Raw genomic sequence first — 57,671 nt, forward strand, 5'->3', positions numbered from 1 at the left:
TGCGTATGCTAAAGCCTTCCCACAGGAAGCTGCTGAGTTCACCCGTCGCATGAAAGGCGATATGCCGTCTGACTTCGATGCGAAAGCGAACGAGTTTATCGCTAAGCTGCAGGCGAACCCATCTAAAATCGCCAGCCGTAAAGCGTCTCAGAATGCGATTGAAGCATTTGGCCCACTGTTGCCTGAATTCCTGGGCGGCTCTGCTGACCTGGCGCCTTCTAACCTGACCCTGTGGTCCGGTTCTAAAGCGATCAACGAAGATACTGCCGGTAACTACATCCATTATGGTGTACGTGAATTCGGTATGACGGCAATTGCTAACGGTATCTCCCTGCACGGTGGTTTCCTGCCTTATACCTCTACCTTCCTGATGTTTGTAGAGTACGCACGTAACGCCGTACGTATGGCTGCGCTGATGAAACAGCGTCAGGTGATGGTCTATACCCACGACTCCATCGGTCTGGGCGAAGATGGTCCAACTCACCAGCCGGTAGAGCAGGTGGCTTCTCTGCGTGTGACTCCAAACATGAGCACATGGCGTCCATGTGACCAGGTTGAATCCGCAGTGGCGTGGAAATACGGTGTTGAGCGTCAGGACGGCCCAACCGCACTGATCCTCTCCCGCCAGAACCTGGCACAGCAGGATCGTACTCCAGAGCAGTTGGCGAACATCGCTCGCGGTGGTTACGTACTGAAAGATTGTGCAGGTCAGCCAGAGCTGATCTTCATCGCCACCGGTTCTGAAGTTGAGCTGGCTGTTGCGGCATGGGACAAACTGTCTGCCGAAGGCGTTAAAGCGCGAGTGGTCTCCATGCCGTCTACCGATGCGTTCGACAAGCAGGATGCTGCATACCGTGAGTCCGTACTGCCTAAAGCGGTTACCGCTCGTGTGGCAGTAGAAGCGGGTATTGCTGACTACTGGTTCAAATATGTGGGCCTGAATGGCGCAATCGTCGGTATGACCACCTTCGGTGAGTCTGCACCGGCAGAGCTGCTGTTCGAAGAGTTCGGCTTCACCGTTGAGAACGTTGTAGCGAAAGCGAAAGAACTGCTGTAATCGTTTGTACGGTGCGGGCTGATGCCCTCACCCCGGCCCTCTCCCACAGGGAGAGGGTGCAAACACTAAAAACGGTAACCTCTCGGTTACCGTTTTGCTTTTACCTCGTCGTAAATTATTCCACCTAAAATGTGACGCAAGTCATATAGCTCGCTTATTCATCTGGACAGACATTCCTTTTATTCCCCGATTCGCTTATTCTTGCTGAAGCGTTTCAGTCGATTAAATGTTCGACAATTGACCAATCAATCGCAGTTTGTGACAGCAAGGATTCCCCTTCGGGCGTAGCTGGATTACTCTTTCAGCCACCTCAAACCCAGGGATAGCTTTGCAGGAGATCTATGACCGTACGCGTAGCGATTAATGGCTTCGGTCGCATCGGACGTAATGTGGTTCGTGCTTTGTATGAATCCGGACGTCGGGCGGAAATGACCGTGGTGGCAATCAATGAACTGGCGGATGCTACGGGCATGGCGCATTTGTTGAAATATGACACCAGCCACGGACGCTTTGCCTGGGATGTACGCCAGGAAAGAGATCAGCTTTTTGTGGGTGATGACGCTATCCGTGTGCTGCATGAGAACAGCATTACCGGGCTACCCTGGCGTGAATTGGGTGTGGATGTGGTGCTTGACTGTACCGGCGTGTATGGCAGCCGCGAACATGGTGAAGCCCATCTGGCAGCAGGTGCGAAAAAAGTCCTGTTTTCTCATCCCGGCAGCAACGATCTCGACGCGACTGTCGTGTTTGGCGTCAATCAGCATGAGCTGCAAGCTGAACATCGCATTGTCTCCAACGCTTCCTGTACCACTAACTGCATTATTCCGGTCATTAAACTGTTAGACGATGCATATGGCATTGAATCCGGCACAGTGACCACGATTCACTCCGCCATGCACGATCAGCAGGTGATCGACGCCTACCATCCGGATTTACGACGCACTCGCGCGGCGAGCCAGTCAATCATTCCGGTGGACACAAAACTGGCAGCAGGGATCACACGTATTTTCCCGCAGTTTAATGACCGTTTTGAAGCGATTGCCGTGCGCGTTCCGACGATTAACGTCACCGCAATCGACCTTAGTGTGACGGTGAAAAAACCGGTAAAAGCCAGTGAAGTCAACATGTTGCTGCAAAAAGCGGCACTGGGTGCATTTCATGGTATAGTTGACTATACGGAATTGCCGTTGGTCTCAGTAGATTTTAACCACGACCCGCACAGCGCCATCGTTGATGGCACTCAAACACGCGTCAGTGGCGCACACCTTATCAAGACGCTGGTCTGGTGTGATAACGAATGGGGCTTTGCTAACCGAATGCTCGACACTACGTTAGCAATGGCCGCTCAAGGTTTCAGGTAAGACGCATTGTGCGTCTGCAAAACTTTAAGAATCAACGAGAGGATTCACCATGTCTGTAATTAAGATGACCGATCTGGATCTGGCTGGTAAACGCGTTTTCATCCGTGCTGATCTGAACGTACCGGTTAAAGATGGTAAAGTGACCAGCGACGCGCGTATCCGTGCATCTCTGCCAACCATCGAACTGGCTCTGAAGCAGGGCGCTAAAGTGATGGTAACCTCCCACCTGGGTCGTCCAACCGAAGGCGAGTACAACGAAGAGTTCTCTCTGCTGCCAGTTGTTAATTACCTGAAAGACAAACTGTCCAACCCGGTTCGCCTGGTGAAAGATTACCTGGACGGCGTTGACGTTGCTGCCGGTGAACTGGTTGTTCTGGAAAACGTTCGCTTCAACAAAGGCGAGAAGAAAGACGACGAAGCACTGTCCAAAAAATACGCTGCACTGTGCGACGTATTCGTAATGGATGCCTTCGGTACTGCTCACCGTGCGCAGGCTTCTACCCACGGTATCGGTAAATTCGCAGACGTAGCCTGTGCAGGTCCTCTGCTGGCTGACGAACTGGAAGCGCTGGGTAAAGCACTGAAAGAACCTGCTCGTCCAATGGTTGCTATCGTTGGTGGTTCTAAAGTTTCTACCAAACTGACTGTTCTGGACTCCCTGTCTAAAATTGCTGACCAGCTGATCGTTGGCGGTGGCATCGCGAACACCTTCGTTGCCGCTCAAGGCCACAACGTGGGTAAATCCCTGTACGAAGCAGACCTGGTTGACGAAGCTAAACGCCTGCTGAGCACCTGTGATATTCCAGTTCCAACAGACGTTCGTGTTGCCACTGAGTTCTCTGAAACTGCAACGGCGACCCTGAAGTCTGTAAACGACATCAAAGACGAAGAGCAAATTCTGGACCTGGGCGACGTTTCTGCACAGAAACTGGCTGAAATCCTGAAAAACGCAAAAACCATCCTGTGGAACGGTCCTGTTGGCGTGTTCGAATTCCCGAACTTCCGCAAAGGGACTGAAATCGTTGCTAACGCTATTGCAGACAGCGAAGCGTTCTCTATCGCAGGTGGTGGTGACACCCTGGCGGCAATCGACCTGTTCGGTATCGCTGACAAGATCTCCTACATCTCCACTGGTGGCGGTGCATTCCTCGAATTCGTGGAAGGCAAAGTACTGCCAGCAGTAGCAATGCTCGAAGAGCGCGCTAAGAAGTAAGCCATTCAAGGGCAGGGAAACCTGCCCAATTTTCAGCGCGCTTTTAAGAGCTCGCACCTTTTCTAACGGCCGAAGATACAGGACTAAGCAACATGTCTAAAATTTTTGATTTCGTAAAACCTGGCGTTATCACTGGTGATGACGTACAGAAAGTGTTCCAGGTAGCTAAAGAAAACAACTTCGCTCTGCCAGCAGTTAACTGCGTAGGTACCGACTCCATCAACGCCGTACTGGAAGCCGCTGCAAAAGTTAAAGCACCGGTAATCGTTCAGTTCTCTAACGGTGGTGCTGCGTTCATCGCAGGTAAAGGCGTGAAAACTGACGTTCCTCAGGGTGCTGCAATCCTGGGTGCTATCTCTGGTGCGCACCACGTACACCAGATGGCTGAACACTACGGTGTTCCAGTTATCCTGCACACTGACCACTGCGCGAAGAAACTGCTGCCGTGGATCGACGGTCTGCTGGACGCGGGTGAAAAACACTTTGCTGCTACCGGTAAGCCACTGTTCTCTTCTCACATGATCGACCTGTCTGAAGAGTCACTGCACGAAAACATCGAAATCTGCTCCAAATACCTGGCGCGCATGGCCAAAATGGACATGACCCTGGAAATCGAACTGGGTTGCACCGGTGGTGAAGAAGACGGCGTGGACAACAGCCACATGGACGCTTCTGCACTGTACACCCAGCCAGAAGATGTTGATTACGCTTATACCGAGCTGAGCAAAATCAGCCCACGCTTCACCATCGCAGCGTCCTTCGGTAACGTACACGGCGTTTACAAACCAGGTAACGTGGTTCTGACCCCAACTATCCTGCGTGATTCTCAGGAATATGTGTCTAAGAAACACAACCTGCCGCACAACAGCCTGAACTTCGTCTTCCACGGCGGTTCCGGTTCTTCTGCTCAGGAAATCAAAGATTCCGTAAGCTACGGTGTAGTGAAAATGAACATTGATACCGATACCCAATGGGCAACCTGGGACGGTATTCTGCAGTACTACAAAACTAACGAAGCTTACCTGCAGGGCCAGCTGGGCAACCCGAAAGGCGAAGACCAGCCGAACAAGAAATACTACGATCCACGCGTATGGCTGCGCGCAGCGCAGACTTCCATGGTGACTCGTCTGGAGCAGGCTTTCAAAGAACTGAACGCGGTTGACGTTCTGTAATTTGAGCTGCTAACAGCATCAGAAGGCCCGCAAATGCGGGCCTTTTTTTATGCCTTTTCAAGAGCCTGCTATACCGGTTTTTGTGATCTGTTTGGCAAAACCAGTGCTTTTTGTTTACCCTTTACTGACCTGCCTGTCTCCATGGGGGATGGATTTTTGTGTTTTGGTTTAACAAAAGGAAGAATAAATGGAACAACTCGATGTCGTAGACAGCATCAATAACGCCGGTACCTGGCTGGTGCGTAACCAGGAGTTGCTGCTGAGCTACGCCGTAAACATCGTAGCGGCTATTGCCATCCTCATCGTCGGGATGATCGTGGCTCGTATCGTATCAAACACCGTTAACCGCGTGATGCGCGCCCGGAACATTGATGCCACGGTTGCAGATTTCCTCTCTGCACTGGTGCGTTACGGTATTATCGCGTTTACGCTAATTGCAGCGCTGGGACGTGTCGGCGTACAGACCGCATCGGTAATTGCCGTGCTTGGTGCGGCAGGTCTGGCTATTGGTCTTGCGTTGCAGGGCTCGCTTTCGAACCTGGCCGCTGGTGTACTGCTGGTCACCTTCCGTCCATTCCGCTCCGGGGAGTACGTTGATCTTGGTGGGATTGCCGGGACGGTACTGCAGGTACAGATTTTTTCTACCACCCTGCGTACCGTTGATGGCCGTATCGTTGTTGTCCCAAACGGGAAAATCATTGCCGGCAACATCATCAACTTTTCCCGCGAACCAGTGCGCCGAAATGAGCTGATCATCAGCGTGGCATATGATTCCGATATCGATCAGGTTAAATCACTGATCGCCAATATCATTGCCTCAGACGATCGCATTCTGAAAGACAAAGAGCAGACTGTACGTCTGAACGAACTGGGCGCTTCATCCATTAACTTTGTGGTGCGTATCTGGAGCAAAAGTAGCGATCTGCAAAACGTTTACTGGGATGTGCTGGAGCGTATCAAACGTGAGTTCGATGCTAACGGCATCAGCTTCCCGTATCCACAGATGGACGTAAACGTCAAAAAAGTCAAAGAAGCAGAATAACTTCACCACCAGGCCCGGTAAGCGCTAGCGCCACCGGGCTTTATTTTTATAAGCACGACTAATCCCCAATTAATATTATCAATTTCCTCTAATGTGATTCGCACAGTATAGTCTGCTTCCAGAACAACACTGTGAGAATTGCGTCATGTTATCCTATTACTTTCAAGGGCTTGCCTTAGGTGCGGCCATGATCCTTCCGCTTGGCCCACAAAATGCGTTCGTGATGAATCAGGGCATCCGCCGTCAGTACCATCTGATGATTGCCCTACTGTGCGCGGTAAGCGATCTGCTGCTGATTTGCGCCGGTATTTTTGGTGGTAGTGCATTGCTGATGCAGTCACCCTGGCTTCTTGCGTTGGTTACCTGGGGCGGCGTGGCGTTTCTGCTGTGGTACGGTTTTGGTGCACTGAAAACGGCCATGAGCAGCAATCTTGAACTGGCAAGCGCTGAAGTCATGAAGCAGGGGCGCTGGAAGATCATCGTCACCATGCTGGCGGTTACCTGGCTTAACCCGCACGTTTATCTCGATACTTTTGTGGTGCTGGGGAGCCTGGGCGGACAGCTGGATGTTGAGCCGAAGCGCTGGTTTGCGCTTGGCACGGTCAGCGCCTCTTTCCTCTGGTTCTTCGGTCTTGCGATCCTGGCGGCGTGGCTGGCCCCTCGTCTTCGCACCGCTAAAGCGCAGCGGATCATCAACACACTGGTGGGTCTCGTGATGTGGTTTATTGCCTTCCAGTTGGCAAAAGAGGGCATTCATCATGTCCAGGAATTGTTCAACTAAGCCATTGTCTTATGGACAACTGAACAAGACCCGCTAAGCTTGCTGGCATGCGCCCTGTTGTTGGGGCACTCTTCGCAACATGGAGGAATGACAGTGAAGTTTAAAGTGATGGCCCTGGCGGCATTAGTGAGTTTAGGTGCGGTGTCGGTGCAGGCAAGTGAACTGCCAGATGGTCCGCACATCGTCACTTCAGGCACCGCAAGTGTGGATGCGGTACCGGATGTTGCAACCCTGGCGATTGAAGTCAATGTGGCTGCGAAAGATGCGGCATCTGCCAAGAAGCAGGCTGACGATCGTGTTGCGCAATATCTCTCTTTTCTTGAGCAGAACGGTGTAGGTAAAAAAGATATCAACTCCGCTAACCTGCGTACTCAACCCGATTACGACTACCAGAACGGCAAAAGCATTCTGAAAGGCTACCGTGCGGTGCGTACTGTCGAAGTGACGGTGCGTCAACTGGACAAGCTGAATGCATTACTGGATGGCGCGCTGAAGGCGGGGCTGAACGAAATTCGCTCTGTGTCGCTGGGCGTTGCGCAACCGGAGAAATACAAAGACGAAGCACGTAAAGCGGCGATTGATGATGCGATGCATCAGGCGCAGCAGCTGGCCGCTGGCTTTAACAGCAAGCTCGGCCCGGTTTACAGCGTGCGTTACCACGTCTCAAACTATCAGCCAAGCCCGATGGTACGGATGATGAAAGCCGATGCGGCGCCAGTATCTGCTCAGGAAACTTACGAGCAGCCGACGATTCAGTTCGACGATCAGGTTGATGTGGTGTTCCAGCTGGAACCGACTCAAAAGCCCGCTCAGTAACCAGTAGGCCGGGTAGGCGAAGCCGCCACCCGGCTTATTTTTTAATCCTGTCTCAACACCTTATGTCCGTACGCCAGTAACGCATCGGTGACGTTGCGCATCATGCGGCTTTCCGGCGCAAAACGGTGCCAGTAGAGCATCCGGCGCTGATACAGCCCCGGTGTCAAATCAATCAGCTCTCCACTTTTCAACTCTTTCTCAATTTGCAGATGTGGGATCATGCAGCAGGTAGTACCTTGCCGCGCAAGCTGCACAAACGCTTCGGATGAGTTGACGATATGGCACGGTACGCTGCCCGGCGGCAGATCAAAGTTTTGCTGCAGGAACGCCTGATGCATATCGTCCAGATGGTCGAACGCTACTGCTGGTGCTTTGAGCAGTGCAGCACGGGTCACACCATTAGGGAAGTAGCGCTCGGCAAAGGCTTTTGAACCGACAAACAGGTAATCCAGAGCACCTAACTGATCGACAAGGCAGCTCGGCAGCGCTTGAGGTTGGATACTGACCGCGCCAACCACTTCACCACGACGCAGGCGCTCCTGGGTACGGGTTTCATCTTCAACCTGCAAATTCAGACGGATAGGGGAATCTGCTAATACGGGGGCCAGGGCAGGCAGCAGCCAGGTTGCCAGACTGTCGGCGTTGACCGCCAGAGAGAGCAGTAGCGGTGTGGAGCCCGTTTGTTCGTCACCCAGCCATTCATCTTCCAGTAGTTCAACCTGACGCAGCAGGGCGAGAAGCTTTTGCCCTTGCTCGGTTGGACGAGGGGGGACGGTACGTACCAGCAGCGGCTGGCCGAACATATTTTCAAGCTGTTTGATACGCTGTGATACGGCGGACTGCGTGATGCAAAGCTTTTGCGCTGCGCGCTCAAAACCTCGTTCACGAATAACTGCATCAAGTGCCTGTAGTGTTCTGTAGTCCGGACGTTTCATCGCTCTGGCTGACTCCTTAATTTGGCTTATTCTGCACTATGACACAATTTTCCCTTTGTGACAGACGAATTCCACCTCACGTGTTCTATAATGCGGCCTAAGTTTTCACACCACAGGCAAAACGATCATGACGCAGGATGAACTGAAAAAAGCAGTAGGATGGGCCGCACTCCAGTATGTACAGCCGGGTACGATTGTCGGTGTTGGTACCGGGTCGACGGCGGCGCACTTTATCGATGCGCTGGGCACGATGAAAGGACAAATCGAAGGTGCAGTATCCAGCTCTGATGCTTCCACGGAAAAGCTGAAAAGCCTCGGCATTACCGTTTTCGATCTGAACGAAGTAGACCGTCTGGGTATTTACGTTGATGGCGCGGATGAGATTAACGGCCATATGCAGATGATCAAAGGCGGTGGTGCAGCGCTGACGCGTGAAAAAATCATCGCCTCCGTTGCGGACAAGTTCATCTGCATCGCTGATGCCTCCAAGCAGGTCGATATCCTGGGTAATTTCCCGCTGCCGGTGGAAGTGATCCCGATGGCCCGTAGCGCGGTTGCCCGTCAACTGGTGAAGCTGGGTGGTCGTCCGGAATATCGTCAGGGCGTAGTTACTGATAACGGTAACGTGATCCTCGACGTTCACGGTCTGGAAATCCTTGATGCTATCGCGCTGGAAAATGCCATTAATGGCATTCCGGGCGTAGTAACCGTAGGGCTATTCGCCAACCGTGGCGCGGATGTGGCGCTGATTGGTACCGCTGATGGCGTGAAAACCATCTTAAAATGATCTGACGGGGGGAGCCTTCCCCCCGCTAAAAAATTTTTGAAAAGCCAAATTCGGTGACTTGTGTCACGTTTTTGTGCCTCTTTTGCCGATCCTGCCGAATTCACAAATTTCTGTAGCATTTTCCTCTGTCATTTTACCCTGTATGACTTTTCTTCAGAGTGCCGACGCAAACGTTCATATTGCTGCAATAGTTTTTTTTGATATGTTGGCTATAGCGGATTTAAATCCAGCACAACATCAGTTCAGATAAAATACAGGGTCGGGTAAATGGCAAAGGTATCACTGGAGAAAGACAAGATTAAATTCCTGCTGGTAGAAGGCGTGCATCAGAAAGCGCTTGATAGCCTTCGTGCAGCAGGTTACACCAACATCGAATTTCACAAAGGCGCGCTGGACACCGAAGAGCTGAAAGCGGCCATCCGTGATGCCCACTTCATTGGCCTGCGATCCCGTACTCACCTGACTGAAGATGTAATTGCTGCGGCGGAAAAACTGGTTGCCATTGGCTGTTTCTGTATCGGCACCAATCAGGTCGATCTGAATGCAGCCGCCAAACGTGGTATTCCTGTGTTCAACGCCCCGTTCTCCAACACCCGTTCCGTGGCGGAGTTAGTGATTGGCGAGTTGTTGCTGCTGCTACGCGGTATCCCTGAAGCTAACGCCAAAGCACACCGCGGTGTCTGGAATAAACTGGCAGCGGGGTCATATGAAGCCCGTGGTAAAAAACTGGGTATCATTGGTTATGGTCACATTGGTACTCAACTGGGGATTCTGGCTGAATCTCTCGGGATGCATGTCTATTTTTACGATATTGAAAGCAAGCTGCCTCTGGGTAACGCGACGCAGGTTCAGCATCTCTCTGATCTGCTGAATATGAGCGATGTGGTCAGCCTGCATGTACCGGAAAATGCCTCCACCAAAAACATGATGGGTGCGGAAGAGCTGGCGCTGATGAAGCCAGGCTCACTGTTGATCAACGCTGCACGCGGTACGGTTGTCGACATTCCGGCACTGTGCGATGCGCTGAAACGTAAACATCTGGCCGGGGCTGCCATTGACGTCTTCCCGACGGAGCCTGCGACCAACAGCGATCCGTTTAATTCTCCGCTGTGCGAATTCGACAACGTGATCCTGACGCCACACATTGGCGGCTCGACTCAGGAAGCACAGGAGAATATCGGTCTGGAAGTGGCTGGCAAACTGAGCAAATACTCTGACAACGGTTCTACGCTCTCTGCGGTGAACTTCCCGGAAGTATCTCTGCCACTCCACGGTGGTCGTCGTCTGCTGCACATTCACGAAAACCGTCCGGGTGTGCTGACCGCCATTAACCAGATCTTTGCCGAACAGAGCGTCAACATTGCCGCGCAGTATCTGCAGACAAATTCTCAGATGGGTTATGTGGTGATTGATATTGAAGCGGATGAAGATGTTGCCGAGAAAGCACTGCAGAGCATGAAGGCGCTTCCAGGGACGATTCGCGCGCGTCTGCTGTACTGATTGTGTGGTGTCGGGTGGCGGCAGTGCCACCCGGCTTTATTCTACCAGGTCCAGGTTTTACTGGGCGTCACCACCGCTGGCAGCGGCACATCCCATTTTTCCACCGGCAATGCCTCTACGCCCTGACAATCATGCGCGTAACCCACTGGCTGTAGCCCATACTGTTGCCAGTTTTGCAGCGTTCTGTCATAAAAACCACCACCCATTCCCAGGCGCTGGCCCTGTTCATCAAACGCAACCAGCGGCGTAACCAGTACGTCCAGCTGTGACAGAGGCAGCACGTCACGCACATCCAGTTTCGGCTCAGTGATTTTCAGACGATTTACGACCAGCTCGCTGTGCGGGTGGTAGTGCAGAAAAAGTAGATTACCTTCGCTAAACGGATGCAGCACTGGCAGGTAAACCTTTTTCCCGGCGCGCCAGAGTTGCTCGATGAGCGGTTGCGTATCCAGCTCACCATCAAATGAGAGAAACAGCGCGACAGTATGCGCCATCACAACAGGCGGATACGCCATCATGCGAGCGGCAGCCTGTTGGGCAAAATGTGCTTGCTGATAGGAGGTTAACGCACGACGGCGTTGACGAATTAACTGACGAATGTCCTGGCGTGAAGCAGAAACTTCAGGGAATTGAGTCATGATAGTCGGTAGAAGAAAAAGAGAGGGAATCTCCGAGATGCCGCCGCAGGCTGTAACCCTTGAACCCTTGGTTCAAGGTGAATGTGTCGTCATAGTTTTAAGGCTTCTCGGACGGACCGAGCATGCTCACCAACCATGGAGCGCCACATTCTTGTGGTATGAAATATCGGCTCAGGGGACTGGCCCGCTTGCGAACATCTCAGAGAAATTTTGTCTTCACAGTTACTCTACCATAGTCAACTGAGAAGTGTTATTCAAACTTTGGTCCCGGTCTTTCGGGATTGCGACCTTGATCAAGCAATGCTTGTTCTATGGTCTGCTGGAGCATTTTAATGCGCTGCTCCATACTTGCCGCGTAGTCGCGGGTCTTCGCTTTTTCCTGAGTCAGTTCATAGCTGATGTTCAACGCGGCGATGAAAACCAGCTGCTCAGTATTTGTGACTCTAGTGCGTTCTTTTAGATCTTGCAACCGCTGATTCAAATCGTCCGCAGCCTGATTCAGGGCATCCCTTTGTTCAGGTGGACAATTCACTCGCAGTGAACGGCCAAAAATCTGGAGATCGACGGGTTGTGCAGACATGCCACCTTCCTGCTGATTGACTGCGCTGCCTTCGCTTACTGCCCCGGGGGCCGCGAAGGGGCGACACTATAGCTACCCTGATGTGAAGATACAAGCCCTTTTCTGGTATCACCAGGGTCCAAAGTGGTAGCATATCATGAAACTTCCCCCCTTTGATGACGAATGCTCATGTCTATACAGAACGAAATGCCTGGTTACAACGATTTAAACCAGTTACTGAACCAGCAGGGAGTGGGTTTAACCCCTGCCGAAATGCACGGTCTGATCAGTGGCATGCTGTGCGGCGGAAACAGCGACAGCTCATGGCAGCCGCTGATCCACGACCTCACGAACGAAGGGCTGGCGTTTGGTCACGAGCTGGCGGAGGCACTGCGTAAAATGCACGCCGCCATCAGCGATTCACTGGAAGACGATGGCTTCCTTTTTCAGCTTTATCTGCCTGAGGGCGATGACGTAAGCGTGTTTGATCGCGCTGATGCGCTGGCAGGTTGGGTAAACCACTATCTGCTGGGGCTGGGTGTGACGCAGCCTAAACTCGATAAAGTGACCGGCGAAGCCGGTGAGGCGATCGACGATCTGCGTAACATTGCACAGCTTGGTTACGATGAAGACGAAGACCAGGAAGAGCTGGAAATGTCTCTCGAAGAGATCATCGAGTATGTGCGCGTGGCGGCGCTGCTGTGCCACGACAACTTTACGCGCTCGCAGCCGACCGCACCGGAAGTCCGCAAACCAACCTTACATTAAGAAAAATAACGCACAGGAGGGTGTCATGGTTATCTCAAATCAAGAGTATTCGCGCCGCCGCCAGGCGCTGCTGGCCAAAATGCAGCCGGGCAGCGCCGCGCTGATTTTTGCCGCGCCCGAAGTGACGCGCAGCGCCGATAGTGAATATCCCTATCGTCAGAGCAGTGATTTCTGGTATTTCACCGGCTTTAACGAGCCGGAAGCGGTACTGGTGCTGATCAAGAGTAATGACACCCACAACCACAGCGTGATTTTCAACCGCGTACGCGATCTGACGGCCGAAATCTGGTTTGGTCGCCGCTTAGGCCAGGAGGCCGCGCCGGCGAAGCTGGGCGTTGACCGTGCGCTGGCGTTTAGCGAAATCAATCAGCAGCTCTATCAGTTGCTGAATGGCCTGGATGTGCTTTATCACGCTCAGGGTGAATATGCGTATGCCGATGAAATTGTCTTTACTGCCCTGGATAAGCTGCGCAAAGGCTCACGGCAGAACCTGTCTGCTCCCGCCACGCTGACAGACTGGCGTCCGGTCGTGCATGAGATGCGCCTGTTCAAGTCAGAAGAAGAGCTGAATTTGATGCGTCGGGCAGGTGAAATCAGTGCTCTGGCGCATATCCGCGCCATGGAGAAATGCCGCCCGGGTATGTTTGAATACCAGCTGGAAGGCGAAATTCACCATGAATTTAACCGTCACGGCGCACGTTATCCCTCTTACAACACCATTGTCGGTGGCGGGGAGAACGGCTGCATTCTGCACTATACCGAAAACGAAAGCGCGCTGCGTGACGGCGATCTGGTGCTGATTGACGCCGGTTGCGAATATCAGGGCTACGCGGGAGACATCACGCGTACCTTCCCGGTGAATGGTAAGTTCTCGCCGGCACAACGCGCGATTTACGACATCGTTCTGGAATCCCTTGAGACGGCACTCACATTGTATCGTCCTGGTACCTCCATTCAGGAAGTGACCGGCGAAGTGGTGCGTATCATGATTACCGGCCTGGTTAAGCTCGGTATTCTGAAAGGCGATGTAGGTACCCTGATTACTGAAAATGCGCATCGACCATACTTTATGCATGGCCTGAGCCACTGGTTGGGGCTGGATGTGCATGATGTGGGGGCGTATGGCGCAGAACGTTCGCGCGTGCTGGAGCCGGGCATGGTATTAACCGTAGAGCCTGGGCTGTATATCGCGCCTGATGCCGATGTGCCTGAAAAGTATCGCGGGATTGGCATCCGCATTGAAGACGATATCGTCATTACCGAAAGCGGCAACGAGAACCTGACGGCCAGCGTGGTCAAAAATGCTGACGATATCGAGGCGCTGATGGCAGCGGCACACAAATGAGCGTGATAATTGTTGGCGGCGGAATGACGGGGGCCACGCTGGCACTCGCTATTTCGCACATGACACAGGGGAAACTCCCGGTGCATCTGGTGGAAGCCGTTGTTCCAGAGGCTTCTGATCACCCCGGTTTTGATGCCCGAGCCATTGCGCTGGCGCAAGGGACATGCCAGCAGCTGTCGCGCATCGGTATCTGGCAGTCGATTGCCGACTGTGCGACGGCGATCAACACCGTTCACGTTAGCGATCGCGGGCATGCGGGTTTTGTCACGCTGGATGCGCAGGATTATCGTATTGATGCCCTGGGGCAGGTTGTTGAGCTGCACGACGTCGGATTACGTCTGTTCCGTCAGCTTCAGGATGCACCTGGCGTCACGCTGCATTGTCCGGCGCGTGTTGCCAGTTTTAGTCGCAGTGAAGGGGCGGTCAGTGTGACGCTGGAAAATGGCACTGTTCTCGAAGGCCAGCTTCTGGTTGCCGCAGATGGTTCTCGATCTGCGCTCGGCACCCAGTGTGGTATCGAGTGGCGTCAGCAGGCGTATGGGCAGGTGGCGGTCATTGCGAATGTCTCCACTGCCGGAGCGCACAGCGGCAGGGCTTTTGAACGTTTTACACAGCATGGCCCGCTGGCGATGCTGCCGATGTCGAACGGACGCTGCTCGCTGGTGTGGTGCCATCCCCAGAGTAAGTCTGAAGAGATTCAGTCCTGGTCCGACGAACGTTTTTGCACTGAGTTGCAAAAAGCCTTTGGCTGGCGGCTGGGACGGATCACCCATGCAGGCAAGCGGACGGTATATCCGTTGTCGCTGACGACAGCATCTCAATCCATCTCCCATCGTGTTGTGCTAGTGGGTAATGCCGCGCAGACGCTGCATCCGATTGCGGGTCAGGGCTTTAACCTCGGGTTACGTGATGTCATGAGCCTTGCAGAAACCCTTTCGCAAGCGTGGGGTGAGCAAAAAGATTGCGGTACATACTCAGTGCTAAGCCATTACCAGAAGCGACGTCAGGCGGATAAAGAGGCGACGATTGGTGCCACTGATGGCCTGGTTCATCTTTTTGCCAATCACTGGGCGCCGCTGGTTGCGGGCCGTAACCTCGGGCTGATGGCGATGGAATTATTCATTCCGGCACGTGACGTGCTGGCGCAGCGGACCCTTGGTTGGGTCGCGCGTTAAGGAGTTATCACCGTGCAAAATGTTGATGTCGCCATCGTTGGCGGCGGAATGGTAGGACTGGCATTGGCCTGTGGCTTACAGGGCAGCGGCCTGCGCGTGGCCGTGCTGGAGCAAAAGCAGCCCCAGCGTGTCGCACAGGATGCGCCGCCGGAACTCCGCGTCTCGGCAATTAATGCGGCCAGCGAAAAGCTGCTGACGCGCCTTGGTGTCTGGTCAGATATCGTGGCGCAGCGCGCCAGCTGCTATCACGGCATGGAAGTATGGGATAAAGACAGCTTTGGTCATATCGCTTTTGATGACGAAAGTATGGGCTATAGCCATCTCGGTCACATCATCGAGAATGCCGTTATTCATCATGCGCTGTGGCAAAAAGCGCAGTCATGCAACGATGTCACCCTGATGGCACCCGCACAAATCCAGCAGGTCGCGTGGGGTGAAAACGAGGCGTTTATCACCCTGCAAAGCGGTGACATGTTGACTGCACGTCTGGTTGTTGGCGCTGATGGTGCGAACTCCTGGCTGCGTAATAAAGCCGATATTCCGCTGACGTTCTGGGATTATCGTCATCATGCTCTGGTTGCGACGATCCGCACTGAAGAGCCGCACGGCGGTGTCGCGCGTCAGATCTTCCACAATGACGGCATTCTGGCCTTCCTGCCGTTAAGCGATCCGCATCTGTGCTCGATTGTCTGGTCCCTGGTGCCAGAAAAAGCACAGCTGATGCAGGAGGCCACGCCAGAAGCGTTCAACCAGGCACTGTGCATGGCGTTTGATAACCGTCTTGGGTTATGCACGCTTGAGAGCGAGCGTCTGGTGTTCCCGTTAACCGGACGCTACGCGCGTCAGTTTGCGGCACACCGTCTGGCGCTGGTGGGGGATGCGGCGCACACAATTCATCCGCTGGCCGGGCAGGGCGTTAACCTTGGCTTTATGGATGCGGCTGAACTGGTTGAAGAACTGCGTCGTCTGCATCGCGAAGGGAAAGACATTGGTCAGCATCTGTATCTGCGTCGCTATGAGCGCAGCCGCAAGCATAGCGCGGCAATGATGCTGGCGGGCATGCAGGGCTTCCGTGAGTTGTTTGCCGGTGCCAATCCGGCGAAAAAATTGCTACGTGACATCGGCCTCAAGCTCGCTGATACGCTTCCCGGTGTTAAACCTCAGCTTCTTCGTCAGGCGATGGGTCTTAACGACCTACCGGACTGGCTGCGCTAATTTAGACCCCCATCACACTTTATTTCCCGGCCTCTGTGCCGGGGAAATTTCCTCGTTTGAAATATTCTAATTTCACCTCATTTTTCGCATTAGATAATCTAATCTGGCTAATTTTATGTTGCGGAAATTTGGCCCATTTTTCCGCAGGAAATATCACCATGTGCTAAATCCTGTTAGATCATTGTTAATTTTGTGCGGAGTTAATCGCATTTTTCCAGTGAATAACTCTGTAGGCTTTTCAGCGTTTTTTGGTCATAAGCTAATGTGATGACCCATTTTACCTTATGGTTAATCGCCGGTTTCGGTGGTAAGTTCAGGTAAAAGAGAACGTTTGCGTCGGCCCCTGAAAACGAGGTCGATACCGGGTTTCACGGTGAATTTTTCAACGAGGACAAGATGGCTCAACAGACTCCTTTGTACGAACAACACGTGTTATGCGGCGCCCGCATGGTGGACTTCCATGGCTGGATGATGCCGCTGCACTACGGCTCGCAGATTGATGAGCACCACGCGGTGCGCACCGATGCCGGTATGTTCGACGTGTCCCACATGACGATTGTCGATCTGCGCGGTAGCCGCACCCGGGAGTTTTTGCGTTATCTGCTGGCAAACGACGTCGCCAAACTCAAGACACCGGGTAAAGCGCTCTATACCGGCATGCTAAATGCCTCCGGCGGCGTGATTGACGACCTCATCGTCTATTACTTCACAGAAGATTTCTTCCGCCTCGTTGTTAACTCCGCTACCCGCGAAAAAGACCTCTCCTGGATTACCCAACACGCTGAACCTTATGCCATCGACATCACCGTTCGTGATGATCTGTCGCTGATTGCCGTACAGGGACCGAACGCGCAGGCGAAAGCCGCTTCTCTGTTCAGCGACGAGCAGCGTAAAGCGACTGAAGGCATGAAGCCGTTCTTCGGTGTGCAGGCAGGCGATCTGTTTATCGCTACCACTGGCTATACCGGTGAAGCGGGTTACGAAATTGCGATGCCAAATGAGAAAGCCGCAGATTTCTGGCGTGCGCTGGTGGAAGCCGGTGTGAAGCCAGCGGGTCTGGGCGCACGTGATACGTTGCGTCTGGAAGCGGGTATGAACCTCTACGGTCAGGAGATGGATGAAGGTGTCTCGCCGCTGGCGGCCAATATGGGCTGGACCATCGCATGGGAACCTGCTGACCGTGAATTTATTGGTCGTGAAGCACTGGAAATTCAGCGTGAGAAGGGCACTGAACAACTGGTGGGTCTGGTGATGACCGAGAAAGGCGTACTGCGCGGTGAACTGCCGGTGCGTTTTACTGATGCTGATGGCAATCCGCGTGAAGGCGTGATCACCAGCGGTACCTTCTCCCCAACGCTGGGCTACAGTATTGCACTGGCACGCGTGCCGGCAGGCATTGGCGAAACGGCGGTGGTGCAAATCCGCAACCGTGAAATGCCGGTCAACGTGACTAAACCGATTTTTGTTCGCGCCGGTAAGCCGGTCGCCTAATCATTTTTATCAGGAGAAATTCAATGAGCAATGTGCCAGCAGAACTGAAATACAGCAAAGAACACGAATGGCTGCGCAAAGAGGCGGACGGCAGTTACACCGTAGGGATCACCGAGCACGCGCAAGAGCTGCTGGGCGATATGGTGTTTGTTGATCTGCCAGAAGTGGGTACGACCGTAGGCGCAGGCGATGACTGTGCTGTGGCGGAGTCCGTAAAAGCAGCATCTGATATCTATGCACCGGTAAGCGGTGAGATTGTTGCGGTGAACGACGCTCTGAGCGACTCCCCGGAGCTGGTCAACAGCGAGCCTTACGGCGAAGGCTGGATCTTTAAGATCAAAGCCAGCGACGAAGCGGAAGTTGCCGCACTGCTGGATGCGACCGCGTACGAAGCACTGCTAGAAGACGAGTAATTGTTAATCCCCCTCTCCCTTTGGGAGAGGGCAGGGGTGAGGGTGCTCATCTTCCCCTCACCCTACCCCTCTCCCACAGGGAGAGGGAACTTAAATTCACTGCACGTTTCAGGAACCATCGCTCATGACACAGACTTTAAGCCAGCTTGAAAACCGTGGCGCCTTCATTGAACGTCACATTGGGCCGGATGCTCAGCAACAGCAGGAGATGCTGAAGACAGTTGGCGCGGATTCATTAAACGCACTGATCGGCCAGATTGTGCCAAAAGACATCCAGCTTGCCACGCCGCCTCAGGTAGGGGAAGCCACGACGGAATTCGCCGCACTGGCGGAGCTGAAGGCCATTGCCGGCCTGAACAAGCGCTACAAGTCTTACATTGGCATGGGCTACACCAACGTGCAGTTACCGCCGGTTATCCTGCGCAATATGCTGGAAAATCCAGGCTGGTACACCGCTTATACCCCTTATCAGCCAGAAGTGTCTCAGGGGCGTCTTGAAGCGCTGCTGAATTTCCAGCAGGTAACGCTGGATCTGACTGGCCTGGATATCGCTTCCGCGTCTCTGCTGGATGAAGCGACTGCCGCGGCAGAAGCCATGGCAATGGCCAAACGCGTAAGCAAGCTGAAAAATGCGAACCGCTTCTTCGTGGCCGCCGATGTTCATCCGCAAACCCTGGACGTTGTTCGCACCCGTGCGGAAACCTTCGGTTTTGACGTGATTGTCGACGATGCAGACAAAGTGCTGGATCACCAGGATGTCTTTGGCGTGCTGCTGCAACAGGTTGGCACCACCGGTGAAGTTCACGACTACAGTGCACTGATTGCCGAGCTGAAATCCCGCAAAGTCGTTGTCAGCGTCGCCGCTGATTTTATGGCACTGGTATTGCTGACTGCGCCGGGCAAACAGGGCGCGGATATTGTCTTCGGCTCTGCACAGCGCTTCGGCGTGCCGATGGGCTACGGTGGTCCACATGCGGCGTTCTTCGCTGCAAAAGATGAATTCAAACGCTCCATGCCGGGTCGTATTATCGGGGTCTCGAAAGACGCTGCCGGTAACACTGCGCTGCGCATGGCGATGCAGACTCGTGAGCAGCATATCCGCCGCGAGAAAGCGAACTCCAACATTTGTACCTCGCAGGTTCTGCTGGCCAACATCGCCAGCTTGTACGCGGTGTTCCACGGTCCGGTTGGCCTGAAACGTATTGCCAGCCGCATTCACCGCCTGGCGGATATTCTGGCGTGCGGTCTGCAACAGAAAGGTCTCAAACTGCGTCATGCCCATTACTTTGACACCCTGTGTGTTGAAGTGGCAGACAAAGCAGCAGTGCTGGCTCGTGCGGATGCCGCGGAGATCAACCTGCGCAGCGACATTCACAATGCGGTCGGCATTACGCTGGATGAAAGCACTACCCGCGACGATATCCTGAACCTGTTTAACGTGTTGCTGGGTGATGCACACGGCCTGGACATTGATACGCTCGACAAAGAGGTTGCCCTCGACAGCCGTTCTATCCAGCAAAGCATGCTGCGCGATGATGCGATCCTGACGCATCCGGTCTTCAATCGCTATCACAGCGAAACCGAGATGATGCGCTATATGCACTCTCTGGAGCGTAAAGATCTGGCGCTGAATCAGGCTATGATCCCACTGGGCTCCTGCACCATGAAGTTGAACGCAGCAGCTGAGATGATCCCTATCACCTGGCCTGAGTTCTCTGAACTGCACCCATTCTGCCCACCAGAGCAGGCGGAAGGTTATCACCTGATGATCAATCAGCTTTCTGACTGGCTGGTGAAACTGACGGGGTATGATGCACTCTGTATGCAGCCAAACTCCGGTGCGCAGGGTGAATATGCTGGTCTGCTGGCGATTCGTCATTATCACGAAAGCCGTAACGAAGGGCATCGTGATATCTGCCTGATCCCAAGCTCTGCACACGGTACCAACCCGGCCTCTGCCCAAATGGCGGGCATGGAAGTGGTGGTGGTTGCTTGCGATAAGAACGGTAACATTGACCTCGCGGACCTGCGTGCAAAAGCCGAACAGGCTGGCGACAAGCTCTCCTGCATCATGGTGACCTACCCGTCTACTCACGGTGTGTATGAAGAGACAATCCGTGAAGTGTGCGAAGTGGTGCATCAGTTTGGCGGCCAGGTTTACCTCGATGGCGCGAACATGAACGCCCAGGTCGGCATTACCTCTCCGGGCTTTATCGGCGCGGATGTGTCGCACCTGAATCTGCATAAAACTTTCTGCATTCCGCACGGCGGTGGCGGCCCGGGTATGGGTCCAATCGGCGTAAAAGCGCACCTGGCACCGTTTGTTCCGGGTCACAGCGTAGTGCAAATCGAGGGGATGCTGACCCGTCAGGGCGCGGTCTCTGCGGCGCCATTTGGTAGCGCCTCTATTCTGCCAATCAGCTGGATGTACATCCGCATGATGGGTGCAGAAGGGCTGAAGCAGGCAAGCCAGGTGGCGATCCTGAACGCCAACTATATTGCGACTCGTCTGAAGTCTGCTTTCCCGGTGCTCTATACCGGCCGTGATGGTCGCGTGGCGCACGAGTGCATTCTGGATATTCGTCCACTGAAAGAGCAGAGCGGAATCAGCGAGCTGGATATCGCCAAGCGTCTGATCGACTACGGATTCCACGCCCCGACCATGTCGTTCCCGGTAGCGGGTACGCTGATGGTGGAGCCAACGGAGTCCGAAAGCAAAGCCGAGCTGGACCGCTTTATTGATGCGATGCTGGCGATCCGCATGGAGATCGATCGCGTGCTGGATGGCGAATGGACACTGGAAGATAACCCGCTGGTTAACGCACCGCACACCCAGCATGAGATGGTGGCAGAGTGGAACCACGGTTATTCCCGCGAACTGGCCGTCTTCCCGGCAGGTGTGGCAAACAAATACTGGCCGACCGTGAAGCGTCTTGATGACGTCTACGGCGACCGTAACCTGTTCTGCTCCTGCGTGCCGATGAGCGAATACCAGTAATCGCGTTGGTGTAGTAACGTAGGCCGGGTCAGCGTTAGCGCTACCCGGCTTTTTTATTGGGAGAAGAGAATGGGCATTGCACTTGTAACAGGCGCCAGCCGCGGTATCGGGAAAGCCACCGCGCTGCAACTGGCACGCGAAGGCTACACTGTGGCGGTGAATTATCATCACAACATTAAAGCCGCGACGGACGTCATCAGGCAGATTGTGGATGCGGGGGGTAAAGCCTTTGCCGTACGCGCAGATATCAGCGATGAAGCCCAGGTGATGGCGATGTTCGACAGCCTCGATCGTGAAGGCGAGCCACTTACCGCGCTGGTCAATAATGCAGGGATTCTGTTTGAGCAATCTACTATCGAAAATCTCTCCGCAGAACGTATTAATCGCGTACTGGCGACCAACGTCACGGGTTACTTTCTCTGTTGTCGTGAGGCAGTAAAACGCATGTCTTTCAAGCATGGCGGCAAGGGTGGGGCGATAGTGAATGTCTCTTCCGCGGCGTCGCGCCTGGGCGCGCCGGGAGAATATGTTGACTACGCCGCGTCCAAAGGGGCGGTGGATTCACTGACAACGGGGCTGTCGCTGGAAGTCGCCGGACAGGGGATCCGCGTCAACTGCGTGCGTCCGGGTCTGATCTATACCGATATTCATGCATCGGGCGGTGAACCGGGGCGCGTAGACCGGGTTAAGTCGATGCTACCGATGCAGCGCGGCGGCCAGCCGGAAGAGGTAGCACAGGCGATAGTCTGGCTACTGAGCGAAAAGGCGTCGTACGTCACGGGCAGTTTTATCGAGTTGGCTGGCGGGAAATAAATGCCGGGTAGCGTCGCGCCACCCGGAAAAAATTACAGCGCCTCGCCGTTGCTGGCAATCACGCCTTTATACCACTCGAAGCTTTTCTTACGGGAACGCGACATGTCGCCAGTACCGTCGTCGTGTTTGTTCACATAGATAAAGCCGTAGCGCTTGCTGTACTGGCCGGTGGTGAATGACACGCAGTCGATGCAGCCCCAAGGGGTATACCCCATCAAATCCACGCCATCGTGCGTGACTGCCTTCATCATTTCTTCCACGTGAGCACGCAAATAGTCGATGCGATAGTCGTCGTTGATGCTGCCGTCTTCTTCTACTTTGTCGTACGCACCAAAACCGTTTTCTACGATAAACAGCGGTTTCTGATAACGCTCGTACAGCTCGCACAGGGAATAACGCAGGCCAACCGGATCAATCTGCCAGCCCCAGTCAGATGCTTTCACATGTGGGTTTGGTACGCTGCCCTCAAAGCCGGAAATGGCATCACCGGTGCCGCCTTCCGCTTTCACGGCGTTGGTCATGTAATAGCTGAAACCTAAATAGTCACAGGTTCCTTCACGCAGGATCTGTTCGTCACCCGCTTCCATGTTGATGGAGAAACCACGGCGTTCCCATTCGTTCAGCACATAAGACGGGTAGTAACCACGCAGCTGGACGTCGGTAAAGACATAGCGTTCGCGCATGGATTCCTGAGCAAACATCACATCTTCTGGTTTGCAGGAGAATGGATAGAGTGCAACCATCGCCAGCATGCAGCCGACTTTCATCTCTGGATTGATACGACGGGCGGCTTTCACCGCCAGAGCGCTGGCCACGAACTGGTGGTGTAGCACCTGATACATGGTTTCTTCCGGGTTGTCGTGCTCGGTATAGACCACCCCGGAGCAGCAGTAGCCGAACAGGGGCGCGCGCCAGTTGCGCTGGTTGTTGATTTCGTTAAAGGTCATCCAGTATTTGACCTTGTTTTTGTAGCGCTCAAATACCACTTCCGCGAAGCGCACAAAGAAATCGACCACTTTACGGTTAGTCCAGCTGCCATACTCTTGCACCAGATGCAGCGGCATTTCGAAGTGGGAGAGGGTGATGACCGGCTCGATGTTGTATTTGAGCAGCTCGTCGAACATGTCGTCGTAGAACTTCAGCCCTTCTTCGTTTGGCTGCGTCTCATCCCCTTTCGGGAAGATGCGCGTCCAGGCGATAGAGGTACGGAAGCACTTGAAGCCCATTTCCGCAAACAGCTTGATGTCTTCTTTGTAGTGACCATGGAAATCAATCGCTTCATGGTTTGGGTAGTATTTACCCGGCACCACTTCCTGGGTGATTTCACGCGGAACGCCGTGTGCGCCACCGGTCAGTACGTCGCAGATACTTGGCCCTTTACCGCCTTTGTTCCAGCCGCCTTCAACCTGGTGAGCGGCAACTGCGCCACCCCATAAAAAATCTTTTGGTAAGGTCAATTTTTTCATCATTGCTATTCTCAATATATGGCTTATTGATTTCGAGTCTAGCAAAGCGAAATTAAATGTCACGATATAACAATTCGTGTGAAATGTGATTTGTCACTTCCAAAAAACAGGGTGTTTTATTCTGTCAATTTCTTCGCCAGTTTGCGGCCGAGAGATTCCAGAATATAGATAACGGGGATTTGCGTGGTGATATCATAAACGCCCCCAATACGCGTCTGGGGGACGTGCCATGAGAGATTAAAGTCTGCCAGTTTTGCCAGACGCGAGTGTTCGTGGCTGGTAATGGAGAGCACCTTGCAGTGATGCAGGCTGAACTGGCTGGCGAAACGCAGGATCTCCTCGGTCTCACCGGAGACAGAAAGCACAATGGCCAGCGCATTTTTCGCCATATCATTGGTGACCGGGAAATAAGGATCGTCAATATGGTTGCTGAATTTACCAATATTTGAAAAGAATCGTGCGCCATATTTTGCCAGAGAGCCTGACGTACCCGCGCCGACAAATATAATTCGCTCAGAAGACAAAATGATATCTACCGCGCTATCTAATAACGCATCGAACTCTTCATTATTCACGCTTTTAAAGAAGCTGATAATTTCGCTGGTACCGAAGTTTGCCTGCTGAGGCTCGTTTTGCTCCAGATAGAGTTTGAAGCGTACGCGAAATTCAGAATAACCTTCGCAGTTGAGCTTGCGGCAAAAGCGCAGGATCGTAGTGGTTGAGACACCAGCCGCATCCGCCAGCTCACGGATGGTCATGTACATGACTTTGTCACGATTTTTAATGACATAGTTGTAGACCATCATCTCCAGGTTATTGAGACTGGCAATGGCGGCGTGGGTGAACATACTCACAATGGCAAAACTCTCATTCAGACCTCATCTGTCCATCATAACATGCAGCCAGAAGGCAGGATCCAATTTTATGCTATTGATTCATAATGATTAAATTTTTATGTGAACAAATGTTAGGTGAATAAATTGTTTATATATATGATTTTTATGAATAAAATTTATGGTGAAAATATTTTAGCGAACAGGTGTTCACTGGAATCATTCTCAGTTAGCATAGTCATGCGATGAATAATCATCTTTTGTTTTCCCGGAGTTTTGTATGGCGAGCAGACCATTAATCGCACAGGGATATTCGCTGGCTGAGGAAATAGCCAACAGCATCAGCCACGGTATTGGCCTGGTGTTTGGGATTGTCGGTTTAGTATTATTGCTGGTACAGGCGGTAGACACCAATGCCAGCGCAATGGCCATTACCAGCTATAGCCTGTATGGCGGGAGTATGATCCTGCTGTTTCTGGCCTCTACGCTGTATCACGCAATTCCACATCAACGAGCCAAGATGTGGCTTAAGAAATTTGACCACTGTGCCATCTATCTTCTTATTGCTGGTACCTATACACCTTTTCTGCTGGTGGGGCTCGATTCACCGCTCGCCCGCGGCCTGATGATTGTTATCTGGAGCCTGGCACTGCTGGGGATCCTGTTTAAGCTGACGATTGCCCACCGGTTTAAGATATTGTCACTGGTGACCTATCTGACGATGGGGTGGCTGTCGCTGATTGTGGTCTATCAGTTGGCAATCAAACTGGCGACGGGTGGGGTAACATTGCTGGCAGTTGGCGGGGTGGTCTATTCGCTGGGTGTGATTTTCTACGTTTGCAAGCGTATCCCCTACAATCACGCCATCTGGCACGGTTTTGTGCTGGGCGGCAGCGTGTGTCACTTTCTGGCGATTTATTTGTACGTCGGGCAGGTGTAGTTTTTAGTCGGGTGGCGGCTGCGCCTTACCCGACCTGCGGGATCTGTAGGCCCGGTAAGCGCAGCACCACCGGGCGATACAGGATTACTCTTTCAGCGAATACGGTAGTGGCTCAATACTTAATGTATTGGCATCGTCACGCACGCGGAACACGCTATCGGCTTCCATGTCATTATTCATAACGGCCTGAACCAGAAGACGACCATCTTCAAGCTGTACGGCAGCTAACACGGTGCCGGTGCGGCGCCAGTTATCACCCATCTTCAGCTCTAAATCTTCACCCGCTTCAGGTACACGGCTGGCATGACCCGCCAGTGTCCACAGCGCACGTTTGTTTGCCCCGCGGAATTTTGCACGAGCCACCATCTCCTGGCCGGTGTAACAACCTTTCTTAAAGCTAATACCACCCAGAGCCTGGAGGTTGGTTGCCTGAGGAATAAACTGCGCGCTGTTTGCTGCGTCAATCACTGGCAGACCTGCTTCAATGTTAAGTGCCAACCACTGCTGACTGTTGTTGAACTGAGCCTCACCGCGTAGCGCCTCGGTCACGCGCTCTGCTGTGGCGGCATCCGTCACTAACAGGAAACGCTCCACCGGGTGTTCGAACCACAGGATAGAGGTAGCACCTTCGCTGACCACCTGTTTTTCTGCATCGGGCAATTCGCTGAAAAGATTTTTCAGCGCGGCGCGCGCCTGAAAACCCGCCACACCCAGCAGGATATGTTCGTCGTCCGGGGTAATAGTGACTTTGGAAAAGACAGCGTACTTTTTCAGTTCTTTGAGTTGGGCGTCTTGCAGGCTGCGGCGCTCAATAAAGGCAAAGCCGTCCTGACGACGGAAGAGACGCAGGTTGCTCCACATTTTGCCTTTAGGGTCGCAATGTGCTGCCAGCAGGTGGTGATGTTCAGTCATCTGGCTGACATCGGCGGTCACCTGACCCTGCAAGTATTTTTCGGCATCGGCACCGGTGAGTGTTGCCAGCGCCCAGTCATCAAGAGAAATAAGCGTCAGCGGCAGACGCGCAGAGGCGGCGGGCTGGCGAGGAGAAAATGGTGTAAATGCCATAACGATATCCTGAATTGCTTAACGCTTTGATAATGCCTAATGGTAAAAGAGCCTGCTGGCAATGCAAGCGCTTTCAGCAGGCCATTTGTGCCATAAACTGGTTCTGCGTAACGCCACGCAAAATAGTGTAATCCGCTGTCTTCGTGGGGTTTATTCTGGAAGCCTGCTTGTATATCGCAAGATTCCAGTAAAGAAACGGTCAAAAACACGTTACACTAGCTGGTGTCCCCGTAGAGAAATCAAGAACACTGAACGGGGTACCGACTGTGCCAAACGTAATGCAGGAAACAGAACATGGATATTAACAACAAGGCCCGTATTCACTGGGCATGCCGCCGCGGCATGCGTGAACTTGATATTTCCATCATGCCTTTCTTCGAATATGAGTATGACAGCTTAAGCGATGATGATAAGCGTCTGTTTGTTCGCCTGCTTGAGTCTGACGATCCAGATTTATTCAACTGGCTGATGAACCACGGCAAACCCGCCGACACCGAGTTGCAACGGATGGTGCAATTAATTCAAACACGGAATCGGGAACGTGGTCCTGTGGCAATCTGATCTTCGCGTCTCATGGCGCTCTCAGTGGATGTCTTTATTGCTCCACGGTCTGGTTGCGGCCTTTGTATTACTGATGCCATGGCCGCTGAGCTATACGCCTCTGTGGCTGCTGTTACTGTCGTTTGTCGTTTTTGACAGTGTACGCAGCCAGCGTCGCATTAATGCCCGTCAGGGAGAAATTAAACTCCTGATGGATTCCCGCCTGCGCTGGCAGGGTAAAGAGTGGGATATTCTCGGGATGCCCTGGATGCTCAACTCCGGCATGATGTTACGGTTACGCAATGTGGACGGTGGGCGTTGTCAGCATCTGTGGCTGGCGGCTGACAGTATGGATGCTTCAGAGTGGCGAGACCTGCGCCGGATGTTATTACAACAGTCGACGCAGGAGTAATGCGCGTTAGCTAAACTGTTCTGCCATTTCGCCCAGAATCTGCTCGCACCAGGTTTGCAGGCGATCATCGCTGAGATCGTACTGGTTGGTTTCATCCAGCGCGAGTCCAACAAACAGCTCGCCATCGGCAATTATCGGCTTTTTACTGGTGAACTCATACCCTTCGGTTGGCCAGTAGCCGATAAACGTAACGCCTTTCGGTGCCAGTTTATCGTGCAGCATGCCGAGTGCGTCCAGGAACCATTCTCCGTAACCTAATTGATCACCCATGCCGTACATGGCGATAATTTTGCCGCTGAGGTTGAGCGTATCAAGCTGGTCCCAGATGGCTTCCCAGTCTTCCTGTATCTCGCCGAAATCCCAGGTTGGGATACCGAGGATCAACACGTCGTACTGCTCCATCAGTGTGAGTGCGTCATCTTTCAGGTTATGCAACGTCACCAGTTCCGGGCCAATGATGTCGCGAATTTTCTCTGCCGCCATTTCGGTGTAGCAGGTGCTGGAACCATAGAACAGACCAATATTCATCGCGTAACTATCTCAATTCTTGCTTTGACTTTGCGCGTAGTGTACCAGAAACCTGTAACAATCAGGCATAATGGCCTGACTGCAGAATCAAAGGGGCTGATGTGGAAAAGGATCTCGCACTGATCGAACAGTTTCTCGACGCGCTGTGGCTGGAGAAAAACCTGGCTGAGAATACGCTCAGTGCGTACCGGCGCGATCTCACCATGCTGGTGGAGTGGCTGACACACCGTGGGCTGTCTCTTGCGAGCGCACAAAGTGACGACCTCCAGGCACTGCTCGGGGAACGTATCGCTGGGGGCTATAAAGCGACCAGCTCCGCTCGTTTGCTCAGCGCAATGCGTCGTCTGTTCCAGCATCTCTACCGTGAGAAAATTCGCGAAGATGATCCCAGCGCACTGCTTGCATCCCCTAAACTTCCGCAACGGCTACCGAAAGATCTCAGCGAAGCACAAGTTGAGAGATTATTACGGTCACCCGCAGTTGACCTGCCGCTGGAGTTACGCGATAAAGCCATGCTTGAGCTATTGTATGCTACCGGCTTGCGTGTTTCTGAACTGGTTGGCCTGACGATGAGCGACATCAGTCTGCGTCAGGGTGTGGTCCGTGTCATCGGTAAAGGAAACAAGGAAAGGCTGGTTCCGCTGGGAGAAGAGGCGATTTACTGGCTGGAAACGTATCTGGAGCACGGCCGTCCGTGGTTGCTCAATGGCGCTTCTATTGATGTTCTGTTCCCGAGCCAGCGCGCGCAGCAGATGACACGGCAAACGTTCTGGCATCGCATCAAGCATTACGCCACACTGGCGGGTATCGACAGTGAAAAGCTTTCGCCGCACGTATTGCGTCATGCTTTCGCGACGCATCTGTTAAACCACGGCGCTGATTTACGCGTGGTGCAGATGTTGCTGGGGCATAGCGACCTTTCCACGACGCAAATTTATACTCATGTCGCGACGGAACGCCTGCGGCAGCTACACCAACAGCACCACCCTCGTGCGTGAGTGCCGACGAATTGTAACAGGATCAAATATGAAAAAGTCTTTTGCGCTGTTCACCCTGCTGGCAGCCTCATTTACCGGTTTCGCCCACGCGGATGACGCCGCAATCAAACAGTCGCTGGCTAAGCTTGGCGTCACCGGTAGCGATATTCAGCCAGCACCAGTTGCCGGTATGAAAACGGTGCTGACGAGCAGCGGCGTGCTGTATGTCACCGAAGACGGTAAACACATTATTCAGGGGCCAATGTACGATGTGAGCGGCGCGCAGCCGGTAAACGTCACCAACCAGCTGCTGATGAAAAACCTGAACGCGCTCGAAAAAGAAATGATTGTCTACAAAGCGGCGCAGGAAAAACATGTCATTACCGTCTTCACTGACATCACCTGTGGCTACTGCCACAAACTGCATGAAGAGATGAAAGACTACAACGCGCTGGGCATTACCGTGCGTTACCTGGCTTTCCCACGTGCAGGCGTGCAGAGCCAGCCAGAGCAGGATATGAAAGCTATCTGGTGTGCAAAAGACCGCAACAAAGCGTTTGATGATGCGATGAACGGTAAAGCTGTTGCACCTGCATCCTGTGACATCGACATTGCCAACCACTATGCACTGGGCGTGCAATTTGGCGTGAGCGGTACGCCAGCGATTGTCCTGAGCAACGGTTATGTTGTTCCAGGCTACCAGGGACCAAAAGAGATGAAAGAGTTCCTCGACGCGCACCAGAAACAGTTTGGTGGTAAATAAACCGCGTGAAAGCCCCAATAAAATTGCGCCGTCGTGAGGCGGCCGAGCAGATTGATTTGCCAGACGATCTTCCACCACTGCTGAAACGGCTCTACGCCAGCCGTGGCGTGCGTACCGCTGAAGATCTTGAGCGGAGCGTGAAAGGGATGCTGCCCTGGCAACAGCTGAATGGCATCGAAAAAGCCGTAGAAATGCTCTACAACGCGTTCCAGGAAGGAACGCGAATCGTGGTGGTGGGGGATTTCGATGCAGACGGTGCAACCAGTACTGCGCTGAGTGTACTCAGTCTGCGGGCGCTGGGCTGCGATAACGTGACCTATCTGGTGCCGAACCGTTTTGAAGACGGTTACGGCCTCAGCCCTGAAGTGGTCGATCAGGCCCATGCCCGCGGTGCACAGATGATCATGACCGTGGACAATGGGATCTCCTCCCATGCGGGTGTCGATCATGCCCATAAGCTTGGGATCCCGGTGCTGGTCACCGATCACCACCTGCCGGGTGACACACTCCCTGCAGCGGAAGCGATCATCAACCCAAACCTGCGCGACTGTGATTTCCCGTCGAAATCACTGGCGGGTGTAGGGGTGGCGTTTTATCTGATGCTGGCGCTGCGTACGCTGTTGCGCGACAAAGGCTGGTTTGACTCCCGCGGGATTGCCGTACCCAATCTGGCCGAGTATCTCGACCTGGTGGCGCTGGGAACAGTTGCAGACGTGGTGCCGCTTGATGCCAATAATCGTATTTTGACCTGGCAGGGTTTAAGCCGCATTCGGGCGGGCAAATGCCGTCCGGGAATTAAGGCCTTGCTGGAAATTGCCAACCGTGACCCGCTCAAACTGGCGGCCAGTGATTTGGGCTTTGCCATCGGACCGCGTCTGAATGCAGCCGGAAGGCTGGACGATATGTCCGTCGGCGTCGCACTGCTGCTTTGCGACAATATTGGTGAAGCGCGTGTCCTTGCCAATGAACTGGACGCTCTGAACCAGACCCGTAAAGAGATTGAGCAGGGAATGCAGGCAGAAGCGCTGACCTTGTGCGAAACACTTGAACGGAGTGGCGATACGCTGCCTGGCGGTCTGGCGATGTATCACCCTGAGTGGCATCAGGGGGTGGTCGGGATTCTGGCGTCGCGCATTAAAGAGCGTTTCCACCGTCCGGTGATCGCGTTTGCCCCGGCAGGCGACGGCACGCTGAAAGGCTCCGGTCGATCGATTCAGGGCCTGCACATGCGCGATGCGCTGGAGCGACTTGATACGCTTTACCCGAATCTCATGATCAAGTTTGGTGGCCACGCGATGGCGGCAGGCTTGTCGCTGGAAGAGGCGAAATTCGATGAGTTTCAGCGTCTGTTTGGCGAGCTGGTGACCGACTGGATCGACCCGGCCCTGTTGCAAGGGGAAGTGGTATCTGATGGCGAGCTTGCCCCCGCTGAGATGACGATGGACGTGGCACAAATGCTCCGCGATGCCGGTCCATGGGGACAGATGTTCCCGGAACCGTTATTTGACGGCCGTTTCCGTCTGTTGCAACAGCGTATTGTCGGCGAACGCCATCTGAAAGTGATGGTTGAACCCGTGGGCGGTGGTCCGTTGCTGGATGGTATTGCCTTCAACGTTGACACGGCGATATGGCCGGACAACGGCGTTCGCGAGGTTGAGCTGGCGTACAAACTGGACATCAACGAGTTTCGCGGTAACCGCAGCCTCCAGATCATCATCGACAATATCTGGCCAATTTAGCGGCAGTAATCTCTATAAAAAAGGGCGTGGATTCGGTACAATCCCGCTCTTATCACCGCATTTTGACAAGTCCATAAAAGAAAACAGACCATGTTTGAAATTAATCCGGTAAAAAACCGTATTCAGGACCTCACGGAGCGCTCTGACGTTCTTAGGGGGTATCTTTGACTACGATGCCAAGAAAGAGCGTCTTGAAGAAGTAAACGCCGAGCTGGAACAGCCTGACGTCTGGAACGAACCTGAGCGCGCACAGGCGCTGGGTAAAGAGCGTTCCTCTCTCGAAGCTATCGTAGATACGCTGGATCAAATGGCTCAGGGGCTGGAAGATGTTTCCGGTTTACTGGAGCTGGCCGTAGAAGCCGACGACGAAGAAACCTTTAACGAAGCCGTGGCAGAACTCGACGTTCTGGAAGAGAAGCTGGCGCAGCTTGAGTTCCGTCGTATGTTCTCCGGTGAATATGACAGCGCTGACTGTTATCTCGATATTCAGGCAGGTTCTGGCGGTACTGAAGCGCAGGACTGGGCCAGTATGCTGACGCGTATGTATCTGCGTTGGGCAGAAGCGCGCGGCTTCAAAACCGAGATTATCGAAGAATCTGAAGGTGAAGTTGCGGGTCTGAAATCCGTGACCATCAAAATCATTGGCGATTACGCCTACGGCTGGTTGCGTACTGAAACCGGCGTTCACCGCCTGGTACGTAAGAGCCCGTTCGACTCCGGCGGCCGTCGTCATACCTCCTTTAGTTCTGCATTCGTTTACCCGGAAGTTGACGAAGATATTGATATCGAAATTAACCCGGCTGACCTGCGTATTGACGTTTACCGCGCATCCGGCGCGGGTGGTCAGCACGTTAACCGTACAGAATCTGCGGTGCGTATCACCCACATTCCAACCGGGCTGGTAACGCAATGCCAGAATGACCGTTCCCAGCATAAAAACAAAGACCAGGCCATGAAGCAGATGAAAGCGAAGCTTTATGAACTGGAGATGCAGAAGAAAAATGCTGAGAAACAGGCGATGGAAGATAACAAGTCTGACATCGGTTGGGGCAGCCAGATCCGTTCTTATGTCCTCGATGACTCCCGCATCAAAGACTTGCGTACCGGGGTTGAAACCCGCAACACGCAGGCGGTGCTGGATGGCAGCCTGGATCAATTTATCGAAGCAAGTTTGAAAGCAGGGTTATGAGGAACCAACATGTCTGAACAACAAGCACAGGGCGCTGATGCGGTAGTCGATCTTAACAACGAACTGAAAACCCGCCGCGAGAAGCTGGCAGCACTGCGTGAGCAGGGCGTACCGTTCCCGAACGATTTTCGTCGTGACCATACCTCAGACCAACTGCACGCTGATTTCGACGGTAAAGAGAATGAAGAGCTGGAAGCTCTGAACGTAGAAGTGTCAGTGGCAGGCCGTATGATGACCCGTCGTATCATGGGTAAAGCCTCTTTCGTGACTTTGCAGGACGTTGGCGGCCGTATTCAGTTGTACGTTTCCCGTGACGGTCTGCCAGAAGGCATCTACAACGAGCAGTTCAAGAAGTGGGACCTGGGCGATATCCTGGGCGCGAAAGGTAAACTGTTCAAAACTAAGACCGGTGAACTGTCTATCCACTGCACCGAACTGCGTCTGCTGACCAAAGCGCTGCGCCCGCTGCCGGACAAATTCCACGGCCTGCAGGATCAGGAAGCGCGTTATCGTCAACGTTACCTGGATCTCATCTCTAACGATGAATCCCGCAATACCTTCAAAATTCGCTCCCGGATCATGGCCGGTATCCGCCAGTTCATGGTTAACCGCGACTTTATGGAAGTGGAAACCCCAATGATGCAGGTGATCCCAGGCGGTGCTTCTGCACGTCCGTTCATCACCCATCACAACGCCCTGGACCTGGACATGTACCTGCGTATCGCGCCGGAACTGTACCTGAAGCGTCTGGTGGTCGGTGGATTCGATCGTGTGTTTGAAATCAACCGTAACTTCCGTAACGAAGGTATCTCCGTTCGTCATAACCCAGAGTTCACCATGATGGAACTCTATATGGCGTATGCGGATTACAAAGATCTGATCGAACTGACCGAATCTCTGTTCCGTACCCTGGCGCAGGATATTCTGGGCACCACGCAGGTACCTTACGGTGAAGAAGTGTTCGACTTCGGCAAGCCGTTCGAAAAACTGACCATGAGCGAAGCGATCAAGAAATACCGTCCGGAAACCAACATGGCTGATCTGGATAACTTCGACTCTGCGAAAGCAATCGCGGAAAGCATCGGTATCAAGGTTGAGAAGAGCTGGGGTCTGGGCCGTATCGTGACCGAGATCTTCGAAGAAGTGGCCGAAGCGCACCTGATTCAGCCGACCTTCATCACCGAATACCCGGCCGAAGTTTCTCCGCTGGCGCGTCGTAATGACGTGAACCCGGAAATCACTGACCGTTTCGAATTCTTCATCGGTGGCCGTGAAATCGGCAACGGCTTTAGCGAGCTGAACGATGCGGAAGATCAGGCTCAGCGCTTCCAGGATCAGGTTGACGCGAAAGCGGCAGGCGATGACGAAGCGATGTTCTACGACGAAGACTACGTAACTGCACTGGAACACGGCCTGCCACCAACTGCTGGTCTGGGTATTGGTATCGACCGTATGGTGATGCTGTTCACTAACAGCCACACCATCCGTGACGTGATCCTGTTCCCGGCGATGCGCCCGGTGAAATAAGTCGTTAAGATGTTAAAAAAGCCCCGAAAGGGGCTTTTTTATTGCGCTGCGAAGGCTTTGAGTTTTTCGCGGGCGGTCGTCGCTTCCATGACCATCCAGGGGCTAAAGGCCCAGGGCGTCGCGTCAAGCGCGCTGAATAACGTGTCCAGTTCAACCCATTGATACTCCATCACTTCATCTTCGTTTATCGTCACTTTACTGGTGATGCGGGCAGCAAATACCGGGCAAATTTCGTTTTCCACGATCCCGGAAGGATCAGTTTCGCGGTAGCGAAACTCTGATGCGACAGGGGTTATATCGGTGATTTCGGCACCGATCTCATAGCGGCAGCGTCGGATAATAGCCTGCTCTGTCTCTTCACCCGATTGCGGATGTCCGCACACGGAGTTAGTCCAGACACCCGGCCAGGCTTTTTTGCTTAACGCGCGTCGGGTCACCAGACATTCACCTTTGGCGTTAAACAGCCAGGAGGAGAAAGCCAGATGCAGTGGGGTATGCGAGGTGTGAGCGGCGTACTTTTCCTGAGTGCCAATCACCATTCCCTGGTCATTTACCAAAATAACGTGTTCTTGAATACTCATTCATGCTCCAGTACCAACGATGCGGATGGTTCTGCACCATCAGCAGAGCAGCATTATACGGCATTCTTACAGGAACGGTTTGTTCCACAGAGCGGAAAAGGGCTGACCCATATCTCTCCGGACTGTTATCATAGAGCGTCATTCACGCTGATCGAGGATCTGTTTTGTTTGCAGGAAGCCTGACGAGAAACCCCATCACCGCCATTATTTGCCTGACGCTAACGCTATTGCTGGCAGGTTGTTCAGGGAGCAAATCTTCAGATATGGGTAGCTATTCCGGTTCGGTCTATACCGTTAAGCGCGGGGATACGCTGTATCGGATTTCGCGCGCAACGGGGACCAGCGTGAAGGATCTGGCGCGGCTGAATAAGCTTTCTCCGCCATACACCATTGAGGTGGGACAGCAACTGAAGGTTAGCGGTGGATCGTCTTCTGGTAAAAAATCCTCGTCGAAGGGCAAAACTGCCAAAGTGACGCCGTCTTACGCGGTACCGCAGTCGTCCTGGCCGCCGGTTGGTCAACGCTGCTGGATCTGGCCTGCTAGTGGGAAAGTGGTGCTGCCATATTCCTTGTCAGAGGGCGGTAACAAAGGCATTGATATTGCTGCTGCACGCGGTACGCCGGTTTATGCATCCGGGGCGGGGAAGGTGGTTTACGTCGGTAACCAGCTGCGCGGTTACGGCAATCTGATCATGATTAAGCATGGTGAAGATTACATCACGGCTTATGCTCACAACGACACGATGCTGGTTAACAACGGGCAGAACGTCAAAGCAGGGCAGAAAATTGCCACCATGGGTAGCACCGGAACAGATTCAGTGAAATTGCACTTCCAGATCCGCTATAAGGCGACGGCCATCGATCCGCAGCGTTATCTTCCGGCTCCTGGCAGCAAACCGAAGTGCTAAGTGATTATTTAATCGCCATTTAGTTGTGAAGAGGCTTGTATGAAGAGGCGTAAGGTCTATAATGCCTTACGCACCTCAAAGCGGGCGTAGTTCAATGGTAGAACGAGAGCTTCCCAAGCTCTATACGAGGGTTCGATTCCCTTCGCCCGCTCCATTTTCAAATCTCCAGAACTCCACTGAACTCAACTACCACATGATTTAACTAGATTTCTTGGCATTTTCTTGTCAATGGAATTCAACCTGACTTACCCAAAATCAATAGCCTGTGTTGCATAGAAATGTGTATAGGCTCTCCTATACACTCTGGAACTATACACATAGCGATATTTCAGAGGAGAAAACTATACATATGCCTCTTACTGACCTTGAGATCCGCCGCGCGAAGCCTGCGGAAAAAACGTATACCAAAGCCGATGGCAACGGTCTGTCTCTACAAATTGAGCCCAACGGTTCAAAGGGATGGCGATTCCGTTACCGCTTCGAAGGAAAAGCTAAAATGCTTTCTTTAGGGACATACCCGAAGGTTTCCTTATCCGAAGCGCGTAGACGGCGAGATGAGGCTCAGGATCTGCTGGCTACGGGTATCAATCCCAGTGATTCGCGTAAAGAGAAGAAACTGGCTCAGCAGGACAGGCTGGGGAATACCTTTGAGGCGATTGCCCGTGAGTGGTATCAGCGGCGTTACGATCTTTGGGCAGAGTCGTACCGCACTGAAATGATCGCTACTTTTGAGAAGGATGTCTTTCCTCATATCGGTCATCGTCCAATAGATTCGATTACGCCTATGGAGCTGATGGCAGTTTTGACCCGCCTTGAGAAACGAGGTGCAACGGAGAAAATGCGCAAAGTACGTCAGCGCTGCGGTGAGGTATGGAAATATGCAATCGCAACAGGGCGTGCTCTATCTAACCCTGCGCCAGATCTTGCCAGCGTGATGATGCCCCATAAGAAAGAACATTATGCGCACCTGGAAGTTTCGGAGTTGTCAGACTTCTTTACTGTGTTGCAGGCGTACACGGGAAATATACTCGTTAAGCTGGCCATGAGGCTTCTGATACTGACGGGGACTCGTCCCGGTGAGCTACGTAAAGCGGAATGGTCAGAGTTCGACTTTGAAAATAACCTCTGGAGCATTCCTGAAGAGCGAATGAAAATGCGACGACTACACCTTGTTCCGCTATCCCGACAAGCGCTGGCTATTCTGGAAGAACTGAAAACGATGACGAGTGGTTATCAATACGTTTTTCCCGGTAGGCTTGAGAAGGTTAAGCCGATCAGCGATATGTCTCTTAACGTGCTAATTCGTCGTGTCGGTTACGGTGGCAGGGCTACCGGTCATGGTTTCCGCCACACGATGAGTACCATTTTGCATGAGCAGGGCTTTAATTCAGCATGGATTGAGCTACAGCTTGCCCATGTGGATAAGAACAGCATTCGCGGCACTTACAACCATGCGCAGTATCTGGATGGCAGGAGAGAGATGATGCAGTGGTATGCGGATTATCTAGACTCACTGAAAGCTTCGTAAGTAAAGCTGTAATCAAATAGTAAAGGCATCTGTCCATTAACGTTCGGGTGCCTTTTTGTTTTTTAACAACCGAAAATCAGGAGATTTTATCAATGACTACAACATGTCCTATATGTGGTTCTGAGCGCGTCAGCGAACGTAATATCGGCAGGAAGGCTGGAGGTATAGCCGGAGGTGTGGCAGGAGCTCTTAGTGGAGCGAGTTCTGGGGCTGCAATTGGCTCTGTTGTGCCAGTTCTGGGGACGGCGATCGGGGCAGTTATTGGTGCTGTGCTAGGGAGGTTTGTGGCTGGTGCAACTGCAGGAGCGGTTACCGGCTCAGCCCTTGATGGACTCCTGTTTGACAGATACGAGTGCGACGATTGTGGTCATACCTTTGACTAGAAGGTTATGAAAAATTTCATATCCTTATGATTTTAATGAATAAAAAATACTCACTATTTGCCCCATCAATTTTAATACGCCACATCTACCGCATAAACTGATCTATAAAAACGATCGATATTATCATAATAATAGATTAAATCTATCAAATATATAAAATTGATCGTTTTTATCGATAGATTATACAGATCAATTATTGAAATTCGATCGGTAATAACAATTTTACCTGCACTCATAACCTCCCTATCTTAGAAAGGATTTGATTAGAATCAGGCCAGGATTCTCATCGGGTGACAATTAGGAGATGCACCATGCGCCTATAGCAAGGATGTTTCAATGCGGCAGGTATAAGTCTGCCCATCCATTCAACATGTTTATCGGACAAAGTGACGGCATTAAACCACCACTTCAATCATTTATTGCTATTTTTCAAGGAGCCAACGATGGCATTTATTCTTTTACTTTTGTGGATCGGAGCATCGATAGTTATTGGTAAATTGGCTCAGGCCAGTGGCCGTTCGTTCTTCATATGGTTTGTTATCAGTATGCTTATAGACCCCATATTTGGTGCGATTCTTTTTGCTGTAGTCGTGAGGTCAAAATGAAGCCAGAAAGAATTAAGAGGCTTTTTAAAGCCTATCTAGGCATTGGTGTTTTATTCATGTTGCTTGTTTGTATAGGGATTGTTGTTTTGTTATGTTTATAAGGGAAGTGATTACGTATTTTAATAATTCTTTTATATCTACCGCTATACTCACTTCCTGTTCAACACTCTTGAAGTATATCAGTTTAACGTTCTCTGTAATATTTTGGCTATTATGTAAAGATAAGGAATTATCATGATAAACTATTATGAATATCTTGAGCTGGATATGAATGTCAGCTTTGATGAATTAAACCATGCGATACAAAAAGTAAGTGAGCGTGATGATGCAGATTTAAAATTAATCCGTGAAATGAAGTCCATTTTGTTAAACGATGAAGCCAGGGTACTGTATAATAATAAATTGATTTCTTTTATTGTTGGCGATAGAAAAAAGTCTGATTTTGTAAGCGCTGAGAATATCCGTAAATTATTAAATATAGACAGCTCGTCTTTACATGAAAAATATATCTGGATTGCAACGGGATTGTTTGTTGTCGGCGTTTTATCCGCATGTTTGTTTAGTTTAGCTGTCAACTATACGGTTAATCTGTTCGTTATGATTGCCCTGGTTATTTTGTTCTATATGGACTGGAAGCTACTGGATAAACATGGTAAGGCAAGTTTTTCAAAATGGTGGATTCTTTTTTCGCCAGTTTATATTGCTAAACGTTGTAAAGCCGTTGGTCAGGGGAAAATGCTGTTGCTGGTCTGGCTTGGGATCTGGGTTGTATATGGCATCGGGAACTTTGCGTTCAATGGTAGCAAAGCGATGCTGGAACGTACAGCATGCGAGGTGGTAACGGATATCTATCATAAACAGTTACGTCAATACTCACAGCAATGTGAGAACGTAACGTTAACTGAAAGTGAAGGGAAACAGCACTATGGATTTGCTCAACTTAGTGATGGTACAACTAAAGATATTACCGTGACAGAACAATCAGATGGTAAGATTGTTGTATATATTGAATAGGCATTTTTGAGGCAAAGTACTTACCTTTGGGGTAAGTGCTTTTTATTTATTATTTATTTTTAGAGGGGATTTGTATGAGGTTTTTAAATGGAATTAAATATGTGACTGCTCTGGGAGTAATTACTATCTCCTGTTCAGTAATGGCATCACCTTATGGAGATTCAGATGTTCTGTTCGGATGTGTCATAAAAGGTAAAACCACTAAAGAGGTGGCTGTGTTAAGAAATAATAATGAGGTCGCTTATTTATTCGGTAAGTCGGATATTAACGGAGATGGTGGGGTTATTCCTGAAATCACTTTGGTGAAAAATGTGAGCCAGTTAAGTCAGGCCTGGAATTACAGTAGGGCTGAGGGTGTGTCGATACATACATTGAACATACCAGAAAACGAGTATACTTACTCTGTTTCCTATATCGATGATGGAAAAAATACTGATGGGGAAATAACTGTTTTAAAACAGGGAAAAGAAATCAGTACGATAAAATGCGATGATGTCTGGGAACAACATCTGGGTGACAGCAATATGATGCATGGTATCCCCGATGAGTCAGAGTGATGTATCTGATATGTACTGTACCAGTTCACATGAGTGTTAACTGGTACAAAATATAGAAATATCAACTTAGGTAACGGTTTAATAGTGGCAATTAATAACCACCTCCTATGGAGGTGGTCAAGAAAACTAAAAGGGTAACTGACCATTCTATCAGCATTTTTCAACTATCGAAGAAAGAAATCCACAGTCATGTGGCTTATCAAAACCAGAGCTACTTTTCAGATATTCAGTAATCAGCGCTCCAATAATCTTAACCGACTTTTTGTTAGTTGTTATAAAGCCCAATGGCATAGTCACTGGCAAAGTTTCAGGTTGAGAAATATGGTAGATAACAACAGATAATTCATTCTCGAGATGGAGGATCCCATTGTTTACCTTGACTGTATCGTCGGCTTTGTTGAATAAATCGAACTTTCAGGAGATGGGCGGATCTGATCGTTACAGACGTTTCAGCATCAGGTCCCCATGGCAAAGCAAAAGTTTAAAATCACCAACTGGTCTGCCTACAACAAAGTGCTCAGGCAGCGCGGTTCGCTGACGGTCTGGCTTGATGAGTCTGCCATTACTGATCTTGCCCAGCAACGGCAGACACAATCTTGGACAGACTGGTGCATAACGCGCAAAGAGTGGTTCTGCAGGGTAAATTTACGAGAAAAAACCGCCAGTAGTGGAAAGCGGCGAAAAAACAGGTTAAAAAGTAGAATGAAAAGTTAAGTTCCCAGTTGATAGAATGGATGAGAAACTCTGATAGAACTTCAATGCCAATCCGTAACCGAATAGAGCGAAATACTCAGTGAGAAGCACTGATCGGAAAAATGTATCAATATTAGTCTATTGTATTAGACTGAACCTTCCTTTTAAATGATTTGCGCATTCCTAAAATCATTATTTAGTGATAATATTAGGGGCATGGCATAGAGAAGATTCGTGGTCCTAGCTATTAGTCGCACTCAGGTTTACTGGATGAGAGGTATTTTTAGGAGGAGTAAAATGGAAAAAAAATCCTTAAGAAAAATAAAAAAATGGATAATCGCGGCTGCAATATTTACTCAGACTTTAGGGTCTGTATATGGAAATTTAAACTTCCAAGCAGGAGCAATGGAGGATGGAACGTTTCTACTTACCGTAAATGGAAGTATTTCTTCAGGAGATGCATACATTTTCGCAAAACAAATCGACTCATTTAAGCAAGATAACATGCCACTCAGTCAGATTTGGTTAAATAGTCTTGGTGGTAATGTTGCCGACGCCTTAAAGATGTCATTGATTATATCAAGTAATAATTTAACAACGGTAGTGCCAAATAGATGGGAGTGTGTTAGTGCTTGCGTTCTTTTATTTGGCGCGGGAATACGACGCCATGCTTTTCCCGAAAGTATAATTGGTGTTCATCGTATAAGCATTAATGAAATTGATAATGACCAAGCAAGATCATTATCACTTGATATGGACACTGTATACACCGCAATGAACTTCCCAGAAAACATTAAATACAAAATGTTAACGACGCCCCCTAATGACGTATATTATCTAACAACAATAGACAAAAAGAACATATCAACGACATACTCAAATACTAAGCAGGTTGATACATCGTATAGAAACTCTGGAATCTCAGCACCACGGGTAATAATCACTAAAAAAGATCGTTCAGAATCAAGAGCGCTAAATCAAAAGGCTATTATACAAATTAGGTCAAATCAGTTCATTTCTGCTATAGCTAATCTTGAAACAGCAAAAAAAATATACCCGTCAGATGCTGAAGTATTAGGGAACCTTGGATATGCATATTACATGATCGGCGATTATACTGCAGCACAAATGAATCTGACATCATCACTTAAACTAGCTCCACGTAGAGGTTCATCATGGAATAACCTTGGATTAGTTTTAGCATCGACTAATCAAATAGAATGGGCCGTAAATTGCTTTATAAATTACTCGAACTTTTCAAAAAATAAAAAAGCGGCAACAAATCAGTTCTTTTCATGGGAGCAAGAACGTCCAGGAACTGGTATTGATATAGCATCAAAAAGAGCTCGTTCTACCCTTGGGATTTATTCACCCGAGTGATGTCGCCCCCTGAAACCCCAGACTGTAGCTGTATCCCCAGATAAGAGATAGGCTTGAATATATGTCTAACACTAACGCCAATTTTGAGATGACCAGAATCCTGTTAGGGCAAGAAGTCCGTAAACGTAAACTCCTCAGGAGAAGATCGCCATTATCCAGCAGACGATGGAGCCGGGCATGAATGTCTCCCACGTCACACGCCTGCACGGTATTCAGCCCAGTTTGCTGTTCAAGTGGAAGAAGCAATACCAGGAAGGCAGCCTTACCCCCGTTGCGGCCGGAGAGGAAGTCGTTCCAGCTTCAGAGCTTACTGCTGCTCTGAAGCAGGTCCGGGAGCTTCAGCGCCTTCTGGGCAGGAAGACGATGGAAGTTGAGATCATGAAAGAAGCCGTGGAGTACGGTGTATCCCGAAAATGGATAGCGCATGCGCCCTTGTTGCCAAAGGACAAGGAATAGCACAGGTCAGCCGCACCATGGGCGTGTCGCGTGCGCAATTATCACTTCGGGTTAATCGTTCCGCCGACTGGCAGGATGGGCGGTGTAACCAGCGCGATGAAGAAGCGGATGCGGCGCTGCTATGGCGCATACTGGTGGTTATCGCCGATATGCCGTGTTATGGCTACCGCCGGGTCTGGGCGGTGCTGCGGCGTCAGGCCCGCGATGAGGGGCTTGCGCCGGTGAATGCTAAACGGGTTTATCGGGTGATGAGCGAAAACAGCCTGTTGTTGCTGCATGACAGGCCGCCGCGCCCGGTGCCGGGTCGGGAACACAACGGTAAGGTGGCGGTGGCGCAGAGCGATCAGCGCTGGTGCTCTGACGGCTTCGAGTTCGGCTGCGACAATGGCGAGAAACTGCGGGTAACGTTCGCGCTGGACTGTTGCGACAGAGAAGCCATAGACTGGGCGGCGAGTACCGGTGGCTACGACAGTTCGACCGTGCAGGATGTAATGCTGAGGTCGGTAGAAAAGCGCTTCGGCGATAAGTTGCCGGACACAGCGGTGCAGTGGCTGGCGGACAACGGTTCCGCGTATACCGCGCATGAAACGCGGAGGTTCGCCTGAGAGCTGAATCTGGAGCCCTGCACAACAGCGGTGAGCAGCCCGCAGAGTAATGGCATGGCCGAACAGTTCGTGAAGACGATGAAGGAAGACTATATCGCGTTCATGCCAAAACCGAATGTGAGAACAGCCCTGCAAAACCCTGCAGCAGCAGCGTTCACGCATTACAATGAACCCCGCACAGTGCGCTGGGATATTACTCCCCTGGGGAATACCGGCGACAGCGGGCATCGTTAACTTAAGATACAAAAGCTGTCCGGGGATGGCAGGGTAAGATCAGTCCGGGCTAGAGATTGTCACCATGATCTCTGCGGAATGCCTTTCAGGAGATCCGTTCATTATTCAGGCCTCCTCAGCATTTCTTTAGTGACAAGAACGATCCCTTCTTCAGAACGATAAAAACGACGGGCGTCCTCGACAGCATTCTCACCAATGACCGTTCCTTCAGGGATCACACATCCACGATCAATCACACAGCGTCGTAACCGACAGGAACGTTCTACCCACACACCGGGTAATAAAACAACCGAATCAATATTGCAAAAAGAGTTAATCCGTACGCTGGAGAATAAAACTGAATGAACAACGACAGAACCAGATATAATGCAGCCGCCGGAGACCAGTGAATTCATGGTCATTCCATGACTGCCTGTGCGGTCCTGAACAAATTTTGCGCTCGGTAAAGACTCTACATAAGTATGGATCGGCCAGTTGCGATCATAAACATCTAGTTCAGGTACCACGGAAGCTAAATCAAGGTTCGCTTTCCAGTAGGCCTCCAGAGTTCCGACATCACGCCAGTACGGTTCTGCATTATTATCTGTCTGCACACAGGAGCGCGGGAAAGGATGTGCCCAGGCTTCTCCGGATACCGTAATTGCTGGAATAATATCTTTGCCGAAATCGTGGCTGGACTGTTCATCCCGACCATCTTCATCCAGTAGCTGATAGAGGTATTCAGCATCAAATACATAGATCCCCATACTGGCAAGCGATTTGGTTTTATCCCCCGGCACAGTAGGAGGATTAGAAGGTTTTTCAATAAAATCAATGATTTTATCATTTTCATCCACAGCCATGACACCAAAAGCACTTGCGTATTCCACAGGTACAGGAAGGCAGGCCACAGTACACCGGGCTCCTTTTTTAACATGGTCAATCAGCATCCGGGAATAATCCTGTTTATAGATATGATCACCCGCTAGAATAACGACATATTCCGCACCATAGCGTCGAATAATATCCAGGTTCTGTGTGACAGCATCGGCAGTACCCCGGTACCAGTTCTCACCATGCACGCGTTGCTGGGCGGGTAATAAATCGACGAATTCATTCATCTCTTCATTGAGGAAAGACCAACCGCGCTGGATATGCTGAACCAGGGAATGTGATTGATATTGTGTAATGACCCCAATCCGTCTTATCCCGGAATTAATACAGTTTGATAAAGCAAAATCAATAATCCTGAACTTGCCACCAAAATGTACCGCCGGTTTTGCCCGGGTTGCTGTCAGGTCTTTTAATCGTGTCCCTCGACCTCCCGCTAGGATCAGCGCCACAGATTTAAGCGGTAACTGGCGTGCCAGCATGACATTGTCATTATATTCATGTTTACTCATAGTGATGTCCTGCCATTAAAATAAAAACAACAAAAGGAAACAGCGAATAAAAAATATTCTTCTGTAAATTAATTCAGAAGAGACCACCTCCGGGAATAACTCAACTACCATGGCACTACTATTTAAATGAATAACCCCACCGCCGGGTAGTAGAAACCTCCGAAGTTTATTGATTATCAGGCACCCTTGTAAGCCAGATCGTCGCCAGCGGCGGTAGCGTAATGGAGAGGGAATGCTCGCGACCATGGCTGGCAATGACATCGCTTTCAACGATGCCGCCATTACCGGTATTGCTGCCATGATAGTGCATTGAGTCAGTGTTCAGCTCTTCGCGCCAGCGGCCAGGCTGGTTGATGCCGAAACGATAATCATGGCGCGGTACCGGGGTGAAGTTGCTGACGACGATAATTTCGTTACCCTCCCTGTCGCGACGCACAAAGACAAACACCGAGTGCTCATGATCGTCGACCACCAGCCATTCGAAACCGTAGTGGTCGAAATCCAGCTCATGCAGCGCTTTGTGGCGACAATAGGTATGGTTGAGATCGCGCACCAGTCGCTGAACGCCGTGGTGCCAGCTGTCTACGCCCTCAAGCAGACGCCAGTCGAGGCTTCCGTCGTGATTCCACTCACGTCCTTGTGCAAACTCATTGCCCATAAACAGCAGCTTTTTACCCGGGAAGGCGAACAGCCATCCGTAGTAGGCTCGCAGGTTAGCGAACTTCTGCCAGGCATCGCCCGGCATGCGGTCGAGAATGGATTTTTTGCCGTGCACCACTTCATCATGAGAGAGTGGCAGGACAAAGTTTTCGGTGTAGTTGTAGAGCATACCGAAGGTCATCTTGTTGTGATGAAAACGACGGTATACCGGATCCAGTTTCATATAGTCGAGGGTATCATGCATCCAGCCCATGTTCCACTTGAACCAGAACCCCAGACCGCCAGTGGAGGAAGGACGAGAAACGCCAGCAAAATCGGTCGACTCTTCCGCCATCGTTACCGCCCCCGGCGTCTGTTCGCCCAGCACGCGGTTGGTATTACGCAGGAACTCAATGGCTTCAAGGTTTTCCCGGCCGCCAAATTCGTTCGGTACCCACTCACCTTCTTTGCGGCTGTAGTCGCGATAAATCATTGATGCCACCGCATCGACCCGCAGCGCATCAATGCCAAAGCGTTCAATCCAGTACAGCGCATTACCAACCAGGAAGTTGCTGACCTCGCGGCGGCCGTAGTTGTAAATCAGGGTGTTCCAGTCCTGGTGGTAGCCTTCGCGCGGGTCGCAGTGTTCATACAGCGAGGTGCCGTCAAACGAGGCGAGCGCAAAGTCATCCGCCGGAAAATGGCCTGGCACCCAGTCCAGAATAACGTTAAGCCCCGCGGCGTGCGCGGCGTTGATAAAGTAGCGGAAATCCTCCCGGGTGCCGAAGCGACGGGTGGGCGCGTACAGCCCGGTCGGCTGATAGCCCCAACTGCCGTCAAACGGATGTTCGTTAACCGGCAGCAGCTCCAGATGAGTAAAGCCCATCCATTTGGCATACGGGACCAACTGGTCGGCAAGCTCGCGATAGCTCAGCCAGAAGTTATTATCGGTGTGGCGGCGCCAGGAGCCGAGGTGCACTTCATAAATCGATATAGGCGCATCAAACTGGTTAGCCTGCTTGCGCGCTGGAGGCTGCTCGACCTTTTCCGGCAACCCGCAGATAAGCGAGGCGCTTTCCGGGCGCATTTGCGCTTCGAAGGCGTAAGGGTCGGACTTCACCCGCAGATTGCCGTGGGCATCAATAAGCTCGAATTTGTACAACTGACCGTTAAACGCGCCGGGAACAAACAGCTCCCAGATGCCGGACTCTTTACGTAGTCGCATCAGATGGCGACGACCATCCCAGTAGTTAAACTGGCCAACGACCGACACCCGGCGGGCATTAGGTGCCCAGACCGAGAAGCGCGTACCGACAACATCGTCTATCGTATCGGGATGCGCGCCCAGCGTTTCATAGGGGCGAAGATGCGTGCCTTCCGACAGCAGCCAAATGTCCAGTTCCTGTAACAGTGGGCCAAAACGGTACGGGTCATCAATCAGATGCTGCTGTCCGTGCCAGGTGGCGGCCAGCTGATAGCGAAAAGGATTTTTACGACGCGGCAGAACGCCGCTAAAGAAACCGCGCAAATCAAGGCATTCCAGCTTGCCGACTTTGCGCCCGTTTTTTGGTTCAATGACCCACACATCGGTGGCATCAGGTAATAATGCACGAACTTCCAGTCCGGCGTCGGTACAATGCATACCAAGTGTAGAGAATGGATCCGAACAGCAACCAGTAAAAAGTGCTTCAATCACTTTTTTTTCATCATGCCTCCCTACTATCATCTCTTATCGGCTATCTGTAAATATATGGCTGCTAACAGCCTGCGTGAACAACCCCAATAAGTAAATGATGTTTTTAATATTTATCTTTAGATTAATTATCTCTTAATCTTTTTCTGTGAGTAAACCGTCACTTTTGGGTCGTAATGCAGATTAGACTGGCCCCATGAATCACCAGACACTTCGACCCACTTTAAATTAATGACTAGTCGGGAGATAAGCATGATCGAAGAGTTGCTGGGACCAGAGCGCCACAGGCGCCGTTGTCCACAGGAAAAGATTGCCATCGTTCAGGAAACGCATCGCCTAGCATGACCATTTCCCATGTTGCACGGCTTCATAGTGTGAATGCAAACCAGATCTTCGCCTGGCGAAAGCAGTACAAGGAAGGTAGTCTCACCGCGATCATGGCTGGCGAAGATGTTGTTCCCGCCTCAGAACTTGCGGCGACGGTGAAACAAATCAAAGAGCTACAGCGCTTGCTGGGTAAAAAGACCATGGAGAATGCGCTGCTGAAGGAAGCCGTTGAGTATGGTCGGCAAAAATGAACCACCCCGTGAATCCTGGAGAGATTTCAGGCTGACAACTTTTCCTGAAGAACCAGCAGCGCTGCCATTTGCGCCAGTGCTTTATCTTTCCGGCGTAACTCTTTTTCAAGCGCCCGGATGCGGCTTTTCTCTGTGCGGGTCGCTCGTTGCTCGTCGACCAACTGGCGATGCTTCGGCTGGTTGGCGATCAGACAGTTTGGCTTCCATTCAGCGACATGTTCAGGATAAAGGCCATTTTTACGGCAGTATTCAGACAGCTCATGCTTAGAAAGTGCAGCTGTTTCAAGCAGAATAGTAAAAATTTGCTCTGCCTATTGTTCCACACCGGGTTTCACTTTTCGGATGATCAAGCCCTCAAGTTCCAGTTGTTTTCGCCAGCCATGTACCGTGGCAGTTCCAACGGCATCGTTCAAGCCATCTCTCCAATCGTCTTACGAAAACGTAGCAGTGCAATCGTAAAAAATACGCCACCGATAGCCAGCAGCGTCAGAAACTGCGGCCAGACAATCGCAAAATCTGCGCCTCGATATAGAATTGCCTGCGCCAGGCTGACGAAATGAGTTGTCGGCATGGTGAGCATGATGTCCTGCACCGCCTGCGGCATACTTTCTCGTGGCGTTGATCCCCCGGATAGCATCTGAAGTGGTAGCAGCACTAGAATCATCAACAGCCCTAACTGCGGCATCGAGCGGGCCACGGTTCCCATAAATATTCCAATTGAGGTAGTAGCAAACAGGCTCAGGGCTACTCCAAGCATAAACAGCGGTATAGAGCCTTCAATCGGCACCTGCAACACTCCCTGGACCATCAATATAAGCGATAATCCAGAAACGACCAGCACCACCAAACCCATTGACCAGATCTTTGCCATCATAATTTCAAACGGCGTCACCGGCATCACCAGCAGGTGCTCCACGGTTCCATGCTCTCGTTCACGTATCAACGCCGAACCGGTAAGCACGATGGCCAGCATAGTAATATTGTTGATAATCGCCATTACGGCCCCGAAACGTTCCTGTTCCAGATTCGGGTTAAAACGCATCCTGACGGCTAGCTCGACTGGCAACGAGCTGTTATCCCGATAGCGGGCGACAAAGCTATTTACCTCACCAGTGACGATATTCTGGATATAGCTATTGCCGGTAAACGCCTGGCTCATTCGCGTCGCATCAACGTTTACCTGCAGCTCCGGCTGGCGTCCGGCTAAAACATCACGCTGGAAGTTAGGGGGAATATTGATCGCGAATGTATATCGCCCGGCATCCAGCCCTGCGTCCATTTCATCAGCGGTAATCAGCTCAGGGGGTAAAAACCAGGGGCGATAAAAACCGTTGATAATGCGCGATGAGAGCTGCGATTTATCCATATCCGCAATAGCGATAGGGGCTAAATGTAACGACCCCGGCATAACGGTAGCGGAGGAGTAAACCGAGACGGTAAAGGCGAAGACAATTAATGTCAGCATCGCCTTATCGCCAAGCAGGCTGCGTAGCTCTTTCATGCCTAAATTATAAATATTGCGTAATCCGCGCATTATCCCTCCTGTTTTTTCAGCAGCCACACGCTCAGGCCCAGCACCAGCGGAACCGCAATAAGCAGTGGTATGAAGGATGCCCACAGGTCCGTCAGATTTAGCGCTTTGGAAAACGTTCCTCGCGCAATGGTCAGAAAGTGGCTGGTTGGATAAATCTGGCCAATCCAGCGGCCCGGCCCTTCCAGAGAAGCGACGGGATCGATCATCCCCGAGAACTGCGTCGCCGGGATAAGCGTAATAATCGCGGTACCGAAAATCGCCGCAATCTGGCTTTTCATAAAGGTTGAGATCAGTAGGCCAAGCCCGGTGGCAATCGTGACATAGAGCAGTGCGGCCAGCATAAGCGTCAGGAAGCTCCCTTTATGCGGTACGCCAAAGACAAACACCGACAGTGCACATAGTAGAAAGAAGTTAAACATCCCCAGCACGATATACGGCACCTGTTTGCCCAGAAGAAATTCACTGCGGGTGGTCGGCGTCACGTACAGATTGATGATCGAGCCCAGCTCTTTCTCACGCACTACGCTGAGCGCGCTGAGCATTGCCGGGATCATCATCAACAGCAGCGGAATAACTGCTGGAACAATCGCTGGCAGACTCTTCACGTCCGGGTTATAGCGATAGCGGGTTTCAATAGAAATCAGTGAGGTATCGCGATTGGGGCTGGCCTGGCGACCGGCCATCTCCTGAAGCCAGGCCAAATGCATCGCCTGCACGTAGCCGCGCACCGTTTCCGCCCGGTTTGGCATTGCGCCATCCACCCACACGCCGATTTGCGCTGGCGTTCCCCGAGCGATGTCGCGGCCAAAATTAGGCGGAATTTCGATAGCCACCGCCAGCTCGCCGTTGCGCATCCGCCGGTCCAGTTCACTGTAGCTTTGCAGCGGCGGCTGTTCGATAAAATAGCGTGAACCGGCGATATTCTGCGACCAGCCCTGGCTGCTGACGGTTTGATCGCGGTCGAGTACCGCAAATCGCAGATCCTCGACGTCCATACTGATCCCATATCCCATAATAAACATCAGGATCACCGTGCCCAGCAATGCCAGAGTCGATCGTACCGGATCGCGACGTAGCTCCAGCGCTTCGCGACGGCTGTAGCTAAACAGGCGGCGCAAGCTAAACGCCTGACGCGGAGCAATGGTTTCGGTTTTGTGTTCAATCATGGGAATCGGCGCAGCCTCAGCAGCAGGCGGCTGTGCGGCATCTGCTGCCTCCTGTAGCCAGGCGATAAAGGCCTCTTCGAGGCTGGCCGACCCGCGCTGTTCGACCAGCGCCTGCGGCGTATCGCTGGCCAGCACTTTGCCAGCATGCATCAGTGAAATGCGATCGCAGCGCTCGGCTTCATTCATAAAGTGGGTGGAGATAAAAATCGTCACCCGATCCTGGCGGGCCAGATTGACCATCAATTGCCAGAACATGTCCCGGGCCACGGGATCGACGCCGGAGGTGGGTTCATCAAGAATTAACATTTCCGGACGGTGAATGACCGCGACCGCCAGCGATAGCCGCTGACGAATACCTAACGGCAGCGAGGCGGGCAGGGTGTCTTCAACCTCTTCCAGCATAAAGCGCTGACTCATCTCGGCGACCCGACCGGGGATCTCCGCATCCGGAATATGGAACAGACGGGCATGTAGATCGAGGTTTTGCCTAACGGTCAGTTCACTGTAGAGGGAAAAGGCCTGCGACATATAGCCAACGCGGCGGCGGGTTTCAATATCCTTCGGGTCGACCGGTTGGCCAAATAGCCAGGCCTCGCCTTCGCTGGCCGGTAACAGCCCGGTCAGCATTTTCATGGTTGTTGATTTACCACAGCCGTTGGAGCCGAGGAAACCGAAGATTTCGCCACGGGCGATACGAAAGTTCACGTGATCAACGGCGACAAAATTGCCAAAGCGCATCGTCAGGCCGCGAGCTTCAATGGCGATTTCGCTCTCCTCTGCGTTGCGCGGTGGAATGATCACCTCTTTATGCGCCAGGCGCTGGGCTTCAGGAAGCAGGGCGATAAACGCCTGTTCCAGCGTCTGGCTCTTCGTTTGCGCCCTGAGTTCGTCTGCGCTGCCGGTCGCCAGTACTTCCCCCGCATTCATGGCGACCAGCCAGTCAAAACGTTCCGCTTCTTCCATATAGGCGGTGGCGACCAGCACGCTCATCTCCGGCTGGCGCTGACGAATGCTGTCGATCAGATCCCAAAACTGTGCCCGGGAGAGAGGATCAACGCCCGTGGTCGGTTCATCAAGGATTAACAGCTGCGGATCGTGAATGAGCGCGCAGCACAGGCCGAGCTTTTGCTTCATCCCGCCGGAAAGTTTCCCCGCCGGACGGTCGCGAAACGGCGCGAGTCCGGTGCTCTGGAGCAGCTCATTGATTCTGCTCTCACGCTCGGCCTTATCATGGCCGAACAGGCGGGCAAAGAAGTCGACGTTTTCATAGACCGACAGGGTATGGTAGAGGTTCTTCCCTAGCCCCTGAGGCATCCAGGCAATTTTCGGGCACACATCCTGGCGGTGGCGAACATCGCTCATGTCGCCGCCGAGCACGACCACATTGCCGTGCTCAATGACCCGTGCGCCGGAAATTAATGACAGCAGGCTGGACTTGCCGACGCCGTCTGGCCCGATCAGGCCCACCATACAGCGGGCGGGAATGCTCAGCGTAATGTCTTTTAGCGCGGTGGTTGCGCCAAAGTGCTGACTGACGTTCTCCAGGCGGGCGATCGTGTTCATTGTGGCAACCTCACCGTCAGCGCTTCAGGCCACGCCTGCTGGTTATCCAGACGCACCCAGGCCATACCTGGCAGGCCGGTTTTCACATACTCAAGGTGCTGTTCCAGCAGCTCCGGCGGAATGCGGGCTTTGACACGGAACATCAGCTTCAGCCGTTCATCGCTGGTTTCCACCGTTTTGGGGGTAAACTGCGCCACGCTGGCGACAAAACTGATATTGGCAGGAATGGCCAGATTGGGTGCGGCATCAAGGATAATTCGCGCTTCGCTGCCCAGCGCCAGCAGGCCAGCTTGTTCAGTAGGCAGGAAGAAGGTCATGTAGACATCGGACAAGTCGACCATATTCAGCACCCGCCCGCCTGCCGCCAGCACTTCTCCCGGTTCAGCAACGCGATACTGAATACGACCATCGCGGGGCGCTTTCAGTTCGCTATCATCGATATCGGCGATAATCCGACGCTCCGTGGCCTGAGCTGCTTCAACGCGGGTTTGTGCCTGAATAATGCTGGTTCTTGACGCCTCAATAGCCGCTCTGGCGGCAGAGACCTGGGCTTTTGCTGATTCCAGCACTGCTCTGGCGCTTTCCGCCGCCGCCAGGTCGTCATCAAGCTGCTGAGCGGAGACCGCGCCGCGCTGTGAGAGTGTGCTGGAACGGCCGTAGCGTTTGGCGGCGGAGTTTAATTCAGCCTGCCGCTGCTTCACGACCGCCTCAGCGGCGCGCATTTCGCCTTGACGCTGATCGAGCAGCGCTTTCGCTGCGGCAATCGAACTTTCAGCTTCTTTAATTTGTGCGGCGGCTTCCAGCCGTTGTTCGTTGAGCACCCGGATATCCATGCGGGCTAAGACTTCACCCTGGCGGACAAACTGCCCTTCTTTGACCAGAATGGTATCGATACGTCCGGCGGTTTTGGTGGCGATATCGACCTCTGTGGCTTCAATTCTACCGTTGCTGCTGGCAAAGCCTGCCGGGAGTCCCGGTGGGCGCAGCATCCACCATGCGGCGGCGGCAATCACCACCAGTAAACCAATAACGTAGACTGCCCAACGCCGTTTGATTTTGTCCATACGCGACTCGCTTTGTTCCATTTGCTGAGTGGTGCGCGTTTCTCCTCCGCATAGCGAAGTATCGTCTCTCCAGGAAAGGAAGGTATGGGGGATAAGGCCAACCGGCGCATGACGCCTTCAGCGCTGCTAACCGGTCAGAAAGAGGTGCGATTAATGTGGTCATCATCAGCAATCCTCGCCTTAAATGAAACACGCATATTTATTGCTACTGTCAATGCAATACTAACACCCGCAACAAATATGTCCATATACAAAACATGGACTTGTCGTAGAGTTAACATAAAAAAACAGCTGAGGCACGGTGAGGCAATATTACCCATGATGCTTATTGGGTTTAATGCTCCGGGCCTTGCTCATACAATCTTCATCGTTTTTCATTAAGAGCCTATCCCAGTCGGATTTTATTCCAGACAATGACGCCGCAGGAAAAATATAGCATCGCTTCATAATTTTCGATTTTCTGTTCCCTGCGCGTCAGGACGCGGCGGTAGCAATTCATCCAGCAGTGTGTTCTCTCCACACCCCAGCGATGAGCCTTAAAATCTGTGTTTTTAATGGTTTCTGCTCCCTCTTTCCGTGACCGGATATGAGGTTCATAGCACCGGATTTTCAGATACGCCTCCAGCTATCCGGCTTCATACCCCTTATCCATGCAAAGGCGGAGTCTTCTGCCGGGTCTGCCCGCCTGAAGAGCGTCGAGGGTATCTGCAACCAGCTTTATGTCGTGGGTATTTGCACCGGCGACAGCCAGTGCAAGCGGAAGCCCGTACGCATCCGTCATCAGGCTGCTCTTCCTCCCTGTTTCCCGCGGTCCGTGGGGTTTCGGCCTGTTTTTTTTAGCCAGACAGCGGTGATTTGGTCATGCTGCCATCCATCGACAGCCACGACCAGTCAATAGCATCCAACTGCTCACAGGCAAGCAGTCCATTCTGTCAGAAGCGTTCAAATACTCCGGCATCCCGCCACTCCTGGAAGAGGCGGTGGGCTGAGCTTGACGAGCATATTCCTGTAGCATTCAAATCATTCCACTGGAAATCTTTCTGAACATAAAGAAAATGGCATTCATGCCGCACGATTATCAACGCGCTTGCGATGCGTACACAGTGGGGGCTGAATTTTGTGTTCCAAGGTGAGTCGGGCCATTTTCTCCCAGAGTTCATCGCTGATCTGCCACTTGTTGCCCGCCATACTTTGCTCTCAGCAATTTCCATCATTTATTACCTGACAATCCCTTTTGGGATGGGTTCTTAGCATCATTAACACTTTGTTAACTTGAGCTGGTTTAAGTTAATTCAAATTTGATAAAAACATAAGGGTGCATTACCTGTATGGACGCTAACCCGGTAACGTCTTTTGACGAATAATGCATGTTACCGGCTGGCAATATGAGAATATAAATGAAAATTCTGATTAACTGGCCTCCTTTGCGCCAACTAATAAATTACATACAAGAGCGTTTCACCTTTCTGGTTTTGCTCTGCTGGCCAGCGATTATCTGGTTGGTTTGTCGGGTAATTGTATGGCTGACGGATGGCATCATGACGCTACTGGGAAAGCCGTTAGAGCACTCATTCACCGTGTATCTTCAGCTCTGTATGACGCTAAGTACCCTGCTGAAAATCTCGGTCACCTGGGTGCTGCTGCTGTTTATTCTGTTCAGCATGGTAATGGGGTTTACCTGGCTGCTGCGGCGTGTTATGAACCGTAATAAGTAAAAGACCACCTTCTAAGAAGGTGGCTTCTGTAAGTTGATTTTCCCCTGTAACTCCAGACTCACCGACTCTCTTATTTAGGCCTACCGTATCGACAAAGTACCCTCGGGACCAAAAAATGGTTACCCCAAAGCTTCTTTCTTCGATTGTAGAGCCTGATTGCGCCGCATACGCATGATAAAGACGGCGGGTGATGTCATTGTGCAGTAAAAAGTCTTCGCAAAGAAACTGTTTCATAAGATCTCCGGGATTACAGTGCGGCGACGGCCTGACGGGCACCGGCATCAAGTAACCGCTGATACGCACGTTTTACCGCATCAACAAAACCCTGCTGCTTCGTCAGGTGGTCACCGAAAATGGATTCAATCGCCAGCAGCTCATCCGTGCCGCTGACATAACGCATCCAGCCTGCCACACCCAGTGCCAGATGACGATACCAGTTGCAGCACGACTGGGGCGAAATCGAAGTGGAGGTTGCAGGACAGCGATGCAAAGTTAACTTCGCGGTAAATATGCTGGGGTTCTCCCGTCGCTTCCATGTCTTCGCGGCACCAAAACAGGATGCTGAACACACCTATGAGTCGCTGGTCCGCGCCTTCCGGTACTTCGGTGGCAGTGTGAAAACCGTGCTGGTTGATAACCAGAAAGCTGCAGTAATGAAGAATAACAACGGAAAGGTGGTGTTCAACTCCGGGTTCCTGTTGCTGGCCGACCACTATGGCTTCCTGCCACGGGCCTGCCGTCCGCGCAGAGCCAGAACCAAAGGCAAAGTGGAGCGGATGGTGAAATATCTTAAGGAGAACTTCTTCGTCCGGTACAGCAGATTCGACAGCTTCACCCATGTAAACCAGCAACTGGAGCAGTGGATGGCTGATGTTGCTGATAAACGGGAGCTTCGCCAGTTCAGACAAACACCAGAGCAGCGCTTCGCGCTGGAACAGGAGCATCTGCAGCCGTTGCCGGATACGGACTTCGATACCAGCTACTTCGACATCCGCCATGTGTCCTGGGACAGCTATATCAAGGTTGGCGGCAATCGTTACAGTGTTCCCGAGACTCTGTGCGGGCAGCCGGTCTCGATACGGATCATCACTGGATGATGAGTGCTGGTGGCGCCACACCGGCTGTGTTCAGCATTATCTGGCTGGCAAACCGTCCCGGCGCACCATGCCCTTCTATGACAGCAGGTGAGTATGCTAAGTGCCTATGAGGGATTGCTGTGATGCATGAACTTGAAGTACTGCTGAGTCGTCTGAAAATGGAACAGTTTAATGAAAATGCAAGGAACCACGGCGATACTGAAAAACAGCCATCAGTACCAGAAGAGGCAAAGAAAGCTCAAGAAACTCTTCCTGAGAAGTCTGCAGTGCAATCAGCCATGCAGGGCCATGCCAGCCTAAGACTTCTTTCAGAATACCAAGGGAGCGATCAATAATATTAGTCACGATGATAAGTAAAATAAAAGTCACAACAGTGATTGCGTACCCTTCATGTGCTTTTGCCGCCGACCAGACCCTACGCCCGTGGCAGGATAAAATATGTAAACAGGCCAGAACAATCGGCAGCAAAATCACCAGTGCCATAATTTTATCCTGCCAGGGCAGTTCACCGGTCCAGAAACGGAGTTTAAGCATACTCATTCCATTAATCGATTTATGCAAATCAGATTCACGAGCCATCATTGTAAATAATACACAAATGACTGACCACCGGGTCCATTTTCTACCTGCGAATGAAGGGGATAGAGTTATAACTATCAGAGCAATAGCATAAAAATACAATGTCAGACTCTCAATGAACTCTCCTTCCTGAACAAGATGAATCAACGTCTGGACAGGCATAAAACACCACAAAATGAACGTAAAAACTGAAACCAGAACAGTAAATTTAACAGCAATAAACGGGGTGTTAATAAACGACATCATTTCTTCCTGAAAATATTTTATTATACATCTGGATCTGTAAATATTTTTATTAATTTATGCTCAATTTCAATCTGTAGGGTATATACCCGTGATCATTGAAGATGCTTGATTTTCAAGCAAGAGGGGATCATGCCGTTCACCATAAAAATCTTTATCACTGACCAGTAAAAAGCTGAACTTGAACGTCTTCATGGCTCCAGTCGTGATAAGCGCGTTTGCGATCGTATTAAAGCCATTCTTCTGACCTCCGAGGGCTGGAGTTCAGCCATGATTGCTCAGACTTTACTTGCATCAGACGACGGTTGATCGCCATATCAGCGAGTTTCTGAACAAATGGAAGCTGAAGCGTAAGCGCACCGTGAAGGACGTGGGGTAAAAATTAGTTTACAGAGAGAGTTACGTTCCAGGGCAACAGTTCTTTCACGCGGTTGGCAGGCCATGTATTGATGACGCTGACCACGTGCCGCAGCCAGGCCTCCGGCTCAATGCCGTTAAGTTTACAGCTACCGATCAGGCTGTACATCACTGCTGCACTGTCGCCACCACCATCAGAACCGAATAACATATAGTTACGCCGCCCCAGCGCAACCACCCGGAGGGCGTTTTCACACAGATTATTGTCTATCTCCACCCAGCCATTGCGACAGTATTCGTTCAGGGCATCCCATTGTTTCAGCAGGTATGTGAACGCTTTCGCCGTATCTGAGTGACGCGACAGCATGCCCATCTGCTGCTGTATCCAGTCGTACAGTGACTGCATCAACGGCATGTTTCTGGCTTTCCTGGCGGTCAGTCGCTCTTCTGCCGGACTGCCGCGGATCTCCGATTCGATAGCGTACAGAGCCCCGATACGGTTAGGGGTAGTGACCGGGTAACTGCTCTAATGCGCTCAGCAACTGTGTTTCCAGCTCTGTCATCCTGCTCTACTCCCGTACCAGCTTCACCGCGTTCCGCTTCCCGTTGCCCGCCGTCCAGCCCGCTTCGGCTTTCATTCCCTCCGGCAGCGCCGGTGGCAGAGTGGCAGACAAGTCGTTATCCGGCAGGCGAAGGGGCGAGAAGACCTTACAGGAGACAATATGAATCAGGGCAAGGCCTCTGACGTACCAGTTACGGACATGCTGAATTTTTTACGTGGTGGTGTGGGGGCATGCTTTTTGTCTTAGGGAATAAACATAACCACGATGCTACAGGGCTGAAAAAATTTGAAGATGTGAGTTCACTAGGCGTTACTTACGAAGCGTGTTGGCAGACCATTTAACGTGCAATTCGTGATAAAGTCGAAACATTTAAACATGTTGCTAAATGTAAAATATTGGAATATTATTCTTACCTTTATGTATTTTCGCAAAATACAGGACGATTAATCTTGTTTAAAAGCAGATTGTTCCTATTTTTGCTATTGCAATTCCAATC

At 51.7% G+C, this 57,671-nt stretch carries 48 protein-coding genes, 1 tRNA gene, 1 other RNA gene and 9 pseudogenes (1 of these 59 cut by a window edge); 38 read left to right on the plus strand and 21 right to left on the minus strand.

What is annotated here, in order from left to right; genetic code table 11:
- The 7 genes from tkt to V6E55_RS07840 all read left to right on the plus strand — a co-directional run.
- A protein-coding gene (gene tkt, locus V6E55_RS07810) for a transketolase (protein ID WP_049004948.1) crosses the window boundary here: on the plus strand, nt 1-1,057 show its 3' portion. The gene continues 935 nt to the left of window position 1, outside the view; 1,057 of the gene's 1,992 nt are visible here — the last part of the coding sequence; the start codon falls outside the window, past its left edge; its stop codon occupies nt 1,055-1,057.
- A gap of 341 nt (nt 1,058-1,398) precedes the next feature.
- On the plus strand, nt 1,399-2,418 hold the full coding sequence (gene epd / locus V6E55_RS07815; protein ID WP_114979909.1) for an erythrose-4-phosphate dehydrogenase: 1,020 nt from the start codon (nt 1,399-1,401) through the stop codon (nt 2,416-2,418).
- A 49-nt stretch (nt 2,419-2,467) separates the two neighbouring features.
- Nucleotides 2,468-3,631 carry a phosphoglycerate kinase gene (pgk, locus tag V6E55_RS07820; RefSeq protein ID WP_114979910.1) on the plus strand — a complete coding sequence of 388 codons (1,164 nt, stop codon included), beginning with the start codon at nt 2,468-2,470 and terminating at the stop codon, nt 3,629-3,631.
- Between the two features lie 92 nt (nt 3,632-3,723).
- Nucleotides 3,724-4,803 (plus strand): class II fructose-bisphosphate aldolase, encoded by a 1,080-nt coding sequence (fbaA, locus tag V6E55_RS07825; RefSeq protein ID WP_028016969.1) that lies wholly within the window; start codon nt 3,724-3,726, stop codon nt 4,801-4,803.
- Between the two features lie 187 nt (nt 4,804-4,990).
- On the plus strand, nt 4,991-5,845 hold the full coding sequence (locus V6E55_RS07830; protein WP_114979911.1) for a small-conductance mechanosensitive channel MscS: 855 nt from the start codon (nt 4,991-4,993) through the stop codon (nt 5,843-5,845).
- 145 nt (nt 5,846-5,990) lie between these two features.
- Nucleotides 5,991-6,626 (plus strand): arginine exporter ArgO, encoded by a 636-nt coding sequence (gene argO, locus V6E55_RS07835; RefSeq protein ID WP_021242063.1) that lies wholly within the window; start codon nt 5,991-5,993, stop codon nt 6,624-6,626.
- A gap of 93 nt (nt 6,627-6,719) precedes the next feature.
- Entirely contained in the window at nt 6,720-7,442 is a 723-nt protein-coding gene (locus tag V6E55_RS07840; protein ID WP_114979912.1) for an oxidative stress defense protein, read from the plus strand.
- Nucleotides 7,443-7,483: 41 nt separating this feature from the next.
- Here V6E55_RS07840 and argP read toward each other — a convergent pair whose 3' ends face one another.
- Nucleotides 7,484-8,377, minus strand: coding sequence for a DNA-binding transcriptional regulator ArgP (gene argP, locus V6E55_RS07845; RefSeq protein WP_008499727.1), 894 nt, complete (start codon nt 8,375-8,377; stop codon nt 7,484-7,486).
- A gap of 127 nt (nt 8,378-8,504) precedes the next feature.
- On the opposite strand from argP, the gene rpiA reads away from it, so the two are divergent.
- Together rpiA and serA are read left to right on the plus strand one after the other, a co-directional pair.
- Nucleotides 8,505-9,164, plus strand: coding sequence for a ribose-5-phosphate isomerase RpiA (gene rpiA / locus V6E55_RS07850; RefSeq protein ID WP_023295391.1), 660 nt, complete (start codon nt 8,505-8,507; stop codon nt 9,162-9,164).
- Between the two features lie 267 nt (nt 9,165-9,431).
- Nucleotides 9,432-10,664: a phosphoglycerate dehydrogenase gene (serA, locus tag V6E55_RS07855; RefSeq protein WP_114979913.1), complete on the plus strand. Its 1,233-nt coding sequence runs from the start codon at nt 9,432-9,434 to the stop codon at nt 10,662-10,664.
- A 41-nt stretch (nt 10,665-10,705) separates the two neighbouring features.
- On the opposite strand, the gene V6E55_RS07860 is transcribed toward serA, so the two are convergent.
- The 3 genes from V6E55_RS07860 to zapA form a co-directional block, all read right to left on the minus strand.
- Nucleotides 10,706-11,302 carry a 5-formyltetrahydrofolate cyclo-ligase gene (locus V6E55_RS07860; protein WP_316942544.1) on the minus strand — a complete coding sequence of 199 codons (597 nt, stop codon included), beginning with the start codon at nt 11,300-11,302 and terminating at the stop codon, nt 10,706-10,708.
- A gap of 25 nt (nt 11,303-11,327) precedes the next feature.
- A non-coding RNA gene (gene ssrS, locus V6E55_RS07865) (6S RNA) lies at nt 11,328-11,511 on the minus strand.
- 41 nt (nt 11,512-11,552) lie between these two features.
- A complete protein-coding gene (zapA, locus tag V6E55_RS07870; protein WP_006811891.1) occupies nt 11,553-11,882 on the minus strand; it encodes a cell division protein ZapA in 330 nt (109 codons plus the stop codon).
- 168 nt (nt 11,883-12,050) lie between these two features.
- On the opposite strand from zapA, the gene V6E55_RS07875 reads away from it, so the two are divergent.
- From V6E55_RS07875 to V6E55_RS07910, 8 genes are all read left to right on the plus strand, one after another.
- Nucleotides 12,051-12,629: a YecA/YgfB family protein gene (locus tag V6E55_RS07875; protein WP_028016963.1), complete on the plus strand. Its 579-nt coding sequence runs from the start codon at nt 12,051-12,053 to the stop codon at nt 12,627-12,629.
- Between the two features lie 31 nt (nt 12,630-12,660).
- The gene (gene pepP, locus V6E55_RS07880) at nt 12,661-13,974 is read left to right on the plus strand and encodes a Xaa-Pro aminopeptidase (protein WP_316942583.1); all 1,314 of its coding nucleotides are present in this window, start codon (nt 12,661-12,663) and stop codon (nt 13,972-13,974) included.
- Complete coding sequence (ubiH, locus tag V6E55_RS07885; RefSeq protein WP_316942546.1) at nt 13,971-15,149, plus strand: 2-octaprenyl-6-methoxyphenyl hydroxylase; 1,179 nt, start codon at nt 13,971-13,973, stop codon at nt 15,147-15,149. Before pepP ends, ubiH begins: the two co-directional genes overlap by 4 nt.
- A gap of 12 nt (nt 15,150-15,161) precedes the next feature.
- A complete protein-coding gene (ubiI, locus tag V6E55_RS07890) occupies nt 15,162-16,364 on the plus strand; it encodes an FAD-dependent 2-octaprenylphenol hydroxylase (protein ID WP_316942547.1) in 1,203 nt (400 codons plus the stop codon).
- A gap of 396 nt (nt 16,365-16,760) precedes the next feature.
- Entirely contained in the window at nt 16,761-17,855 is a 1,095-nt protein-coding gene (gcvT, locus tag V6E55_RS07895) for a glycine cleavage system aminomethyltransferase GcvT (protein WP_049004941.1), read from the plus strand.
- Between the two features lie 23 nt (nt 17,856-17,878).
- Entirely contained in the window at nt 17,879-18,268 is a 390-nt protein-coding gene (gene gcvH / locus V6E55_RS07900; RefSeq protein WP_316942548.1) for a glycine cleavage system protein GcvH, read from the plus strand.
- Nucleotides 18,269-18,392: 124 nt separating this feature from the next.
- Entirely contained in the window at nt 18,393-21,266 is a 2,874-nt protein-coding gene (gcvP, locus tag V6E55_RS07905) for an aminomethyl-transferring glycine dehydrogenase (RefSeq protein ID WP_028016957.1), read from the plus strand.
- Between the two features lie 69 nt (nt 21,267-21,335).
- Nucleotides 21,336-22,079 carry an SDR family oxidoreductase gene (locus V6E55_RS07910; protein ID WP_114979919.1) on the plus strand — a complete coding sequence of 248 codons (744 nt, stop codon included), beginning with the start codon at nt 21,336-21,338 and terminating at the stop codon, nt 22,077-22,079.
- A gap of 32 nt (nt 22,080-22,111) precedes the next feature.
- Here V6E55_RS07910 and bglA read toward each other — a convergent pair whose 3' ends face one another.
- Both bglA and V6E55_RS07920 read right to left on the minus strand, forming a co-directional pair.
- Nucleotides 22,112-23,545: a 6-phospho-beta-glucosidase BglA gene (gene bglA, locus V6E55_RS07915; protein ID WP_236921012.1), complete on the minus strand. Its 1,434-nt coding sequence runs from the start codon at nt 23,543-23,545 to the stop codon at nt 22,112-22,114.
- A gap of 116 nt (nt 23,546-23,661) precedes the next feature.
- Nucleotides 23,662-24,393 (minus strand): MurR/RpiR family transcriptional regulator, encoded by a 732-nt coding sequence (locus V6E55_RS07920; RefSeq protein WP_114979921.1) that lies wholly within the window; start codon nt 24,391-24,393, stop codon nt 23,662-23,664.
- Between the two features lie 265 nt (nt 24,394-24,658).
- Between V6E55_RS07920 and trhA the strand changes: the two genes are divergently transcribed.
- Entirely contained in the window at nt 24,659-25,318 is a 660-nt protein-coding gene (gene trhA / locus V6E55_RS07925; protein WP_114979922.1) for a PAQR family membrane homeostasis protein TrhA, read from the plus strand.
- Nucleotides 25,319-25,402: 84 nt separating this feature from the next.
- Here trhA and ygfZ read toward each other — a convergent pair whose 3' ends face one another.
- The gene (gene ygfZ / locus V6E55_RS07930) at nt 25,403-26,383 is read right to left on the minus strand and encodes a tRNA-modifying protein YgfZ (RefSeq protein ID WP_316942549.1); all 981 of its coding nucleotides are present in this window, start codon (nt 26,381-26,383) and stop codon (nt 25,403-25,405) included.
- Nucleotides 26,384-26,677: 294 nt separating this feature from the next.
- Between ygfZ and sdhE the strand changes: the two genes are divergently transcribed.
- Together sdhE and V6E55_RS07940 are read left to right on the plus strand one after the other, a co-directional pair.
- On the plus strand, nt 26,678-26,944 hold the full coding sequence (gene sdhE, locus V6E55_RS07935) for an FAD assembly factor SdhE (RefSeq protein WP_010435322.1): 267 nt from the start codon (nt 26,678-26,680) through the stop codon (nt 26,942-26,944).
- On the plus strand, nt 26,925-27,335 hold the full coding sequence (locus V6E55_RS07940; protein WP_114979924.1) for a protein YgfX: 411 nt from the start codon (nt 26,925-26,927) through the stop codon (nt 27,333-27,335). The genes sdhE and V6E55_RS07940 overlap by 20 nt, the downstream gene beginning before the upstream one ends.
- Before the next feature lie 6 nt (nt 27,336-27,341).
- On the opposite strand, the gene fldB is transcribed toward V6E55_RS07940, so the two are convergent.
- Entirely contained in the window at nt 27,342-27,863 is a 522-nt protein-coding gene (fldB, locus tag V6E55_RS07945) for a flavodoxin FldB (protein ID WP_114979925.1), read from the minus strand.
- Between the two features lie 101 nt (nt 27,864-27,964).
- Here fldB and xerD point away from each other — a divergent pair, with 101 nt between their 5' ends.
- The 5 genes from xerD (at nt 27,965) to lysS (ending at nt 34,058) form a co-directional block, all read left to right on the plus strand.
- Nucleotides 27,965-28,861, plus strand: coding sequence for a site-specific tyrosine recombinase XerD (xerD, locus tag V6E55_RS07950; protein ID WP_316942550.1), 897 nt, complete (start codon nt 27,965-27,967; stop codon nt 28,859-28,861).
- A 28-nt stretch (nt 28,862-28,889) separates the two neighbouring features.
- Nucleotides 28,890-29,603, plus strand: a complete 714-nt coding sequence (dsbC, locus tag V6E55_RS07955; protein ID WP_114979927.1) for a bifunctional protein-disulfide isomerase/oxidoreductase DsbC — start codon at nt 28,890-28,892, stop codon at nt 29,601-29,603.
- Nucleotides 29,604-29,608: 5 nt separating this feature from the next.
- Nucleotides 29,609-31,342, plus strand: coding sequence for a single-stranded-DNA-specific exonuclease RecJ (gene recJ, locus V6E55_RS07960; protein WP_316942551.1), 1,734 nt, complete (start codon nt 29,609-29,611; stop codon nt 31,340-31,342).
- A 90-nt stretch (nt 31,343-31,432) separates the two neighbouring features.
- Nucleotides 31,433-32,531 (plus strand): peptide chain release factor 2 gene (gene prfB / locus V6E55_RS07965; RefSeq protein ID WP_096151315.1). Its coding sequence is split into 2 segments (ribosomal slippage): nt 31,433-31,507 and nt 31,509-32,531, totalling 1,098 coding nucleotides; the frame shifts between segments, so codons are not numbered across the junction.
- A gap of 9 nt (nt 32,532-32,540) precedes the next feature.
- Nucleotides 32,541-34,058: a lysine--tRNA ligase gene (lysS, locus tag V6E55_RS07970; protein WP_316942552.1), complete on the plus strand. Its 1,518-nt coding sequence runs from the start codon at nt 32,541-32,543 to the stop codon at nt 34,056-34,058.
- A 38-nt stretch (nt 34,059-34,096) separates the two neighbouring features.
- Here the strand turns inward: lysS and idi are convergent, their stop codons facing one another.
- Complete coding sequence (idi, locus tag V6E55_RS07975; protein WP_316942553.1) at nt 34,097-34,639, minus strand: isopentenyl-diphosphate Delta-isomerase; 543 nt, start codon at nt 34,637-34,639, stop codon at nt 34,097-34,099.
- Between the two features lie 164 nt (nt 34,640-34,803).
- Here idi and actS point away from each other — a divergent pair, with 164 nt between their 5' ends.
- The 9 genes and pseudogenes from actS to V6E55_RS08025 all read left to right on the plus strand — a co-directional run bounded on the left by actS (nt 34,804) and on the right by V6E55_RS08025 (nt 43,007).
- A complete protein-coding gene (actS, locus tag V6E55_RS07980) occupies nt 34,804-35,547 on the plus strand; it encodes an amidase activator ActS (RefSeq protein WP_316942554.1) in 744 nt (247 codons plus the stop codon).
- 80 nt (nt 35,548-35,627) lie between these two features.
- Nucleotides 35,628-35,701, plus strand: a tRNA-Gly gene (locus tag V6E55_RS07985).
- Between the two features lie 195 nt (nt 35,702-35,896).
- Nucleotides 35,897-37,075, plus strand: a complete 1,179-nt coding sequence (locus V6E55_RS07990) for a tyrosine-type recombinase/integrase (RefSeq protein ID WP_115723447.1) — start codon at nt 35,897-35,899, stop codon at nt 37,073-37,075.
- 826 nt (nt 37,076-37,901) lie between these two features.
- Entirely contained in the window at nt 37,902-38,063 is a 162-nt protein-coding gene (locus V6E55_RS07995; RefSeq protein ID WP_040216727.1) for a hypothetical protein, read from the plus strand.
- Nucleotides 38,064-38,297: 234 nt separating this feature from the next.
- Nucleotides 38,298-39,077 carry a hypothetical protein gene (locus V6E55_RS08000; RefSeq protein WP_080490680.1) on the plus strand — a complete coding sequence of 260 codons (780 nt, stop codon included), beginning with the start codon at nt 38,298-38,300 and terminating at the stop codon, nt 39,075-39,077.
- Between the two features lie 74 nt (nt 39,078-39,151).
- Nucleotides 39,152-39,634, plus strand: coding sequence for a hypothetical protein (locus V6E55_RS08005; RefSeq protein WP_047683739.1), 483 nt, complete (start codon nt 39,152-39,154; stop codon nt 39,632-39,634).
- Between the two features lie 465 nt (nt 39,635-40,099).
- Nucleotides 40,100-40,213, plus strand: a pseudogene (locus V6E55_RS08010) (IS5/IS1182 family transposase); the annotation flags it as partial.
- A gap of 411 nt (nt 40,214-40,624) precedes the next feature.
- The gene (locus V6E55_RS08020; protein WP_316942555.1) at nt 40,625-41,707 is read left to right on the plus strand and encodes a hypothetical protein; all 1,083 of its coding nucleotides are present in this window, start codon (nt 40,625-40,627) and stop codon (nt 41,705-41,707) included.
- A gap of 88 nt (nt 41,708-41,795) precedes the next feature.
- Nucleotides 41,796-43,007 (plus strand): annotated as a pseudogene (locus V6E55_RS08025) (IS3 family transposase).
- A 96-nt stretch (nt 43,008-43,103) separates the two neighbouring features.
- On the opposite strand, the gene glgC reads toward V6E55_RS08025, so the two are convergent.
- On the minus strand, nt 43,104-44,384 hold the full coding sequence (gene glgC, locus V6E55_RS08030) for a glucose-1-phosphate adenylyltransferase (protein ID WP_021314389.1): 1,281 nt from the start codon (nt 44,382-44,384) through the stop codon (nt 43,104-43,106).
- 166 nt (nt 44,385-44,550) lie between these two features.
- Nucleotides 44,551-46,749 carry a 1,4-alpha-glucan branching enzyme gene (gene glgB, locus V6E55_RS08035; RefSeq protein ID WP_115723445.1) on the minus strand — a complete coding sequence of 733 codons (2,199 nt, stop codon included), beginning with the start codon at nt 46,747-46,749 and terminating at the stop codon, nt 44,551-44,553.
- Nucleotides 46,750-46,968: 219 nt separating this feature from the next.
- Between glgB and V6E55_RS08040 the strand changes: the two are divergent.
- Nucleotides 46,969-47,291, plus strand: a pseudogene (locus V6E55_RS08040) (transposase); the annotation flags it as partial.
- Between the two features lie 211 nt (nt 47,292-47,502).
- Here V6E55_RS08040 and V6E55_RS25795 read toward each other — a convergent pair.
- The 5 genes and pseudogenes from V6E55_RS25795 to V6E55_RS08065 all read right to left on the minus strand — a co-directional run.
- Nucleotides 47,503-47,707 (minus strand): annotated as a pseudogene (locus V6E55_RS25795) (IS3 family transposase); the annotation flags it as partial.
- Nucleotides 47,704-48,828, minus strand: a complete 1,125-nt coding sequence (locus tag V6E55_RS08050; RefSeq protein WP_021314392.1) for an ABC transporter permease — start codon at nt 48,826-48,828, stop codon at nt 47,704-47,706. The gene V6E55_RS08050 and the pseudogene V6E55_RS25795, both read right to left, overlap by 4 nt.
- Nucleotides 48,828-51,557: a ribosome-associated ATPase/putative transporter RbbA gene (rbbA, locus tag V6E55_RS08055; protein ID WP_021314393.1), complete on the minus strand. Its 2,730-nt coding sequence runs from the start codon at nt 51,555-51,557 to the stop codon at nt 48,828-48,830. Before rbbA ends, V6E55_RS08050 begins: the two co-directional genes overlap by 1 nt.
- A complete protein-coding gene (locus tag V6E55_RS08060) occupies nt 51,554-52,621 on the minus strand; it encodes an HlyD family secretion protein (protein ID WP_028016386.1) in 1,068 nt (355 codons plus the stop codon). The genes rbbA and V6E55_RS08060 overlap by 4 nt, the downstream gene beginning before the upstream one ends.
- A gap of 385 nt (nt 52,622-53,006) precedes the next feature.
- Nucleotides 53,007-53,809, minus strand: a pseudogene (locus V6E55_RS08065) (IS5 family transposase).
- 209 nt (nt 53,810-54,018) lie between these two features.
- On the opposite strand from V6E55_RS08065, the gene V6E55_RS08070 reads away from it, so the two are divergent.
- On the plus strand, nt 54,019-54,336 hold the full coding sequence (locus V6E55_RS08070; protein ID WP_014837258.1) for a hypothetical protein: 318 nt from the start codon (nt 54,019-54,021) through the stop codon (nt 54,334-54,336).
- Here V6E55_RS08070 and V6E55_RS08075 read toward each other — a convergent pair.
- Nucleotides 54,223-54,570 carry a hypothetical protein gene (locus V6E55_RS08075; RefSeq protein ID WP_122117646.1) on the minus strand — a complete coding sequence of 116 codons (348 nt, stop codon included), beginning with the start codon at nt 54,568-54,570 and terminating at the stop codon, nt 54,223-54,225. The genes V6E55_RS08070 and V6E55_RS08075 overlap by 114 nt on opposite strands.
- A 13-nt stretch (nt 54,571-54,583) precedes the next feature.
- A pseudogene (locus V6E55_RS08080) lies at nt 54,584-54,769 on the minus strand (fructuronate reductase); the annotation flags it as partial.
- On the opposite strand from V6E55_RS08080, the pseudogene istA reads away from it, so the two are divergent.
- Nucleotides 54,768-55,514: pseudogene (gene istA, locus V6E55_RS08085) on the plus strand (IS21 family transposase); the annotation flags it as partial. The pseudogenes V6E55_RS08080 and istA overlap by 2 nt on opposite strands.
- 87 nt (nt 55,515-55,601) lie before the next feature.
- On the opposite strand, the gene V6E55_RS08090 reads toward istA, so the two are convergent.
- Entirely contained in the window at nt 55,602-56,258 is a 657-nt protein-coding gene (locus V6E55_RS08090) for a hypothetical protein (protein WP_125295935.1), read from the minus strand.
- Between the two features lie 141 nt (nt 56,259-56,399).
- On the opposite strand from V6E55_RS08090, the pseudogene V6E55_RS08095 reads away from it, so the two are divergent.
- Nucleotides 56,400-56,604 (plus strand): annotated as a pseudogene (locus V6E55_RS08095) (IS630 family transposase); the annotation flags it as partial.
- Nucleotides 56,605-56,637: 33 nt separating this feature from the next.
- Here V6E55_RS08095 and V6E55_RS08100 read toward each other — a convergent pair.
- Nucleotides 56,638-57,111 (minus strand): annotated as a pseudogene (locus V6E55_RS08100) (IS66 family transposase); the annotation flags it as partial.
- 1 nt (nt 57,112) lies between these two features.
- A complete protein-coding gene (locus V6E55_RS25800; protein ID WP_071846184.1) occupies nt 57,113-57,175 on the minus strand; it encodes an MbeD/MobD family mobilization/exclusion protein in 63 nt (20 codons plus the stop codon).
- Between the last annotated feature and the right edge of the window lie 496 nt (nt 57,176-57,671).

The organism is Enterobacter sp. 342 (genome assembly GCF_036663495.1).
GTDB lineage: Bacteria > Pseudomonadota > Gammaproteobacteria > Enterobacterales > Enterobacteriaceae > Enterobacter.

Coding starts and splice junctions, on each gene's coding strand:
- epd (WP_114979909.1), top strand. CDS start 1,399: ATGACCGTACGCGTAGCGATTAATGGCTTCGGTCGCATCGGACGTAAT.
- pgk (WP_114979910.1), top strand. CDS start 2,468: ATGTCTGTAATTAAGATGACCGATCTGGATCTGGCTGGTAAACGCGTT.
- fbaA (WP_028016969.1), top strand. CDS start 3,724: ATGTCTAAAATTTTTGATTTCGTAAAACCTGGCGTTATCACTGGTGAT.
- V6E55_RS07830 (WP_114979911.1), top strand. CDS start 4,991: ATGGAACAACTCGATGTCGTAGACAGCATCAATAACGCCGGTACCTGG.
- argO (WP_021242063.1), top strand. CDS start 5,991: ATGTTATCCTATTACTTTCAAGGGCTTGCCTTAGGTGCGGCCATGATC.
- argP (WP_008499727.1), bottom strand. CDS start 8,377: ATGAAACGTCCGGACTACAGAACACTACAGGCACTTGATGCAGTTATT.
- rpiA (WP_023295391.1), top strand. CDS start 8,505: ATGACGCAGGATGAACTGAAAAAAGCAGTAGGATGGGCCGCACTCCAG.
- serA (WP_114979913.1), top strand. CDS start 9,432: ATGGCAAAGGTATCACTGGAGAAAGACAAGATTAAATTCCTGCTGGTA.
- V6E55_RS07860 (WP_316942544.1), bottom strand. CDS start 11,302: ATGACTCAATTCCCTGAAGTTTCTGCTTCACGCCAGGACATTCGTCAG.
- zapA (WP_006811891.1), bottom strand. CDS start 11,882: ATGTCTGCACAACCCGTCGATCTCCAGATTTTTGGCCGTTCACTGCGA.
- V6E55_RS07875 (WP_028016963.1), top strand. CDS start 12,051: ATGTCTATACAGAACGAAATGCCTGGTTACAACGATTTAAACCAGTTA.
- ubiH (WP_316942546.1), top strand. CDS start 13,971: ATGAGCGTGATAATTGTTGGCGGCGGAATGACGGGGGCCACGCTGGCA.
- gcvT (WP_049004941.1), top strand. CDS start 16,761: ATGGCTCAACAGACTCCTTTGTACGAACAACACGTGTTATGCGGCGCC.
- gcvH (WP_316942548.1), top strand. CDS start 17,879: ATGAGCAATGTGCCAGCAGAACTGAAATACAGCAAAGAACACGAATGG.
- gcvP (WP_028016957.1), top strand. CDS start 18,393: ATGACACAGACTTTAAGCCAGCTTGAAAACCGTGGCGCCTTCATTGAA.
- V6E55_RS07910 (WP_114979919.1), top strand. CDS start 21,336: ATGGGCATTGCACTTGTAACAGGCGCCAGCCGCGGTATCGGGAAAGCC.
- bglA (WP_236921012.1), bottom strand. CDS start 23,545: ATGAAAAAATTGACCTTACCAAAAGATTTTTTATGGGGTGGCGCAGTT.
- V6E55_RS07920 (WP_114979921.1), bottom strand. CDS start 24,393: ATGTTCACCCACGCCGCCATTGCCAGTCTCAATAACCTGGAGATGATG.
- trhA (WP_114979922.1), top strand. CDS start 24,659: ATGGCGAGCAGACCATTAATCGCACAGGGATATTCGCTGGCTGAGGAA.
- ygfZ (WP_316942549.1), bottom strand. CDS start 26,383: ATGGCATTTACACCATTTTCTCCTCGCCAGCCCGCCGCCTCTGCGCGT.
- sdhE (WP_010435322.1), top strand. CDS start 26,678: ATGGATATTAACAACAAGGCCCGTATTCACTGGGCATGCCGCCGCGGC.
- fldB (WP_114979925.1), bottom strand. CDS start 27,863: ATGAATATTGGTCTGTTCTATGGTTCCAGCACCTGCTACACCGAAATG.
- dsbC (WP_114979927.1), top strand. CDS start 28,890: ATGAAAAAGTCTTTTGCGCTGTTCACCCTGCTGGCAGCCTCATTTACC.
- lysS (WP_316942552.1), top strand. CDS start 32,541: ATGTCTGAACAACAAGCACAGGGCGCTGATGCGGTAGTCGATCTTAAC.
- idi (WP_316942553.1), bottom strand. CDS start 34,639: ATGAGTATTCAAGAACACGTTATTTTGGTAAATGACCAGGGAATGGTG.
- V6E55_RS07990 (WP_115723447.1), top strand. CDS start 35,897: ATGCCTCTTACTGACCTTGAGATCCGCCGCGCGAAGCCTGCGGAAAAA.
- V6E55_RS07995 (WP_040216727.1), top strand. CDS start 37,902: ATGGCATTTATTCTTTTACTTTTGTGGATCGGAGCATCGATAGTTATT.
- V6E55_RS08000 (WP_080490680.1), top strand. CDS start 38,298: ATGATAAACTATTATGAATATCTTGAGCTGGATATGAATGTCAGCTTT.
- V6E55_RS08005 (WP_047683739.1), top strand. CDS start 39,152: ATGAGGTTTTTAAATGGAATTAAATATGTGACTGCTCTGGGAGTAATT.
- V6E55_RS08020 (WP_316942555.1), top strand. CDS start 40,625: ATGGAAAAAAAATCCTTAAGAAAAATAAAAAAATGGATAATCGCGGCT.
- glgC (WP_021314389.1), bottom strand. CDS start 44,384: ATGAGTAAACATGAATATAATGACAATGTCATGCTGGCACGCCAGTTA.
- glgB (WP_115723445.1), bottom strand. CDS start 46,749: ATGATAGTAGGGAGGCATGATGAAAAAAAAGTGATTGAAGCACTTTTT.
- V6E55_RS08050 (WP_021314392.1), bottom strand. CDS start 48,828: ATGCGCGGATTACGCAATATTTATAATTTAGGCATGAAAGAGCTACGC.
- rbbA (WP_021314393.1), bottom strand. CDS start 51,557: ATGAACACGATCGCCCGCCTGGAGAACGTCAGTCAGCACTTTGGCGCA.
- V6E55_RS08060 (WP_028016386.1), bottom strand. CDS start 52,621: ATGGACAAAATCAAACGGCGTTGGGCAGTCTACGTTATTGGTTTACTG.
- V6E55_RS08070 (WP_014837258.1), top strand. CDS start 54,019: ATGAAAATTCTGATTAACTGGCCTCCTTTGCGCCAACTAATAAATTAC.
- V6E55_RS08075 (WP_122117646.1), bottom strand. CDS start 54,570: ATGAAACAGTTTCTTTGCGAAGACTTTTTACTGCACAATGACATCACC.
- V6E55_RS08090 (WP_125295935.1), bottom strand. CDS start 56,258: ATGATGTCGTTTATTAACACCCCGTTTATTGCTGTTAAATTTACTGTT.